Origin of the sequence: Pseudoduganella violacea, assembly GCF_014191875.1 — a bacterium.
Classification (GTDB): Bacteria; Pseudomonadota; Gammaproteobacteria; order Burkholderiales; family Burkholderiaceae_D; genus Rugamonas; species Rugamonas violacea_A.
The window spans coordinates 112,824-168,860 of record NZ_JACHXD010000007.1 but is presented as its reverse complement, the minus strand read 5'-3'; the positions used below and the strand labels follow the sequence as shown (position 1 = coordinate 168,860).

At 63.4% G+C, this 56,037-nt stretch carries 54 protein-coding genes and 1 tRNA gene (2 of these 55 running past the window's edge); 35 read left to right on the top strand and 20 right to left on the bottom strand.

Features of this window, described 5'->3' with window-relative positions; translation table 11 throughout:
* From FHS03_RS14265 to FHS03_RS14245, 5 genes are all read left to right on the top strand, one after another.
* Positions 1-291 carry the 3' portion of a THUMP domain-containing class I SAM-dependent RNA methyltransferase gene (locus FHS03_RS14265; protein WP_371871696.1) on the top strand. The gene continues 945 nt to the left of window position 1, outside the view, so only the last 291 of its 1,236 coding nucleotides appear in the window; its start codon lies off the left edge, out of view; the stop codon is at positions 289-291.
* 87 nt (positions 292-378) lie between these two features.
* The gene (locus FHS03_RS14260; protein WP_183441623.1) at positions 379-1,671 is read left to right on the top strand and encodes a multidrug effflux MFS transporter; all 1,293 of its coding nucleotides are present in this window, start codon (positions 379-381) and stop codon (positions 1,669-1,671) included.
* 190 nt (positions 1,672-1,861) lie between these two features.
* Entirely contained in the window at positions 1,862-3,952 is a 2,091-nt protein-coding gene (locus FHS03_RS14255) for an HDOD domain-containing protein (protein ID WP_229426213.1), read from the top strand.
* 7 nt (positions 3,953-3,959) lie between these two features.
* Positions 3,960-6,230, top strand: coding sequence for a putative bifunctional diguanylate cyclase/phosphodiesterase (locus tag FHS03_RS14250; RefSeq protein WP_229426212.1), 2,271 nt, complete (start codon positions 3,960-3,962; stop codon positions 6,228-6,230).
* 9 nt (positions 6,231-6,239) lie between these two features.
* Positions 6,240-7,850, top strand: a complete 1,611-nt coding sequence (locus FHS03_RS14245; RefSeq protein WP_183441621.1) for an SEL1-like repeat protein — start codon at positions 6,240-6,242, stop codon at positions 7,848-7,850.
* On the opposite strand, the gene FHS03_RS14240 is transcribed toward FHS03_RS14245, so the two are convergent.
* A complete protein-coding gene (locus FHS03_RS14240) occupies positions 7,836-8,237 on the bottom strand; it encodes a tautomerase family protein (RefSeq protein WP_307729546.1) in 402 nt (133 codons plus the stop codon). The two genes, FHS03_RS14245 and FHS03_RS14240, sit on opposite strands and share 15 nt — an antisense overlap.
* 111 nt (positions 8,238-8,348) lie before the next feature.
* Here FHS03_RS14240 and FHS03_RS14235 point away from each other — a divergent pair, with 111 nt between their 5' ends.
* Positions 8,349-9,311 (top strand): LysR substrate-binding domain-containing protein, encoded by a 963-nt coding sequence (locus tag FHS03_RS14235; protein ID WP_183441619.1) that lies wholly within the window; start codon positions 8,349-8,351, stop codon positions 9,309-9,311.
* On the opposite strand, the gene FHS03_RS14230 is transcribed toward FHS03_RS14235, so the two are convergent.
* Together FHS03_RS14230 and FHS03_RS14225 are read right to left on the bottom strand one after the other, a co-directional pair.
* A complete protein-coding gene (locus FHS03_RS14230) occupies positions 9,302-10,081 on the bottom strand; it encodes a protein kinase family protein (protein WP_183441618.1) in 780 nt (259 codons plus the stop codon). The two genes, FHS03_RS14235 and FHS03_RS14230, sit on opposite strands and share 10 nt — an antisense overlap.
* A 318-nt stretch (positions 10,082-10,399) precedes the next feature.
* Positions 10,400-10,912: a hypothetical protein gene (locus tag FHS03_RS14225; protein ID WP_183441617.1), complete on the bottom strand. Its 513-nt coding sequence runs from the start codon at positions 10,910-10,912 to the stop codon at positions 10,400-10,402.
* 109 nt (positions 10,913-11,021) lie between these two features.
* Here FHS03_RS14225 and FHS03_RS14220 point away from each other — a divergent pair.
* Positions 11,022-11,095: transfer RNA gene (locus tag FHS03_RS14220), tRNA-Gly, on the top strand.
* A gap of 50 nt (positions 11,096-11,145) precedes the next feature.
* Here the strand turns inward: FHS03_RS14220 and FHS03_RS14215 are convergent.
* Complete coding sequence (locus FHS03_RS14215; RefSeq protein WP_183441616.1) at positions 11,146-11,658, bottom strand: hypothetical protein; 513 nt, start codon at positions 11,656-11,658, stop codon at positions 11,146-11,148.
* Positions 11,659-11,812: 154 nt separating this feature from the next.
* Here FHS03_RS14215 and trmB point away from each other — a divergent pair, with 154 nt between their 5' ends.
* Entirely contained in the window at positions 11,813-12,493 is a 681-nt protein-coding gene (gene trmB, locus FHS03_RS14210) for a tRNA (guanosine(46)-N7)-methyltransferase TrmB (RefSeq protein ID WP_183441733.1), read from the top strand.
* Here trmB and FHS03_RS14205 read toward each other — a convergent pair.
* Positions 12,483-13,400, bottom strand: a complete 918-nt coding sequence (locus tag FHS03_RS14205; protein WP_183441615.1) for a DMT family transporter — start codon at positions 13,398-13,400, stop codon at positions 12,483-12,485. The two genes, trmB and FHS03_RS14205, sit on opposite strands and share 11 nt — an antisense overlap.
* 206 nt (positions 13,401-13,606) lie before the next feature.
* On the opposite strand from FHS03_RS14205, the gene FHS03_RS14200 reads away from it, so the two are divergent.
* Entirely contained in the window at positions 13,607-14,560 is a 954-nt protein-coding gene (locus FHS03_RS14200) for a helix-turn-helix domain-containing protein (RefSeq protein ID WP_371871692.1), read from the top strand.
* A gap of 17 nt (positions 14,561-14,577) precedes the next feature.
* Here FHS03_RS14200 and recQ read toward each other — a convergent pair whose 3' ends face one another.
* The gene (recQ, locus tag FHS03_RS14195; protein ID WP_183441614.1) at positions 14,578-16,401 is read right to left on the bottom strand and encodes a DNA helicase RecQ; all 1,824 of its coding nucleotides are present in this window, start codon (positions 16,399-16,401) and stop codon (positions 14,578-14,580) included.
* 3 nt (positions 16,402-16,404) lie between these two features.
* Positions 16,405-17,250, bottom strand: a complete 846-nt coding sequence (locus tag FHS03_RS14190; protein ID WP_183441613.1) for an undecaprenyl-diphosphate phosphatase — start codon at positions 17,248-17,250, stop codon at positions 16,405-16,407.
* A gap of 274 nt (positions 17,251-17,524) precedes the next feature.
* Between FHS03_RS14190 and FHS03_RS14185 the strand changes: the two genes are divergently transcribed.
* Both FHS03_RS14185 and FHS03_RS14180 read left to right on the top strand, forming a co-directional pair.
* Positions 17,525-17,770, top strand: coding sequence for a hypothetical protein (locus FHS03_RS14185; RefSeq protein WP_183441612.1), 246 nt, complete (start codon positions 17,525-17,527; stop codon positions 17,768-17,770).
* A gap of 60 nt (positions 17,771-17,830) precedes the next feature.
* Positions 17,831-18,154, top strand: a complete 324-nt coding sequence (locus FHS03_RS14180; protein ID WP_183441611.1) for a hypothetical protein — start codon at positions 17,831-17,833, stop codon at positions 18,152-18,154.
* Positions 18,155-18,370: 216 nt separating this feature from the next.
* Here the strand turns inward: FHS03_RS14180 and FHS03_RS14175 are convergent, their stop codons facing one another.
* From FHS03_RS14175 to FHS03_RS14140, 8 genes are all read right to left on the bottom strand, one after another.
* Entirely contained in the window at positions 18,371-18,649 is a 279-nt protein-coding gene (locus tag FHS03_RS14175) for a YkgJ family cysteine cluster protein (protein WP_183441610.1), read from the bottom strand.
* A gap of 109 nt (positions 18,650-18,758) precedes the next feature.
* On the bottom strand, positions 18,759-21,020 hold the full coding sequence (locus FHS03_RS14170) for a TonB-dependent receptor domain-containing protein (protein WP_183441609.1): 2,262 nt from the start codon (positions 21,018-21,020) through the stop codon (positions 18,759-18,761).
* Between the two features lie 62 nt (positions 21,021-21,082).
* On the bottom strand, positions 21,083-21,883 hold the full coding sequence (locus FHS03_RS14165) for an energy transducer TonB (protein WP_183441608.1): 801 nt from the start codon (positions 21,881-21,883) through the stop codon (positions 21,083-21,085).
* On the bottom strand, positions 21,880-22,305 hold the full coding sequence (exbD, locus tag FHS03_RS14160; protein ID WP_221208143.1) for a TonB system transport protein ExbD: 426 nt from the start codon (positions 22,303-22,305) through the stop codon (positions 21,880-21,882). The genes FHS03_RS14165 and exbD overlap by 4 nt, the downstream gene beginning before the upstream one ends.
* 3 nt (positions 22,306-22,308) lie before the next feature.
* Entirely contained in the window at positions 22,309-23,094 is a 786-nt protein-coding gene (gene exbB / locus FHS03_RS14155) for a tonB-system energizer ExbB (RefSeq protein WP_183441607.1), read from the bottom strand.
* A 149-nt stretch (positions 23,095-23,243) separates the two neighbouring features.
* Positions 23,244-24,143 (bottom strand): ChaN family lipoprotein, encoded by a 900-nt coding sequence (locus FHS03_RS14150; protein WP_183441606.1) that lies wholly within the window; start codon positions 24,141-24,143, stop codon positions 23,244-23,246.
* Positions 24,144-24,212: 69 nt separating this feature from the next.
* Positions 24,213-25,547, bottom strand: a complete 1,335-nt coding sequence (locus FHS03_RS14145; RefSeq protein ID WP_183441605.1) for a type II toxin-antitoxin system HipA family toxin — start codon at positions 25,545-25,547, stop codon at positions 24,213-24,215.
* The gene (locus FHS03_RS14140) at positions 25,544-25,888 is read right to left on the bottom strand and encodes a helix-turn-helix domain-containing protein (protein ID WP_183441604.1); all 345 of its coding nucleotides are present in this window, start codon (positions 25,886-25,888) and stop codon (positions 25,544-25,546) included. The genes FHS03_RS14145 and FHS03_RS14140 overlap by 4 nt, the downstream gene beginning before the upstream one ends.
* A gap of 179 nt (positions 25,889-26,067) precedes the next feature.
* Between FHS03_RS14140 and FHS03_RS14135 the strand changes: the two genes are divergently transcribed.
* From FHS03_RS14135 to FHS03_RS14115, 5 genes are all read left to right on the top strand, one after another.
* The gene (locus FHS03_RS14135; RefSeq protein WP_183441603.1) at positions 26,068-26,724 is read left to right on the top strand and encodes a TetR/AcrR family transcriptional regulator; all 657 of its coding nucleotides are present in this window, start codon (positions 26,068-26,070) and stop codon (positions 26,722-26,724) included.
* A 151-nt stretch (positions 26,725-26,875) separates the two neighbouring features.
* Complete coding sequence (locus FHS03_RS14130) at positions 26,876-27,529, top strand: protein-L-isoaspartate O-methyltransferase family protein (protein ID WP_183441602.1); 654 nt, start codon at positions 26,876-26,878, stop codon at positions 27,527-27,529.
* A 14-nt stretch (positions 27,530-27,543) separates the two neighbouring features.
* A complete protein-coding gene (locus tag FHS03_RS14125; RefSeq protein WP_183441601.1) occupies positions 27,544-27,867 on the top strand; it encodes a rhodanese-like domain-containing protein in 324 nt (107 codons plus the stop codon).
* A gap of 89 nt (positions 27,868-27,956) precedes the next feature.
* On the top strand, positions 27,957-29,273 hold the full coding sequence (locus FHS03_RS14120; protein ID WP_183441600.1) for a TolC family outer membrane protein: 1,317 nt from the start codon (positions 27,957-27,959) through the stop codon (positions 29,271-29,273).
* Between the two features lie 57 nt (positions 29,274-29,330).
* Positions 29,331-30,017 (top strand): HAD family hydrolase, encoded by a 687-nt coding sequence (locus FHS03_RS14115; protein ID WP_183441599.1) that lies wholly within the window; start codon positions 29,331-29,333, stop codon positions 30,015-30,017.
* A gap of 16 nt (positions 30,018-30,033) precedes the next feature.
* On the opposite strand, the gene gloA is transcribed toward FHS03_RS14115, so the two are convergent.
* From gloA to FHS03_RS14100, 3 genes are read right to left on the bottom strand one after another with little or no spacing between them, the layout of a single operon-like run.
* Positions 30,034-30,447 (bottom strand): lactoylglutathione lyase, encoded by a 414-nt coding sequence (gene gloA, locus FHS03_RS14110; RefSeq protein WP_183441598.1) that lies wholly within the window; start codon positions 30,445-30,447, stop codon positions 30,034-30,036.
* Between the two features lie 46 nt (positions 30,448-30,493).
* Entirely contained in the window at positions 30,494-31,807 is a 1,314-nt protein-coding gene (locus FHS03_RS14105) for a PQQ-dependent sugar dehydrogenase (protein ID WP_183441597.1), read from the bottom strand.
* An 11-nt stretch (positions 31,808-31,818) separates the two neighbouring features.
* Positions 31,819-32,088 carry a hypothetical protein gene (locus FHS03_RS14100; RefSeq protein WP_183441596.1) on the bottom strand — a complete coding sequence of 90 codons (270 nt, stop codon included), beginning with the start codon at positions 32,086-32,088 and terminating at the stop codon, positions 31,819-31,821.
* Between the two features lie 156 nt (positions 32,089-32,244).
* On the opposite strand from FHS03_RS14100, the gene FHS03_RS14095 reads away from it, so the two are divergent.
* Positions 32,245-33,159, top strand: a complete 915-nt coding sequence (locus FHS03_RS14095; RefSeq protein ID WP_371871691.1) for a DUF3667 domain-containing protein — start codon at positions 32,245-32,247, stop codon at positions 33,157-33,159.
* A 22-nt stretch (positions 33,160-33,181) separates the two neighbouring features.
* On the opposite strand, the gene FHS03_RS14090 is transcribed toward FHS03_RS14095, so the two are convergent.
* On the bottom strand, positions 33,182-33,559 hold the full coding sequence (locus FHS03_RS14090) for a VOC family protein (RefSeq protein ID WP_183441594.1): 378 nt from the start codon (positions 33,557-33,559) through the stop codon (positions 33,182-33,184).
* Positions 33,560-33,727: 168 nt separating this feature from the next.
* On the opposite strand from FHS03_RS14090, the gene FHS03_RS14085 reads away from it, so the two are divergent.
* From FHS03_RS14085 to FHS03_RS14045, 9 genes are all read left to right on the top strand, one after another.
* Entirely contained in the window at positions 33,728-34,627 is a 900-nt protein-coding gene (locus FHS03_RS14085; protein WP_183441593.1) for an NAD kinase, read from the top strand.
* Between the two features lie 17 nt (positions 34,628-34,644).
* Positions 34,645-36,297 (top strand): DNA repair protein RecN, encoded by a 1,653-nt coding sequence (gene recN, locus FHS03_RS14080; protein WP_183441592.1) that lies wholly within the window; start codon positions 34,645-34,647, stop codon positions 36,295-36,297.
* Between the two features lie 124 nt (positions 36,298-36,421).
* Positions 36,422-37,531, top strand: a complete 1,110-nt coding sequence (gene hemH, locus FHS03_RS14075) for a ferrochelatase (RefSeq protein ID WP_183441591.1) — start codon at positions 36,422-36,424, stop codon at positions 37,529-37,531.
* A gap of 369 nt (positions 37,532-37,900) precedes the next feature.
* On the top strand, positions 37,901-38,446 hold the full coding sequence (grpE, locus tag FHS03_RS14070) for a nucleotide exchange factor GrpE (RefSeq protein WP_183441590.1): 546 nt from the start codon (positions 37,901-37,903) through the stop codon (positions 38,444-38,446).
* 86 nt (positions 38,447-38,532) lie between these two features.
* Entirely contained in the window at positions 38,533-40,482 is a 1,950-nt protein-coding gene (gene dnaK, locus FHS03_RS14065) for a molecular chaperone DnaK (RefSeq protein WP_176348047.1), read from the top strand.
* A gap of 137 nt (positions 40,483-40,619) precedes the next feature.
* A complete protein-coding gene (dnaJ, locus tag FHS03_RS14060) occupies positions 40,620-41,744 on the top strand; it encodes a molecular chaperone DnaJ (protein ID WP_183441589.1) in 1,125 nt (374 codons plus the stop codon).
* 104 nt (positions 41,745-41,848) lie between these two features.
* Positions 41,849-42,523, top strand: a complete 675-nt coding sequence (can, locus tag FHS03_RS14055; protein WP_183441588.1) for a carbonate dehydratase — start codon at positions 41,849-41,851, stop codon at positions 42,521-42,523.
* Between the two features lie 68 nt (positions 42,524-42,591).
* Complete coding sequence (locus FHS03_RS14050; RefSeq protein ID WP_183441587.1) at positions 42,592-43,821, top strand: putative DNA modification/repair radical SAM protein; 1,230 nt, start codon at positions 42,592-42,594, stop codon at positions 43,819-43,821.
* Entirely contained in the window at positions 43,818-45,272 is a 1,455-nt protein-coding gene (locus FHS03_RS14045; protein ID WP_183441586.1) for a UdgX family uracil-DNA binding protein, read from the top strand. The genes FHS03_RS14050 and FHS03_RS14045 overlap by 4 nt, the downstream gene beginning before the upstream one ends.
* Here FHS03_RS14045 and FHS03_RS14040 read toward each other — a convergent pair.
* Positions 45,269-45,889 carry a DUF2238 domain-containing protein gene (locus FHS03_RS14040; RefSeq protein ID WP_183441585.1) on the bottom strand — a complete coding sequence of 207 codons (621 nt, stop codon included), beginning with the start codon at positions 45,887-45,889 and terminating at the stop codon, positions 45,269-45,271. The two genes, FHS03_RS14045 and FHS03_RS14040, sit on opposite strands and share 4 nt — an antisense overlap.
* A 109-nt stretch (positions 45,890-45,998) precedes the next feature.
* On the opposite strand from FHS03_RS14040, the gene FHS03_RS14035 reads away from it, so the two are divergent.
* The 9 genes from FHS03_RS14035 to nirD all read left to right on the top strand — a co-directional run.
* Entirely contained in the window at positions 45,999-46,886 is an 888-nt protein-coding gene (locus FHS03_RS14035) for a TauD/TfdA dioxygenase family protein (RefSeq protein WP_183441584.1), read from the top strand.
* 13 nt (positions 46,887-46,899) lie between these two features.
* A complete protein-coding gene (locus FHS03_RS14030; protein WP_183441583.1) occupies positions 46,900-47,904 on the top strand; it encodes an ABC transporter substrate-binding protein in 1,005 nt (334 codons plus the stop codon).
* 1 nt (position 47,905) lies between these two features.
* Entirely contained in the window at positions 47,906-48,796 is an 891-nt protein-coding gene (locus FHS03_RS14025) for an ABC transporter ATP-binding protein (protein WP_183441582.1), read from the top strand.
* Positions 48,797-48,933: 137 nt separating this feature from the next.
* Positions 48,934-49,749: an ABC transporter permease gene (locus FHS03_RS14020; protein WP_221208150.1), complete on the top strand. Its 816-nt coding sequence runs from the start codon at positions 48,934-48,936 to the stop codon at positions 49,747-49,749.
* 42 nt (positions 49,750-49,791) lie between these two features.
* On the top strand, positions 49,792-50,391 hold the full coding sequence (locus FHS03_RS14015; protein ID WP_183441580.1) for an ANTAR domain-containing response regulator: 600 nt from the start codon (positions 49,792-49,794) through the stop codon (positions 50,389-50,391).
* A 41-nt stretch (positions 50,392-50,432) separates the two neighbouring features.
* A complete protein-coding gene (locus FHS03_RS14010) occupies positions 50,433-51,575 on the top strand; it encodes a CmpA/NrtA family ABC transporter substrate-binding protein (protein WP_183441579.1) in 1,143 nt (380 codons plus the stop codon).
* A gap of 301 nt (positions 51,576-51,876) precedes the next feature.
* Positions 51,877-53,175, top strand: a complete 1,299-nt coding sequence (locus FHS03_RS14005) for a NarK family nitrate/nitrite MFS transporter (RefSeq protein ID WP_183441578.1) — start codon at positions 51,877-51,879, stop codon at positions 53,173-53,175.
* Between the two features lie 10 nt (positions 53,176-53,185).
* Positions 53,186-55,711: a nitrite reductase large subunit NirB gene (gene nirB, locus FHS03_RS14000; protein ID WP_183441577.1), complete on the top strand. Its 2,526-nt coding sequence runs from the start codon at positions 53,186-53,188 to the stop codon at positions 55,709-55,711.
* A 24-nt stretch (positions 55,712-55,735) separates the two neighbouring features.
* A protein-coding gene (gene nirD, locus FHS03_RS13995; protein WP_183441576.1) for a nitrite reductase small subunit NirD crosses the window boundary here: on the top strand, positions 55,736-56,037 show its 5' portion. It continues 49 nt past the right edge of the window; only the first 302 of its 351 coding nucleotides appear in the window; the start codon lies at positions 55,736-55,738; the stop codon falls past the right edge of the window.

The window sequence follows — 56,037 nt, the reverse complement described above, 5'->3', positions numbered from 1 at the left end:
GTGCGCGGCGACAGCACCCTGGCCGAGGACGATCTGGCGAAATCGTTCTACGCCGATTTCAGTTCCACGCTCAAGCAGCGTTTCGCCGGCTGGACCGCCTATCTGTTCACCGCCGACCTGGGCCTGCCCAAGATGCTGCGCCTGAAGGAATCGCGCAAGACGCCATTCTTCAACGGCGCCCTGGAATGCCGCCTGTTCCGCTTCGATATGGTGGCCGGCTTCAACCGCCGCGAGGAAGCCAAGCCGAAGACCGACGCCGCCGCTGCCGCGCCCGCGCCCAAGGCGGAGTAAGTCCTGTTGTAGCGCGCCGCATCGGCTGCGGCGCATCCGGCGGCGGACTCGTTCCGCCGCCCCTGTTCCAGAGCCGGAGTAAAGCCGATGTTCCCCAACCCGAATCCCCCGCCCACCCTGCCGCCCGACCCGGTGCAGCCGGTGCCGCCATCCGAGCCGCGCCAGCGCGCGCCGCTGGCGCCGGCGGCGCTGGCCGCCGTGCTGGCCGGCCTGTCGATGCTGGGACCGTTCAGCATCGACGCCTACCTGCCGGCCTTCCCGGCGATCCAGTCCAGCCTGAAAGCGACGCCGCTGCAGGTGCAGCAAAGCCTGAGTGCCTATATGGCCGCGTTCGCGCTGATGGTGCTGTGGCATGGCGCGCTGTCGGACGCCTTCGGCCGCCGCAATGTGATCCTGGTGGGCCTGGTGGCGTTTGCCCTGGGCACCATCGGCTGCGCCGCCGCCCACAGCGTCGAATACCTGTGGTTCTTCCGCATCGTGCAAGGCTTGTCGGCCGGGGCGGGCGTGGTGGTGGGGCGCGCCATCATCCGCGACCTGTATGCCGACGCGGCGGCGGCCCGCCTGCTGTCGCTGGTGACGATGATCTTCTCGATCGCGCCCGCCGTGGCCCCGATCCTGGGCGGCCTGATCGTGACCGCCTTCGACTGGCGCACCATCTTCCTGGCCCTGCTGATATATACGGTGTTGCTGTTCATCGTCTGCTACCGCCGCCTGCCGGAAACCCTGCCGCCGGCCCAGCGCCAGCCTTTCAATCCACGCTTCCTGCTGCACAGCTATGCCAGCGTGCTCGGTTCGCCGCCTTTCCTGCTCAAATCGGGCGTGGTGGCCTTCAATTTCGCCGGCCTGTTCATTTGTATCACCTCGGCGCCGGAAGCCCTGCCCAGCCAGCTGGGCCTGGGGCCGCATCAGTTCGGCTGGCTGTTCATTCCGGCTGTGTCCGGTATCTTCCTGGGCGCGCTGGCGGCCAACCGCATCGTCGGCCGTATCAGCTTTGCGCGCCAGATCGGCCTCGGCTTCGCTTGCCTGATCGCGGCGGCCAGCGTGAATGTGGCCTACCATCTGTGGCTGCCGCCGGCCCTGCCGTGGAGCATGCTGCCGCTCTTCGTGTACACCTTCGGCATGTCGGTGGTGGCGCCCGCGGCCACCCTGCTGGCGCTCGACCTGTTCCCGCATATCCGCGGCACGGCCGCCTCCTGCCAATCGTTTGCCAGCACCTTGCTGGGCGCCGTGGTGGCCGGGGTGGTGGCGCCGCTGGTGTCGCATTCCTTGTTACTAATTGCCATTGGGCAATTGTTATTTGCGGTTACGTCCTTGGCTTTGTGGTTGACGGCGCGCCTATACCGGCGCATGCTATCAGCCCATCCGGTACAACACTCTTAACCACAGGAAAATATTAGTAGGAAATTTTTCTTGCTAATAAGTTATGATACATTTATCCTTGGATAATTTCGGCGCACGGGTATACCACGTTTCATTCTCTGGACTACGTTAACTGGCGGCAATGCTTGATACGATGCACCAACCCGATAACGACATTCGCAATCGCTTACTGGTCGCGCGGCTGCCTGCCATGCCGCAGATCCTGCTCAAGCTGATCGAGCACCTGCAAGCCGACGACGCCGGCATGCCGGAGCTGGCTGCGCTGATCGCCAAGGATGCCGGCATGACCAGCAAGATCCTGTCGGTCGCCAACAGCTCGGCCTACCACCGCAACAGCCGCACGGTGAGCCTGGAGCAGTCCCTGGTGTCGCTCGGCACCGACATGATCAAGACCCTGGTCATCAGCGAATCGGTGTTCCAGACCTTCAATAACTTCCCGCATTCGGGCAGCACCGACCTGCGCTGCTTCTGGCAAGGCTCGCTGACCACGGCCGTGATCGCGCGCGACATCGCCAAGCAGATGGCTTATCCCCATGTGGAAGAAGCCTATCTGGCCGGCCTGCTGCACAATGTCGGCCGCCTCGCCCTCTTGGCCACGGCGCCCCGCGAATACGCCTTCAATTTCACCGCGCGCGACGACGAGGAATTGTGCGCCGTCGAACAGCGCACCCTGGAAATCACCCACACCGAGGCGGGCGCCTGGCTGGTCGAGCGTTGGAACCTCGATTCCTTCCTGGCCGATAGCGTGCTGTATCACCACGAACCGGTGGCGCGCCTGGAAGCGGCCCATCCCCTGATCCGCATCGTGCGCCTGGCCCATCTCCTGTGCGCCAATATCAACGAGCCGGCCGCCATCGGCGACGCCGGCCGCCTGTGCGGCGTGCCGGACGAGGAACTGGCCGCCATCTGCAAGGCCGCCGCGCGCCAGGTGCAGCGTTCGGCCGATTACCTGGGCATCGACCTCAGTGGCGCCGACGCCATCGTCAGCCCGCCGGCCTACGCGCCGCCGCCGCCCGACCCGGTGCAGCAGCGCCTGTCGGAAGAGGTGCGCAATATGGTGCTGGTGTCCGAAATGGGCCAGACCTTCGCGCGCCAGCAGGGCGAAACCAGCATGCTGGCGGCGATCACGCGCTCGGCCCGCATCCTCTTCGATTTCGACGCCGCCCTGGTGCTGCTGGAAAATCCCACCGGCCATGCCCTGGTCGGCGTGGTCGCCGGCGAGCACCAGCAGCGCTTGAGCGAGCTGTCCATCCCGCTCAACAAGGGCGGCTTGGTGGTGCAGGCGGCCCAGGAGCGGCGCCAGATCCTGGCCGCGCGCAACGCGCCGGAATTGAGCATCGCCGAAGAGCAGTTGTTCCGCCTGCTCGGCTCGGAAAGCATGGTCTGCCTGCCGCTGGTGGCCGGCCAGCGCTGCCTGGGCGTGCTGGTGGGCGGCGCCGCCGCCTGGCAGCTGCCGAGCTACCAGAAGCGCGAGCGCTTCCTGCAAGCCTTCGGCAACCAGGCCGCCGCCGCGCTGGAAACGGCGCTCTCCGAACGCGGCCACGCGCGGCGCCAGATCGCCCATGTGGCCGAGGAATACCGCGAAGCCTCGCGCCGCGTGGTGCATGAGGTGAACAACCCGTTGTCCATCATCAAGAACTACCTGTCGGTGCTGGACAGCAAACTGGCGCGGCGCGAACCCGTGGTCAGCGAAATGTCCATCCTCAATGAGGAAATCGACCGCGTCGGCCACCTGATCAACGGCTTGGCCGACCTGCAGCCGAGCGACGCCAGCAGCGTCACCCATATCGGCCGCGTGGCCGAGGACGTGCTGCGCCTGTTCCGCGCCACCGATTTCGTGCCGCCCTCGGTGCAGATCCTGTTGCGCATGCAGGAAGAGCCGAACGAGATCGAGGGCGAGGCCGACCTGCTCAAGCAGATCCTGGTCAACCTCATTAAAAACGCGGTCGAAGCCCAGCCCCAGGGCGGCAAGATCGAGATCAGCAACCGCGGCTACGTCAACCGCGAGCGCCGCCTGTATGTGGAGCTGGTGGTGGCCGACAGCGGCCCCGGACTGGCGCCCGAGGTGCTGGCCAATCTGTTCTCCCCGGTGCACAGCACCAAGGAGGGCAAGCACCATGGCCTGGGCCTCGCCATTGTTCACAGCCTGGTCAAGAAGCTGGACGGCATGATCACCTGCCGCAGCGGCAAGACCGGCACTTCCTTTGAAATCCTGCTGCCCGCCCGTGGCAGCGCCAGCCAGACCGCCAGCGTACCGGCACGGGTAATGGACTCCGTTTGAGACAACGATGAGCACGACGCCGCCTATCCCCGCCAGCCCGCCGCACCCGCCCACCATCGCCGATGCCGGCCATCCGCTGCCGCTCTGTCCCGACTATTCGCCGCGCCTGCTGCTGGTGGACGACGAACCGCGCCTGCTGTCCTCGCTGTACGAGCTGCTGCGCGACCGCGACTACCAGCTGGTGACGGCCACTTGCGGCAGCGAAGCGCTGGCGCAGCTGAACCGCCTGCAGTTCGACCTGGTCCTGCTCGACCTGCGCCTGCCCGATATGAGCGGCCACGAGATCATGGACTTCATGAACGCGCGCGGCATCGGCAGCGACGTGATCGTGATGAGCGGCGACGTCGGCATCGAGGCCGCCATCGGCGCCTTGAAGCGCGGCGCCTACGATTATCTGCGCAAGCCTTACAGCCGCGAAGAGCTGCTCAAGACCGTGGAGAACGCGCTGCAGAAGCGCCGCCTGGCGGTGGACAACGAGCGCATCGCCTCGCGCCTGGAAAACTCGGAAAAGATGTACCGCTACCTGGTGGACAGCTCGCCCGACATCATCTACACCCTGAACCACGAAGGCCACTTCACCTTCGTCAACGACCGCGCCTACCAGCTGCTCGGCTACACGCGCGAAGAGCTGCTCGGCAAGCACTACTCCATCCTGGTGCACGACGAAGACCTGGAGCGCGCGCGCTATGTGTTCAACGAGCGCCGCGTCGACGAGCGCGCCTCGCGCAATGTCGAACTGCGCCTGAAGTGCAAGGGCGGCGGCGGCGCCGAGCGCACCTTCAACAACACACTGATGACGATATCGCTCAACGCCATCGGCATGCACCTGCCCGACCACGAGGTCAAGCGCCACGAATTCTTCGGCACCTATGGCGTGGCGCGCGACATCACCGACCGCAAGCGCGCCGAGGAAGTCATCTCCTATCAGGCCTACCACGACATCCTGACCGACCTGCCGAACCGCATGCTGTTCAAGGACCGCCTGGGCCTGGCCGTGATCCAGGCCAAGCGCAAGCTCACCGAGCTGGCCGTGATGTTCGTCGACCTGGACCGCTTCAAGCTGGTCAACGATACCCTGGGCCACGTCAAGGGCGACGAGCTGCTGCAGCAGGCCGCGTTGCGCCTGAAGGATTGCCTGCGCAAGGGCGATACCCTGGCGCGCCAGGGCGGCGACGAATTCACTATCGTGCTGCCCGAGCTGCGCGACCGCGCCGACGCCAAGGCCATCGCCGAGAAATTCCTGGAAAGCCTGCAAAAGCCCTTCGACCTCGATGGCCATCTGGTGCACATCTCGGCTTCCATCGGCATCGCCATCTATCCGAGCGACGGCGAAACCATCGACGAGCTGCTGCGCCATGCCGACATCGCCATGTACCAGGTCAAGGCGCTGGGCAAGAACGGCCACAGCTTCTATCACAACTCCATGCTCGACGTGTCGCATCAGAAGATCGCGCTGGAGCAGGCCTTGCGCAAGGCGCTCGAACAGAACGAGCTGGAAATGTATTACCAGCCCCAGGTCGATGTGGTGACCGGCCGCATCATCGGCGCCGAAGGCTTGATGCGCTGGAACCATCCGCAGCGCGGGCTGTTGTCGGCCGGCGAGTTCCTGCCGTTTGCCGAAGAAAATGGCTTGATGTTGCCGATCTCGGACTGGATGCTGGGCGCCCTGTGCCGCGACCTGCTGCTGTGGAACGCGGCCGGCGGCGAGGCGATCCGCCTGTCGCTGAACCTGTCGCCGCAATACCTGGACCGCGGCGACTTCTTTGAGAAGATGCGCGGCGCGCTGACGCGCTACGGTATTTCGCCGGCCCAGATCGAAGTCGAGATCACCGAGAATATCTGCATCCGCAATCCGCAGTACGCCATCGAGCAGCTCAACAAGCTGTGCCAGCTCGGCGTCTCGGTCGCCATCGACGATTTCGGCACCGGCTATTCCTCGCTCAGCTATCTGCACCGCTTCCCGATCCACACCATCAAGATCGACCAAAGCTTCGTCAAGGAGATCCACGACGAGAACGGCCACTATCCGGTGATCCTGGCCATCATTTCGATCGCGCGCGGCCTGGGCCTGCACCTGGTGGCTGAAGGCGTGGAGACCGAGATCCAGGAACGCTACCTGGAAGCGAACGGCTGCACCACCATGCAAGGCTATCTGTACCACCGGCCGATCTGCCTGCACAGCTTCATCAGCGTGCTGCAGGCGCAGAACAAGCTGGCGCCATTGCCGGGCGGCGCGGCGCTGGACGCGGCGGTGGCGCCGATGGCGATTCAGGCGTAAGCTCAGGCCATGGCCACCACCATCCACAGCCCCATCATCGAGAAAGCGGCAGGCGCGGGCGGACCGTCCTATTCCGCCGAATTCCTGCGCGTGAAAGCCATGGCCGAACGCGGCGTGGCCAATGCCCAGCACAGCCTGGGCTTCATGTATTTCAACGGCCAGGGCGTGGAGCAGAATTTCGAGCTGGCGGCCGCCTGGTACCGCCAGGCCGCCAACGCCGGCCTGGAACACGCGCAATACAATCTGGGCGTGATGTACCAGAAAGGCCAGGGCGTCGACCTCGATTACCAGGAAGCGGCGCACTGGTACCAGCTGGCGGCCGAACAGGGCTACGCCGCCGCCCAATACAATCTGGGCTGGCTGTATGCCAAGGGCCAGGGCATCGAAGCCAATACCGAGCGCGCCATGTACTGGTTCAGCAAGGCCGCCGAACAGGGCGACGCCGGCGCGCAGAACAATCTGGGCATGATGTACGACACCGGCAAGGGCGTGCCGCAGGACTTCCGCCAGGCCATCATGTGGTACCGTAAGGCGGCCGAGCAAGGCTATGCGCGCGCCCAGTTCAACCTGGCCCTGCGCTACGAGAATGGCCAGGGCGTGGCGAAAGACCCGGCGCAAGCGCTGTCCTGGTTCCGCAAGGCGGCCGAGCAGGGTTATGCCGCCGCCCAGTTCAACCTGGCCCTGCGTTACGACAAGGGCGAGGGCGTGGCCCAGGACGGCGAAAAGGCCGTCAAGTGGTACACGCTGGCGGCGCAGCAGGAACACGTCAGCTCGCAGTTCAATCTCGGTCTGATCTACGACAACGGCCACGGCGTGCCGCGCGACGAGCAAAAGGCGCTGCAATGGTATCGCCGCGCCGCCGAGCAAGGCCACGCCGCCGCCCAGAACAATCTGGGCCTGCGCTATGCGCATGGCCAGGGCGTGGTGCAGGATTATGCGGAAGCCGAGCAGTGGTTCCGCCGCGCCGCCGAACAAGGTTTCCCCGCCGCCCAGCACCATCTGGGCACGCTATACGAGAACGGCCAGGGCGTGGTGCAGGACCAGCAGGAAGCGATCTTCTGGTACCGCAAAGCGGCCGACCAGGGCCACCTGCGCGCCCAGTTCGACCTCGGCCTGCGCTACGAAGCGGGGCAGGGCGTGCCGCAGGACTACCGCAAGGCCATGGGCTGGTATCTGCGCGCGGCCGAACAGGATTACGTCGCCGCCCAATACATGCTGGGCCTCTTGTTCGACAACGAAGCCGGCCCCGCGCCCGACACCGTGCGCGCCAACGAGTGGTACCGCAAGGCCGCCGAGCAAGGCCACACCCTGGCCCAGTTCACGCTGGCCCTGCGTTACGACAATGGCCAGGGGCTGCCGCGCGACTTCGGCGCGGCGCTGGGCTGGTATCTGAAAGCGGCGCGCCAGGGTCACGCCCGCGCCCAGCTGAATGCCGGCCTGATGTTCATGTGGGGCCAGGGCGCGGCGGCCGATGTGGAACAGGCTTACCGCCTGCTCGCCATGGCCGAACGCGGCGGCGCGCCCGGCGCCGCCAAATACCTGCAGCAATGCGCCGCCCGCATGGACGCTACCAGCCTGGCCCTGGCGCGCAGCCGTCCGGAACTGCTAACGCTGGCCTGAATCCGACGGCGGCCAGCCGATGCCCTGGCGTCCGCCGCCGAAAGACCAATCCTCCGACTGCACCGGCGTGATCACCACCAGCACGTCCTCCGGATGTATGCCCGGCTTCTCTGCCAATATCTGCACCAGGCGCTGATAGAAGGCTTGCTTGGTGGCCGCCGTTCGCGGCCGGCCGATGGTGATGTTGATCGTTACAAAATTATCCGAACGCGGCCCGCCCAGATACTCGCGGTCGAACACCAGCTCATACGGCTCGTGCTGGTGGATGAGCTGGAAGCGGTCGGTCGGCGGCACTTCAAAGGCCTCGACCAGCGCCTGGTGCAGGCCATCCGACAGCGCGCGCAAGTAATCGGGCGACTTACCCTTCAACAGGGAAATACGGCTCATGGGCATGATGCATCCTCCTTGTTTGTGTTTGACAGGTGCAGAATAGCCGTCTAATGTGATTCTGAAAATCAGAAAGATTTGAACTCATCGTTCACAAAAACGGGATGATATATGGGCCGCCTCCACTTTGACCTTGATTTCCTGCGCAGCTACGTCACCGGCGTGGAGCTGGGCAGCTTTGCCCAGGCTGCGGAGCGCCTGGGCCGCTCCACCTCGGCCGTCAGCGCCCAGTTGAAAAAACTGGAAGAGCAGGTCGGCGCGCCCATTCTACGCAAGGCCGGGCGCGGCATGGTGCCGACGGCGGCCGGCGAAACCCTGCTGGCCTACGCGCGCCGCCTGCTGGAGCTGAACGACGAAGCCGCCAGCGCCGTGCGCGGCGTCGACCTGGAAGGCGGCATCCGCCTCGGCATGCCGGAAGACTTCGGCGAACGCGTGCTGACCGAGGTGCTGGGCCGCTTCGCCAAAGCCCATCCCCGCGTGCGCATCGAAGCCCAAATGGCGCGCAATGCCGACCTGCTCGAGCGCTTGCTGGCCGGTCGCCTCGATCTGACCTTGGCCTGGGACGTGGGTCGCAGCTCGCCCCATGCCGAAGCGCTGGGCGGCGTGCCGATGCAATGGATTGCCGCGGCGCCCGCCCTTGCCTACGATGTCGGCATCGCCCCACCCATGCTGCCAGCCACCCGTGCGCAGCTCTTGCCGTTCGCCTGGTCCGGCGGCGTCGAGCCGCTGCCCCTGGTCATGTTCGATGCCCCCTGCCTGATGCGCAGCGCCGCCACGGCCGCGCTAGACCGTGCCGGCATCCCCTGGCGCATCGCCTTCAGCAGCCCAAGCCTGAGCGGCGTCTGGGCCGCCGTCGCGGCCGGCCTGGGCGTCACGGTGCGCACCCATATCGGCTTGCCCGCCAGCCTGCAAGCGCTCGATGCCAGCGCCCACGACCTGCCCGCGCTGCCCCATGCCCAGCTTATCCTGCACCGCGCCGACGCCACCCTGTCCCCCACCGCCCAGCGCCTGTGGGACATCTTGCAGCAGGCCCTCGCACCTCTGCTGTCGGCACAGGCTGCAGTTCAATCGTAATCGGGGAAGAAGGAATGGGTCCAGCCGTCGGGCGGCTCATAATCGTTGGGAGACGAAAAATACTTGAAAAGAGTTTGCTCGTCTGTAATCGAGAATTTTTCATACCGAATATCCCATAGTATTCTTGCCGCGCGGGACAGCTCTAGCCTGGAGTCTGCCGATATCTCCAGCATCTGTTTGAGCAACTGTGGGATTATTAAGCCGCCTGGCAGGGACATCCTTTTCAGTTGGGCGACTTGATCGTCAACCCATCTTTGAAGACTGCCGTTACTGATACTCTCAACATAGTGACCTAAACTTTTTGCACGAGGCAGTTCCTCGTTTAGGAAAATTCTATGCAGCAAGAGTCCCATGCCCCAGCTTTCATAGAGGCCGCCGAAATCTGCATTTTGCTTCCATGGAGAAAACACTTCAGGCGGCAGGCTGGTAATGGAACCGCCTATCATGGTAGGCGCAGTTTTTAAGAGAGTGAAATTATGTTCTGGTTCGTCATCGTAATTTCCAAAAATGACGGGCAAAGCCTCTCCCCAGTCAATAATGCGAATGCCTGGGTCGAATTGCATGGCCGTAAATTCGGGTCCCATTGAAACATGCGATGCTGGCATAAGGATGATATTGCCAGGGTGGATGTCGCGATGTTTGAAAAAAATTGTTCCGTGGGATAAGGCAACTATAATTCGATGAAAAACGCTCAGCTTCTCATTCAGGTTTTTTGCCGCGACATTTTTCATCCAGTCCGTCAAGCTTTCGCCGTCTGCAAACTCTGTCACGGTGACTGCGGATAAAATCGAGGGAAATTCTTCAAAGTGCAGAACATGGGGGGATATGTGTGCCTGAGCATATGATTCAAGCTTTTAAAGCGCATCATGTTCCATGAGAAATTTTGCACGGTCGGCGGCACCTCGGTAGCATATGAGGTATTTCATGAATACCTTTTCCCCAGTCAAGCAGTCTTTTCCGATAAAGGATGTTCCGCCAAACGATTGGCCGATGGCGTGAGTTATCTTGTATCTGTTCCCAACAGTCTCCAGGCCGAGTGTTTTGACCAGATTGATGGCGTCGTGGTTCTGGGGCGTGGTCATCTGGGCTTATTCGCGAATCCTGGTTGCTCGGAACTCTTCACCTACCAGCATGATTTCATTTCTGGATGTAATGGCGTCAAGGAGCCTGGTGTTTTTGAATGACAGGCGTTCGATCAGGCCGGTAATCGATTCTTTGTCGGGCATATCTTCATATGCGAAATAGAGATCCTTGCTATGCAAGCCCCAGCAAAAGCAGAATGGGGCTGTGGGCCGTAGAATCCTTACTTCGCCGGACCCGCCGGCATAGCTCTTGGCCACATCGAGGCTTGCGCTGGCGAACAGCGATCGTTGGCGAAATCTGACTCCAAAGGCACGCTCGAAGCAGTCATCCATTTCGCGCTGTACATCCAGAGGCATACTGACCGGGGTGCGGTTTTCGGGGGAACAAATGTGAATGGTTTCACCGGCCTCCACATGTTTTGTCCCGCGGTAAATTGGCATGTTTTGTGTCAGCGTATCCCACTCGTCGGGCTTGAACCATATTTCTTCGGTATGGCTTTTATTGTTGTTGGGTTTCATCGATTTCTCTGCGACCGTAAGTCCGAAAATGAAGGGAAATGGAGGGAGAGTACGTGATGTAGTAGAGAAGTTGTCAAGGGGTTCAAAAGCCGCGTAGAATGCCGCTGACGCGGGTGTAGTTCAATGGTAGAACTTCTGCTTCCCAAGCAGATAGCGTGGGTTCGATTCCCATCACCCGCTCCACTTCTTTGATCGGGATGGCACCCAACCTGGGGCCGGCAAGACCGGTGCAATCAGCGCAGCGGCTCTACATCGAGGTTGACCGAGTAGCTCAGCCTTTTTCCTTCCCATAGTCCGCCGCCGCGGATGAGCGCATCGCAGCTGGTGGGCTGGCCCTCCAGCTCCTGCTGCGCCAGCAGGCGGCGGAAAGCGGCCGCCTCCTTCGGTTCCAGGTAGCCGACCATCTGGCCGGACAGGAAGACTGCCACCGCCGTCGCCTCATACGCATTCATATCGTCCGGCAGCAGAATCGCCGGATGCCGCGCGTTCGCACTGTGTTCGCCATGCGCGCCCGCCAGTTGGCGGATGATGGCCTGGTAGCGCGATTCAGCCACCACCTCCAGCTGGAAGCGGCCTTCGTCCGACCAGTGTTTGGCTGGCGCAGTCTGTGGTAGCGCCGGCGTATAGGGCGCGGCGTCCATCTTCGGCGCGCTTGGCAGGGCCGTAGCGTGTGGCTTGGTCTTGATGAGGTAATAGATCGCCACCGGGCAGATGCCCATGAGGATAAGGTAAATGATGTCGCCCATGCGCCGCCAGCCGTGTATGTGGAAAGCCGCTATTATCGCAGGCCGCGGGCCGCATGGACTGGCAAAAACGGCATCACGTATAATGGCGGATCGTCCTTACAGTTTTTGATTGCATCCCATGTCTTCCGATACCCCATCCAAAAGCGCCCGTACCATGCTGTACGACCCGACCGAGCACCGCATCCGCAGCTTCGTCACCCGTGCCGGCCGCCTGTCCACGGGACAGGAGCGGGCGCTCAACGATCTGGGACCGAAATTCCTGGTCGAATACACCAAGGCGCCGCTCGATGCCGAGCAGACCTTCGGCCGCAAGGCGCCGGTGATTCTGGAAATCGGCTTCGGCATGGGCGGCACCACCGCCCATATCGCCAAGCATATGCCGGAGAAGGATTTCATCGGCGTGGAAGTGCACACGCCCGGCGTGGGCAGCCTGCTTAAGCTGATCGGCGAGGAGAACCTGAGCAATCTGCGCATCATCCAGCATGATGCGGTGGAAGTGCTGAACAATATGATCCAGCCCGGCACCCTGGCCGGCGTCCACGTCTTCTTCCCCGACCCATGGCACAAGGCGCGCCACAACAAGCGGCGCCTGATCCAGGGACCGTTCGTCAAGCTGCTGACCGACCGCCTGGCGCCGGGCGGCTATCTGCACTGCGCCACCGATTGGCAGGAATACGCCGAGCAGATGCTGGAAGTGCTGGGCGCGGAAGAAGGCCTGCAAAACACCGCCGACGGCTATGCGCCGCAGCCGGCCTACCGCCCGCTGACCAAGTTCGAAAACCGTGGCCTGAAACTGGGCCACGGCGTCTGGGATCTGGTCTTCGTCAAGAAGTAAGCTTGACGACGGCGGGAGCGGCCTGCGCGCGCACGCTGCTCCGCGCCGGCAGGAAGGCCAGCACATTCCCGCCGACGACCAGGGCCAGTCCGCCCAGCGCGGGCAGCGTCCACTGATAACCTTCATAGAGCGTGGACATGCTCAGCGCCACCACCGGGAACAGCACGGTGCAATAGGCCGCCCTGTCCGCGCCCATGCGCCCCAACAGCAGTAGATAGGCGGTGAAGCCGATCACCGACCCCGGCACCGCCAGATACAGCAGCGCGCCCGTATAGCGCGGCCCCGGTTCGTACGTGAAGGGCATGCCCAGCGCCAGCGCGCCGCAGCTCAGTACCGAGGCGCCGATCAGCATGGCCCAGGTATTCGTCGTCCATGGCGACAGGCCGAGCGCCTGCATGCGGCTGGACAGCAGATTCCCCGTCGAGAAGCACAGCGTGCCGCCCAGGGCCAGTGCCAGGCCGGCCAGCATGCTGCCGTCGCCCCAGTGGCCGCGCATCTGCGGCAGGAAGAGCAGGGCGATGCCGCCCAATCCCAGCAGCGCGCCCGCCACGACCTGGCCGCGTATCGGCCGCTGCATGAACAGGCGGCCATTCAGCGCATTCCAGATCGGCGCGGTGGAGAAGACCACGGCCACCAAGCCGCTCGGCACCTTGGCGCTGGCGTAATAGAAACACAGGAAGTTCAGGCAGAACAGGGCCAGGCCTTGCGCCACCAGATAGCGCCAGGCCTGGCGCGGCGGCCACGCCGGCTTGCGCATGGCGAACAGCAGAAGCAGCAGCACCGCCCCGGCGATCCAGAAGCGGTAGGCGATCGAGACCGGGGCTGGGACCACGCCCAGCTGGAATTTGATGGCGATCCAGGTCGTACCCCAGATCAGGACTGTCAGCAGATAGAGAAAAGCGTTCATGGTGGAGAGAGGCGCAAGTAGGAATGCCCAGCATGCGCGGGCAGCGGCGCTTGCGCTTGTCCCGGCTTGCGCTTTGTTAGCCGCCTCTGCTGCGCGATTGTCTGATCTTGCGCATTTACGACGGCCCGGCTTCACCGCGTTGCGCCGCGTGCTAGACTTTGAGCACAGCGCGCGGCCTTGCCGCCCATAAGACCGAGCCAGCCGCCATGCCGACCCAACCGAAATCCGATGTCCCTGCCGCGAACGATCAGCTGGCGCTGGCCGTCCATGGCCAGCGCGCGCCGGCCGACGCCATGTCGCATGCGGTGTTCCGCACCATGAGCGGCACCGAAGCGAAGCTGGAGCGCTTCGCCTGGCTGGGCGATGGCATGGCCGTCGCCGTCTGGCAGCGCAGCACGCAGGAAGGCAAGACCAATTACATCCAGCCTGGTCACCACACCCTGTCCTGCTATCTGGGCGGCGGCTACCGCGTCGAACGCCACGACGCGCCAGGCCAGTATGGCGCGCCGGGACGATTATGCTCCTTGCCGGACTGGCATGAATCCCACTGGACGGTGCGCGACACGCTGCGCCTGATGCACATCTACTTCATGCCGGAGCACTACGCCCACCGCGCCGTGACGGAGCTGGACCGCGAGCCGCGCGAACTGACGCTGGCCGACCGCACCTATTTCGAGAATGTGCGTCTGGCGGCGCTTTGCGAATCGCTGCTGGATACGCCCTGGCAGGACAAGGACCAGCTGCTGCGCGCCAACGAGATCACGCACGAAGCCCTGAGCGAGCTGCTGCAGTCGCAAGCCATGCAGCGTCCAGGCCTGCGCCTGCGCGGCGGCCTGGCGCCGCTGGTGCGGCGCCGCCTGGCGGAATACATCGAAGCGAATCTGGAGGGGAATATCACGTTGGGCATGCTGGCGCTGGTGGCCTGCATGTCGGAATTTCATCTGGCGCGCATGTTCCGCATTTCTTTCGGCATGCCGCCCTCGGCCTGGATTGCGCGCCGCCGCCTGGACAAGGCGCGCGGCCTGCTGCGCGCATCGCAACTGCCCTTGCAGCAGATTGCCGATGCCTGCGGCTACGCGGACCTGAGCCATTTCAGCCACCGCTTCCGCGCCGCGCTGGGCGTGCCGCCCGGCCGCTACCGCCAGATCATGTGCGCCTGAACGCGCACCGGACAGGCTTACAGCATCGCGTTGATCAGCTCCACGATTTCCTCGCCATAGGAGGCCAGTTTTTTCTCGCCCACGCCGGAAATGCCGCGCATCTGGTCGAGCGAGGTAGGCTGGGCCTTGGCGATCTCGCGCAAGGTGGCATCGACAAAGATCACATAGGCCGGCACGCTGTGGGCGCGCGCCGTCTCCACCCGCCACCAGCGCAGCTTGTCGAAGATGGCCTGTTCCTGCGCCGTCAGGTCGGTTTCCACATAACCCTTCGGCACCGAGGCCGCGCGCTTCTGCTTGACCGGCTTCTGGTACTGGCGCAGCTGCACCTTCTGGCCGCCCTTCAGCACCGGGCGCGCCGCGTCGGTCAGCTTCAAGGAACTGAACTGCTCATGGTCGACCGTCACCAGGCCCAGCGCGATCACCTGGCGCAGAATGGCCCGCCATTCCTGCTCGCTGCGGTCGGCGCCGATGCCGAACACCGACAGCGAATCGTGATGCCAGGTCTTGATGCGATCGGTCTCGACCCCGCGCAGCACCTCGATCACATGGCCGGCCGCGAAGCGCTGGTCCACGCGATAGATGGCCGATAGCAGCTTCTGCACCGGCACCGTGCCGTCGAAGGAGACCGGCGGAATCAGGCAGGTATCGCAATTGCCGCAAGGCGAGGCCTGCTCGCCGAAATAATCGAGCAGCCGCACGCGGCGGCAGCTCAGCGTTTCGCACAGGCCCAGCATGGCATCGAGCTTGGTGCCCAGCACGCGCTTGAAATTCTCGTCGGCTTCTGATTCGTCGATCATGCGCCGCTGCAGCACCACGTCCTGCAAGCCATACGCCATCCAGGCGCTGGCCGGCATGCCATCGCGGCCGGCGCGGCCGGTTTCCTGGTAATAGCCCTCGATGCTCTTCGGCAGATCGAGGTGGGCCACGAAGCGCACGTCCGGCTTGTCGATGCCCATGCCGAAAGCGATGGTCGCCACCATCACGATATTTTCTTCGCGCAGGAAACGCGACTGGTTCGAGGCGCGCTTCGCATGCTCCATGCCGGCGTGATAAGCCATGGCGCGGATGCCGTTCTCGTTGAGGAATTCGGCTGTCTCTTCCACCTTCTTGCGCGACAGGCAGTAGACGATGCCGGAGTCGCCGCCATGCTCGGAGGTGATGAAGTCCAGCAGCTGCTTGCGGCCGTTGGCCTTCTCCACGATCTGGTAGCGTATATTCGGCCGGTCGAAGGAGGACACGAACTGCATCGCGTCTTCCAGCTGCAGGCGGTGCGCGATTTCGGCGCGCGTCTGCTGGTCGGCCGTTGCCGTCAGCGCGATGCGCGGCACGTTCGGGAACTGCTCGTGCAGCACCGACAGCTTGATGTATTCGGGACGGAAGTCGTGGCCCCACTGCGAGACGCAGTGCGCCTCGTCGATGGCGAACAGCGCGATCGGTGAATCCTGCAGCAGATCGAAGCAGCGCTGCGTCATCAGGCGTTCCGGCGCGATATAGACCAGGTCGATCTGACCGGTGCGCACCAGGCGCTCGATGCGCGCCGCTTCCTCGTAGGTCTGGGTCGAATTCAGGAAGGCCGCGCGCACGCCCACCTCGGCCAGCGCGTCGACCTGGTCCTGCATCAGCGCGATCAACGGCGAGATCACCACGCCCACGCCATCGCGCAGCATGGCCGGAATCTGGTAACACAGCGACTTGCCGCCGCCGGTTGGCATCAGCACCAGCGCATCGCCGCCATTGCCAACATGCTCGACAATCTCCGCCTGCTGACCGCGGAAGGCTGGATAGCCGAATACGGTCTGCAGCAGATGAAGGGCGCGTGCGCCGGTGTCCTGACTATTCATTGCTTAATCTACCCAAGCCACCATGCCGGTATACGAAGTCACGATGACCACCACGCCGAAGACGATGCGATACCAGGCAAACGCCGTGAAGTCGTGCGAGCTGATATAACGCAGCAGCCAGCGCACGCAGAGGAAGGCCGAAATGAAGGCCGCCACCGTGCCGATGCTGAAGAAACCGGTCAGATCGGCCGACAACAGCGCGCGCTCCTTATACAGCGAGTAGAAGGTGGCGCACAGCAGGGTAGGGATGGCGAGGAAGAAGGAGAACTCGGTGCCCGCCTTGCGCGACAGGCCAAACAGCATGCCGCCGATAATGGTGGCGCCGGAACGGCTGGTGCCGGGAATCAGGGCGAAGGCCTGGGCGAAGCCCACTTTCAGCGCGTCGCTGACGCTCATGTCTTCCACCGAATGGATGCGCACCGCCGTTGGATTGGTCTTGGCGCGGCGCTCGGCCCACAGGATCACGAAGCCGCCGATGATGAAGGCCAGCGCCACCGGCACCGGCTTGAACAGCACCGCCTTAATATGCTTGCCCACGAGCAGACCCAGAATGGCTAGCGGCAGGAAGGCCACGATCAGGTTCAATACGAATTTGCGCGCCTTGGGATCGCTGGTCAGGCCGGACAGCACGGAAGCGATGCGCGCGCGGTATTCCCAGCACACGGCCAGGATGGCGCCGGCCTGGATCACGATCTCGAAGACGTCGATCACTTCCTTCGATACATTGCGTTGCAGGTCGAGCAGGCTGCCGGCCAGGATCAGGTGGCCGGTCGAAGAAATCGGCAGGAATTCGGTAAAGCCTTCTACCAGGCCCATCACCAGAGCCTTCAGCGCAAAAATAATATCCATTGTGTATTTGATTAGCAGTTCGGTGGGGAGCGCGCGCGGACAGTCGGGGGCGCGGGCACGAAGCTTACCACGAGCGGCCTATGCGCCGGCATTCAACTCAAGCGTAGTCCCCGTTCCCCAGCCCGGTTTTGCGCTGGCACAGCCAAATGTAAGCAGATTAGTTGAGTTGTAAGCGCTTGTAAAAGCCGTCAACTGGTCGAAACCGGGTCGCGTTTCTTGCTCAGTGACACGGGAATTAGTGCACTAGATAAACAAACTTAAAAGGAACTCTGAAATGAAGAAAGTCATCGCTACCTTGATCGCTGGTTTGTTCGCTACCGCCGCATTTGCACAAGCCCCTGCCCCCGCGTCTGCCTCCGCATCCGCCGCTGCCTCCGCCCCCGTCGCCGCAGCCAAAGCCGATGGCAAGGAAGTCAAAGCCGACAGCAAAGAACACAAAGCCGCCAAGCACCACAAGAAAGCGAAAGCCGAAGAGAAAGTCAAAGCCGAAGAGAAAGCCAGCGCACCGGCCACCAAGTAATTCGCAGTACACAAAACCGACAACCGAATACCTGAACCGCATACTTTAAAGGACAACACCATGAAAAAGACCATCGCTACCCTGATCGCCGGCCTGTTCGCCACCGCTGCTTTCGCCGCTGCTCCAGCCCCAAGCACCACCCCAGCCACGCCAGCCGCCGCACCAGCCGCGGCTAAAGTGGAAAGCAAAGTCGAAGCCAAAGACAGCAAGGTAGCCGCCGGCGCCGAAGTCAAAGCCGAAGCCAAGCCGGAAGTCAAAGCCGAAGGTCACGGCAAAAAAGCCAAGGCGCACAAAGCCGAAAAAGCCGAAGGCAAGGAAGTGAAAGCCGAAGCCAAAGCTGAAAGCAAAGAAGCCAAAGCCGCCCCCGCGACCCCAGCCAAATAATCCTCCGCACCTCAAAAAAACCCGTGTTCTCAGGCACGGGTTTTTTTCGTTTGATCTGCATCAAAAAATGTCACACCCTGGTGTCAGGCACCAGGGTGTGACATTCCTTGATATAGCGCAAACAATGTCCGACCGCGGTGCCTGACACCAGGGTTGGACATTGTTTGATTTTGCGCAAAGGCGTCTTGCCTTTCACTTAGCTTGAGTGCTGGGAATTCAGGTTGGCGCCGTGGCGCGTTCCAGCTCATCCAGCCAGCGTATCGCATGTTCGCGGCTGGAGCCGCACATGTCAGCCGAGGGCTGCAAGCCACCGCAAAACGCGGGCCGCCCGGGTTGGCCGAAGATCAGGCAGCGTTGGTCTTCGTCCAGCTGAATGCAGCGCACGCCCGCCGGCTTCCCCAGCGGCATGCCGGGAATGGGGGTGGTGATCGAAGGCGCGGTGCAGCAGGCGCCGCAGCCGGAGCGGCAGTCGAGGGTAGAGGTGGAGGCAGTCATGGCTTGAAAATATGGCATCCCGCGCGGCACTGCGCGGTGAAGCGGTATTTTATGCCAGTCGGCCAGACTGCCTGCCGGAATTGCCGATCCGGCATCGGGGCGGTGTGAATCAGAAGCGGTATTCCAGCCCCGCCAGATAAGTCCTGCCACGCGCTGTGCTCAGCGGCTTATTGTCGCTCGACTGCGAGGGTATCGAGTTCAGACGGTTAAGGGCTTCCGAGAAGTCCTTGTTCATCGCGTTCTGCACGGACAGGCGCAGGAACAGGTTCTTGCTCATCTGGTAGCTGGCATACAGGTCCACCACTGCTGGAATCTTCGGATTCACCACCGTCATGGTTGCGCCAGTCACCTCGTCCGCCTCGTTATCGGGCGACAAGCGGCGGTTCGAACCGGTGTGTTGGACCAGGGCGCCCATTTCGAGCTTGTTGTCCAGCAGACGCGTGCCCAGATCGAGGGTGTAGTACACATTGGGCAGCTCGCTGATATCGCTGGCGCCGAACCAGCTGCTCGCAATCGAGGTGGGCTGGGTGGTCTTGCTGCGCGTGTAGGAGAGACGTGCATAGCTTGGGCCAAACTGGTATTGCGCCTCCAGTTCCACGCCGCGCGAACGCACCGGTGTCGGCGAGTTGACGTAGATGTACATATTCGTCATGTAATCGTCGAGCGTGGCCCAGTTGGTGGCGATCACTTCGGCGATATTGCACTTGCGCCCGCCCCGGCAAACCAGGAAGGACTGGCTGTTGATAAAGCCGTCGATCTTGCTGCGGAAGTAGAGCACCTTGAAGTTCAGCGCATCGTCCTTCGCCAGCAAGCCGTGCATGCTGGAGTTGAAACCCAACTGGTACGTGGCCGATTTCTCACCCTTCAGGAAGGGATTCATCGAAGCCCCGCCATCGTTGGAGAAGAACACTTCCTGCGGATTAGGGCCGCGCATGGTGCGCTCGGCGCTGGCGAAAGGCTGGAACCAGGGCTTGACCTGGGCCGACACCAGCAGCGAAGGCTGGACGCCATGTTCCTTGAGCGCGATCTGCGCCGCGCCTTGCGGGAAGCACTGCACGCGCGGGTCGCAGGCCGGCTTGTATCCGCTCAGCGTGAAGCTGGTGTAGTTCAGGCCCGCGTTGATCTGGTAGATGCCGTGGTTGTACTGCAGGCCCGCATGCAGGCTGTCGATCTTTTGCCTGCCCTCCGGGCCGAAAGTATTATTCTCGATCGACTGCTGGTTGGCGAGGGGATTGTCGGGATCGTGCACCAGGCTTTCCACATGTTTGCTGTACTTGTTGCGCATGACCTTGCCGCCCAGCGTCAGCAGCACGTCACCGCCGCCGAAGCGGAAGCTGCTGGTGTTGTTGATGTCGAAGGCATCGGCGCTGTTGGCCGCGTTGGTGTTGATGAAATTGATCAAAGCTCCCGGCATGTATTTCTGGTTGCCCCGGCTGCGGCTGGCCACTATGTTCAAGTCGATCAGCTCAGAGAACGGCGTGTAGTGGTATTTCAGATAGTAGTCGTCGCTCTTGATATCGCGCCGCGTGAAGCTGTTGCGGTAGTCGCGCGCCGACAGCTCCAGCGCGTGGAAATTGTTGACTTTCATATCGAGCTTGAGCAGCTGCGACTTGGGTTTTTGCCGGTAGTACTGGTTGTAGCCGAAGCCGAATTCTTCGCTGTTCACACCCTTTGCGTTCTTGTAGTTGCTGCCGATTACACTGGCGCTGGTGGCTGCCATGAAGCCCACGCTGCCGCCCTCGAAGGCCGGCAGCTTGATGCCCGCCGCCAGCATGGCGCTGCGACCCACGCCATTGCTGCCGGTGCTGAGCTTCGTGCGTCCGCCGGTCTTCTCGCCGGTGAACACCACATCGTCCACGCCGATGGTGCGGAAATTGGCGCTGCCGCTCAGAGCATTCACGCCATCGCTGCCCTTTGCGTTGCCGCGCGAGACGTCCACGCCGACGATAAAGTTGGGATCGATCAGGGCGCCGAACTGGCTGCTAGGCACGCTGCCGTGCGCCACTTCAGACGGCGCGCTGCCGTAGTAGTTCTGCGTCACGCCATCGATCATGGTGTTGACCCGGCCAAAGCCGGACAGGCCACGGATGTTGACGCTGATGGCGCCCTGGCCCGGATCGATTTGGGTGAAAGTGCCCGGCATGCCGCGCAGGATCTGGTCCACCGGCTGCAGGCGCGTATCGGCGCCGCGCGAACTGAAGGCGCCTGGCTTCTCCAGCGCTTGCTGGTCAACCTCGATGGCCTCGCCCGAAACGTTCAGCGGTGAGAATTCTACTTTGCCGTTCCCGCTGTCCTGCGTCTGGGCAGCCGCCTGCTGCGCTAACAGTGCTATGCATACGCCCACGGCGTGCGCCATTACTTTGGTTTTCATGTTTTCTCTCGACTTGTTTGTTATTGGAGTTGGCGGCGGCTGGAAAAATTGGGGGCATGGCGTCATGCAGCGCCGGGACGGCCTTCGGCATCGAGCTGGAAGGACACCGGCAAGGTGACGGTCACCGTGCCCTGGCGCAGCATGGCCTCGGGCGGAACGGGCAGGGGTTGGGCGCGCTCCAGTACTTGCAGCGCTTCGCGGTCCAGCAGCACCGCGCCCGAGGATGCGACCAATTCGCTTGCCAGCAGCTTGCCGTCGCGGCCCAACTGAAAACGTACCCAGGCCTCGCCTGTGCGGCGGCGCTGGCGCGCTTCCAGCGGATAGCGTTTAAAGTGGGCCAGATGACTCAGCACGCGGCTTTGCCAACTGGCCTGCACTGCATGGGACGAAGGCGCGTCGCTATTGAAAGGCGCCGCTTGCGGACCGCGCAAGGCGGCGGGCGCCGGCGTGGCGCTGCTGCTGGCCTGTGCCGGCTGGGATGCTTCCTGCGGCGCGTCCTTGCCCGGCTCGGGCGGCGCGACGCTGGACTGCTCTTGCCGCGCCGGTTTTTCCGCCGCCACGATTTGCGGCGCGGCGGCGCGCGCCAGCGCCGGCAAGGCATCCTGCCTGCTGCGACTAGGGGGCTGCTGTGCCGCGCTGGCGGCGGCCGACTGGCGCGCGCCGACCGCATGGCTGGGCTGCGTTTCCTCCGACATGGCTTGCGCCGCGAAGACGAGCATCACGGCGGCTGCCGGCTGCAACTGCGGCACGGTGGCTGGCCGCCAGCTGGCCCATAACAGCAGGGCCAGTGTGGCCGCCACCACCAGCGAGGTGGCGATGCCCCAGCTCAGCACCGGGCGCGGCGCCAGGGCGGGCGTACTCACTCGCCCTCCCGGCCCACCAGGCCCACTTTCAGATAGCCGGCCTGGCGCAAGGCGTCCATCACGCCCAGCACGTCCTCATACGCGGCCCGCTTGTCGGCCTGGAAGAACAGGGTGCGCTGACGGTCGCCGCCGGTCTGCGCGTCGAGCAGGCTGCCCAGTTGGTCGCGCACCACCGGCGTTTCGCCCAGATACAGGCTGCGGTCGGCCTTGAGCGAAACGAAGAGCGCCTTGTCGGGGCGCGGCTCCGGCTTGGCCGTGGCGGCGGGCAGGTCGATCTTCAGGTCGACGGTGGCCAGCGGCGACACCACCATGAAGATAATCAGCAGCACCAGCATCACGTCGATGAAGGGCGTGACGTTGATCTCGCTCAGCTCCGGCATATCGGCCGCATCGTCGGCCTGGGAAGGGAAGAGGGAGGCCATGGTTCAAGCCAGCTTGCGCGCATTGGCGGGCGCCGGTGCTTCCCGCAGATCGAGTTCGCGGCTCAGCATCAGCAGCACCTGGGCCGAGGCGGCGCGCAACTGCGCCTTGTAGTGGTTGATGCCGCGACTCAGCAGGTTGTAGATGACCACGGCCGGAATCGCCGCCACCAGGCCCAGGGCCGTCGCCAGCAGCGCTTCCGCAATGCCGGGAGCGACCGTCGCCAGGTTCGTGCTCTGGCTGGCGGCGATGCCGATAAAGCTGTTCATGATGCCCCACACGGTGCCGAACAGGCCGACGAAGGGCGCCACCGCGCCGATGCTGGCCAGCAGGCCTATGCCCTGTGCCATCGCGCGCACCTGCTGCGCAATCAGCTGCTCCTGGCGGAAACCCGCGCGCTCCTTCAGCGCGGCCGCCGGCGCTTGCGCATGGGACAGGCGCTGCTCCTGCTGCACATCTTCCAGCAGCAAGCGGGCCAGCGCCGCCTGGGCGCCGTCCTGCGCCTTGGCCGCGGCCTGCGGCAAGGACTCCGACGCTTTCAATAAAGCCAGCGCCCGGTCCGCGTCGCGCTGGCCCTTGAGCAGGCTGGCGCCTTTCACCAGCAGCACCACCCAGGCCGCCAGCGCCGCCGCCAGCAGCGCAATCAGAACGCTTTTGACCACTTGGTCGGCGGCCAGGAACATGCCGAGCGGGGACAGGTCGTGCGGCAGGGCGCCGGCCTGCGCGGCGGAACTCAGGGAAAGCAGCAGTGCACCGCAGACGAGCGGACGGCGGAATACATCGATATTCATATCAGCAGAATCAGGTTAAAGACATCAACAGGCATGGCTGCGCCAAAGGCGGCGCAAGCGCATGCAAAAACAACCTGGCTGCTACGGAGGGAGCGTGCTGGGGAGAGATGCCGGAACGGACGTCCGGCGGCGTCAAACGGTCAAGCTGCTTACTGCGTGCCGGCGGCGGCAGGAGCCACCGGCGTGAACCACACGAAATCGGCTTGCTGCGCGGTGATGGGCGCGCCGCGCTGGGCCAGCATCAGCACGATCGGCGGCGCGCTGCCCGTCAGATCCTGCACATGCAGGGGAACGCCCATATCCTTGGCCGCGTGGTAGCCGCCGGCGATCAGCAGGGCCGGCGCGGGCGCGGCCAGCAGGCGTTCGGCCATGCGGCGGTCGCGCTGCTGCTGCACTGACAGCATGGCGGCCAGGCGTGGCGCGTCGATCTGATTATCGTGCATCTCGCGGATGATCTGTTGCTGCTGGGCGCGCACCTTGTCCGCATTGGCCAGGTTGGAATGCTTGCCCTGCAGCGTGGGCTGGGCGGCAAACAGCTGCTTGATCTCGCTGCGGTCCAGATTGGCCGACCACACGGGGTAGGGCGCGCGCATGGCTTCCATCACCATGTCGCCATACAGCTCCCACTTCCAGCTCGGCTGCCAGGACAGCAGCTTGGCCACATGTTCGGAGCGCACCACGGGATCGCTTTGCAGCCAGGGCTTGACCTCGTCCACCTTGGCCTGCTGGTCAGGATTGAGCATCTCCAGCAGCACCGCGCCCTGCGCCCGCTGGCCTTGCAGCTGCGCCAGCAGCCATTGCTGGATGCGGTGGTGGCTCAATTGGTCGTGCTCCTCGCCCACGATCACGCGCGGCGCCGCGGCCAGTTGGGCCAGCAATTGTTCGGGACTCAGGCGCTGGCCGCTGCGCAGCTCGACGATTTCGCCGGTCTGGCGCACTTCCTGCGCCAAGGTGGTGGCCGCAGGGGCGACCGGCGCCACGCTGCCGCAAGCGCTCAAGGCCAGGGCGCAGGCGGGCAGGATGGCGGCAAGGGAAAGGGGGATTTTCATGAGCTGCGGCCTTATAAGGTGATGCTAAAAAACGATAACTGGCCGCATTTTAATAGAAATGATTCTCATTTACAAATCTGCGTTGACGCGTGCGCAAGCCGGCATTGCGGCTAAGGTCACGCCGCCGGCCAAGCGCTCAGTAATCGCTCGCCGCATATTTTCCGGCGCCCCCTTGAGCAGTTCCGGCCAGTCCGCTTTTGCCTTGGCGACCACCGCTTTGGCAAGCTGCAGGATGCGGCTGCGGCGCACTACCTTTGCCTTTTCGAGCATTGTGTCGAGTTCGTCCCAGGTGAGTGCCCGCACTGTTTTGTCGATCGCCCTATTGAGTCCATAGTCTTGTTCGGATGCGCCGTCGAAGAATGCTGTGATGCAAACCGGGTCGTAAAGTGGGGCCAGTTCAGGGTGGATGCCATCCGGATAGCGTAAGGCCCAGTTTTTCAAGTGGGCATCGGCATTGCCCATCAGGATGAAGGTAACGAAGCGGTTGACGAATTCCTGCACGTCCTGCGCCGGCCGGGTTGACAGCTGGTCGATAATGCGCAGCATGTCCGAAAAATCTTTCTGAAGCCCTTTGCCATATTTATGCTTGGGCTCATATCCCAGCACTTGAGCGAACTCTTCCATGTGAATGCGTCGACCGCCCGGGCCGCGGTCAAATCTCTCCACCGCCAGAATGTTTTCAAACGGCACATTTTCCGGCAGCTCCGCGTCATCGCGCGAAATCACGGAAGCGTTGGCGCAGTTCAGACCCACCGATTTGCAGAGTTGGAAGCCCATGAATTCGTTGGCCACCAGGTCCGGATGCCGCGTGGTCGGCAATTTGAGGATGTATGAGCCCGCCGCGCCGTGACGTTTGACGACATAGCGGCGGCCCTCGCGCACCGCCGAGAACTTGGTGATGACACCCGGCAACGCCGACGCGTCTTCTACAGGGAATTCGACGAAACCAGGTTCGAGCACGTCCAGGCCCAGCGCCGCGTGCCAGTGGCGAACCGTATCCGGGATACCCTCAGCGCTGGGAACCGGCTCAACTTCAATCGCTCCCATCAAGTCATGGCCGGCTGCGGCCAACAGCTCGAACTCATCATCCGGACTGCATCCGCGCTGCGCGGCCAGCCGGTCGCGGTTGTGCCCCTCGGGCAGCAAATTCTGGAAGTAAGCCGGCCACTTGCCGTCGCTGCGCGCCAGCCGAATATCGCGCGGCGCGCTCAAAATCGCTCTCGTAGTGGCCTCACTCGCACCAAGGTAACTTAATGAGAGTGTGGGACGAGCGGCATTGTTGACGTAATCGTCGCTGAACGACACCCGCAGGATGTCACCGTACTGTGATAGGTAGCCGATGAGGTTTTTGGCGCCATCCGGCGAGTGCAGGAACATCCGCAGGTAGCGGATCGCTGTGCTCATGGCCTGCCTTTGGGGGCGGTAAGCTTTTTGGCGGCTTCATCGGGTTGCAGCAACTCGTCGATCAAGGACGCCGGTGCGCCGATGCCGGAAGGCTGGCCGAGGAAGCGGCCGCCAGACCGAATAAAGTCCTCCAGGTCTGGGCGTAACGCCTTCGGCACCAGCATCAGATCCATGCCGAGTGCACGCGCCAGCACCTGAAGTGTCGACAGCCGTGGGTCGATCTTTCCGGCTTCTGTTCTTTGAACCGTCATGCGGCTTACGCCCGCGCGCTGCGCCAGCGCATCGTGTGTCAGTCCAAAGGCCTTTCGTGCATTTGTAAGCTCACTCAAGGCATTGCTCATAATAGTACTCATTTGAAAAAATTGAGTATAAAGAGTAGCATTGTGATTGTGCAGGGTCAATTTATACGAGTAGTAAGCTGTGCACCTATTCCGGCATGACACTAGTCCTGAGCTTGACGTTCCCCCCACCCAGGTCTACCATAACTGACTCAAGAGTAAGTTACCGAAACACTATAGTTATGCAAGTTCCTCCCGATACCAAGCCGCGCTGGGAGCGCCGCAAGGATGCCCGGCCGCAAGAGCTGTTGGCTGCCGCCCTCGATCTGTTTGTCGAGCGCGGTTATGCCTCTACCCGGCTGGAGGATGTGGCGCGTCGCGCGGGCGTGTCCAAGGGCACCTTATATCTGTATTTTGAAAACAAGCAGGAGCTGTTCAAGGCCGTCGTGCGCGAAACCATCGGCGAGTGCATCGGCCAGGCCGAGCTGGACGTGGCCGCCGCCGAGGACGTGCACAGCGCCGAGCTGCTGCGCCTGATGCTGTGGCGCTGGTGGGAGCAGGTCGGCTCGACCCGCATTGCCGGCCTGACCAAATTGATGATGGTCGAAGCCGGCAACTTCCCCGAGCTGAGCACGTTCTATAACGAGGAAGTGGCGGCGCGCGGCGACGCGCTCGTGATGCGCATCCTGGAACGCGGCATCGCGCGCGGCGAATTCCGGCCCCACGATCCCAAGGTGATGATGCCCATCCTCACGGCGCCCGTGCTGATGCTGGTGATGTGGGTGCACAAGTTCTTCCCTTGCGAAAACCATGAGGGCTTGGACGCCAACGCCTACCTGAGTTCCCTGATCGATGTGGCGCTGAATGGCCTGCTGCCGCGGCCGCCGGACCGGGAATAATGGAGCAAGCTTGTGGTTTTTGTACGTTCAGCCCCCTTAAAATGCAGACTGTCGCAATTTTCTGTCGGCCCCCGGCATTATCGTTAACATGGGCGTCTGAGCCGTTCAACGCTAAAATGTCGGATTATCTAATCTTCACCGAGTCATAAAGATGAATATCGAACAAGCCCGCTTCAACATGGTCGAACAGCAAATCCGTCCTTGGGACGTGCTGGACACGGATGTGCTGGATCTGCTGTCGGTGGTCAAACGCGAGAATTTCGTGCCGGCCGCTTACAAAAACATCGCCTTCGTGGACACCGAAATCCCGCTGGCGGGCGGCGAAGCCATGTTCACGCCGAAGCTGGAAGCGCGCATCCTGCAGGATGTGGGCCTGAAAAAACATGAGAACGTGCTGGAAATCGGCACGGGCAGCGGCTACATGGCCGCCTTGCTGGCGCACCGCGGGCGCCATGTGACCACGGTGGAAATCTCGCCGGAACTGAAGGCGCAGGCGGAAAAGACCCTGGCCGAGAACGGCGTCACCAATGTGACGGTGGAGCTGGGCAACGGCGCCCAGGGCTGGGCCAACGGCGCGCCTTTCGACGTGATCGTCATTTCCGGCGCCTTGCCGGTGCTGCCGGAAGCCTTCCTGCAGCAGGTCAAGGTCGGCGGCCGCATCCTGGCCATCATCGGCGAAGCGCCGGTCATGTCGGCCCACCTGATCACCCGCGTTTCCGAAGCCGGCTACGACACGGTCAAGCTGTTCGAGACCAGCACCAAGCCGCTGAAGGACGCCGTGACCCCGTCCCAGTTCACCTTCTAAGCCGGGCGGGACGCATGCAGCATCTTACTGCTCCCGAACTGGCCGACTGGCTGGCCGACAGCGGCCGGCCAGCGCCGCTCCTGCTCGACGTGCGCGAAGGCTGGGAATTCGAGACCTGCCATATCGCCGGCTCGACCCTGATGCCGATGAATACCGTGCCGGCCCGCGTCAACGAGCTCGATGAGGAAGCCGCCATCGTCTGCATCTGCCACCATGGCGCGCGCAGCATGCAGGTGGCGGCCTGGTTGGAGCACTACGGTTTCAGCAATATCACGAATTTGACAGGCGGCATTCACGCCTGGGCTGTGCAGGTGGACAGCGCCATGCCGAAGTACTGAGTTTCGTACCCGGCCGAAGAATAGTTTCAGCGTTATACCAAGAAGAAGTACCTAAAACTTATTTTTTGACGACTCCAATGGAGAATGCAATGCAGAGACCTACTATCGCCGTGCTGATCGCCAGCGCGCTGTTTACGCTCAACGCTCAGGCGGCCGACCTGGTCCAGGTGTACCAGCAGGCACTGGCAAACGATGCCACCTATGCCAGCGCGCGTTCCAATCTGGCCGCCGGCCGGGAACGCAGCACCCAGGGCCGCTCTGCCTTGCTGCCGCAGATTAATGCCAGCGGCACCCATATGAAGAACGATGGCACGATCACGCCCAAAGCCACCCAGGTCAAGTCCTCGTCCGACAGCACCTCCGGCGACATCAAGCTGACCCTGTCGCAGCCCCTGTTCAACTGGGCCAACTGGGAAAGCTACCAGCAGAGCAAACTGCAGCAATCGATTTCGGAAGCGGTCTTCGCCCAGTCCGAGGAAGACCTGATTGTGCGCGTGGCCCAGGCTTACTTCGACGTGCTGACCGCGCAGGACAACCTGACCGCGACCCAGGCGCAGAAGGCGGCGACCACCGAGCAGCTGGCATCGGCCAAGCGCAATTTCGAGGTCGGCACCCAGACCATCACCGACACCCATGAAGCGCAAGCGGCCTACGACTTGATCGTGGCCCAGGAATTCGCCGCCATCAACGATCTGGAAGTCAAACGCGCCGCCCTGCAGCAGATCATCGGCCAGCCGTCCGGCGCCCTGGCGACTCTGCGCACCGGCGTGCGCATCTCGCCGCCGTCGCCGGCCAGTATCGAACCATGGATCTCGGCCGCCGAGAACCAGAACTATGGCGTGGTGGGCGCCAAGCTGAACGCCGAAATCGCCAAGCGCGAAATCTCGCGCAGCCGCGCCGGCCATGCGCCGACCCTGAACCTGGTGGCGGGCGCCGAGCGCAGCACCGGCACCGGCGGTCCGAATCCTGCCGTCGGCCGCAACAACAGCATCGGCCTGCAGTGGAATGTGCCGATCTTTAACGGCTTCGCCGTGACCAGCAAGGTGCGCGAATCGATCTCGCTGGAAGAAAAATCGCGCAACGATCTGGAGGCGACGCGCCGCCAGGCTTCGCAGAACGCGCGCCAGGCTTACCTGGGCGTGAACAGCGGCCTGGCCACGGTCAAGGCGCTGGAAGCGGCCGAAGTGTCGAGCAAATCGGCGCTGGAATCGAACAAGCTGGGTTACCAGGTGGGCGTGCGTATCAATATCGACGTGCTGAATGCCCAGCGCCAGCTGTACAACACCCAGAAAGACCTGGCGAAGGCGCGCTACGACACCATCATGAATGGTCTGCGCCTGAAGGCGGCGGCCGGCTCCTTGAAGCCGGAAGATCTGCAGCCGATCAACGATCTGCTGGTGAAGTAAAAGCAAAGGGGCCATCGGCCCCTTTTTTTATGTCATGCGATGGATGCGAGAGGGAGGATGGCAATGGCGGTAAGCGTGGTGCTGTGGGACCTGGATGGAACCCTGATCCAGAGCGAAGACATTCATATGGATTCCATCGTGCATGCCTGTGCCCTGCACGGCCTGCAGCTGGAAACGCCGCTGCGGCTGCCGTCCGGCCTGGACGGTCCCGGCGTCTACCGCATCCTGTTTGGCCTGGCGCCGTCCGCGCCGCTGCCCGCCGCCTACCACGACTGGTACAGCGCCACGATCGAATACGTGCTGCGCCATGTGCGGCGCGCCGAGCCGGCGGCGGCGGCGGTGGACTTCTGCAAATGGCTGGCGCAACTGGGCGTGGCGCAATCGTTGGTCTCCAATTCCAGCCCGCCCATCCTCGACGCGTCGCTGCGCCATCTGGGCCTGCGCGCCCACTTCCATCATCTGTGCAGCGGCGACCAGTTCGCGCGCGGCAAGCCGGAGCCGCATGTGTATCTGCATGCGGCGCGCCTGCATGGGGTGGATGTGAAGGAGTGTCTGGCTTTCGAGGATAGCCTGAACGGCGTGATGGCGGCCAAGGCGGCCGGCATTCGCGTGATCGCCCTGTCGGACGACGAAAAGGTGCGCGGCGCCGCCGATGGTTTCATCCCCACCGGCGACATGGCTTGCTGGGCCAGCGTGCGCCGCGAATTCGAGAGCGATTTCGATTGCGAGGCCGCGCCGGCCTAAGGCGCGCGCCCTGTGCTTACTGGTGCAGGCCGCTGCCGCCGGCGTTGAACTGGCGCTCGATCAGCTCGATCTTGTAGCCGTCCGGATCGGTGACGAAGGCGATCACGGTGGAGCCGCCCTTGACCGGACCCGGTTCGCGCGTGACGTTGCCGCCATTGGTTTTCACCGCTTCGCAGGCGGCCACGATATTGTCGGCCGAGATGGCGATATGGCCGTAGGCATTGCCCAGGTCATAGCTGTCCACGCCGTAGTTATAGGTCAGCTCCAGCTCCGCGTGTTCCGGGTTGGAACCGTAGCCGAGGAAGGCCAGGGTGTATTTGTATTCCGGATTGTCGCTGGTGCGCAGCAGCTGCATGCCCAGTACCTTGGTGTAGAAATCAACGGAGCGCTGCAGGTTCCCGACCCGCAGCATGGTGTGCAGAATGCGCATGATAGTCCTTCGTATTGCTGGCAAAAGCTGAATTGTATGCGTTTTCTCAGCGCGCCGCCGGCGCCACGCGCCAGATCACATTGCCCACATCGTCGGCTACCAGCAGGGCGCCGGCCTTGTCCTGCGCCACGCCGACCGGGCGGCCATGCGCCTTGCCCTCGCGGCTCAGGAAGCCGACCAGGAAGTCGCGCGGCGGGCCGACCGGCTTGCCGTTGGCGAAGGGGACGAATACCACCTTGTAGCCGCTATGCGGCTTGCGGTTCCAGGAACCGTGCTGGCCGATGAAGGCGCCGCTCTGGTAGCTGGGCGGGAACAGCTTGCCGTCGTAGAAGGCCAGGCCCAGCGAGGCCGTGTGGCCGCCCAGCGCGTAGTCCGGCGCGATGGCCTTGGCCACCAGGTCGGGACGCGGCGGCTTGATGCGTTCGTCCACATGCTGGCCGAAATAGCTGTAGGGCCAGCCGTAGAAAGCGCCGTCGCGCACCGACGTCAGATAATCGGGCACCAAGTCGTTGCCCAGCTCATCGCGCTCGTTGACCACGGTCCACAGCACCTTGCTGCTTGGCTCCCAGGCCATGCCGACCGGATTGCGCAAGCCGCTGGCGAACAGGCGCGATTTGCCGCTTGCCAGTTCCAGCTGCCAGATGGCGGCGCGGCCTTCTTCCTTGTCCATGCCGTTCTCGCCCACATTGCTGTTGGAACCGACCGCGATATAGAGGTGCTTGCGGTCCGGGCTGGCCACCACATTCTTGGTCCAATGGTGGTTGAGCGGCAGGCCGGGCAGGTCCATCACCTTCACGCCCGCCGCCGCGATCGTGGTCTGGCCTTCCTGGTAGGGGAAGCGCAGCAGAGCGTCGGCGTTCGCCACATACAGATTCTTGTCCACCAGGACCATGCCGAAGGGCGAGTGCAGGCCCTGCAGGAAAACGTGGCGGCTGGTGGCGGCGCCGTCCGGCCCCAGGCCGCGCAGCAGCGTGATGCGGTTGGCCGAGGTGGTGGCCGCGCCCGCCTTCTTCATCTGCTGCTTGATGATGGCGCCCTTGATGCTCTTGCCCTGGTCTTCCTTGGCCGGCGCATTGCTCTCAGCCACCAGCACATCGCCATTCGGCAGCACATAGACCCAGCGCGGATGGTCCAGTTCGCGCGCATAGGCCGTGACGCCGAAGCCGGAAGCCGGCACCGGCTTGGCGTCGCCCTGCCAGCGTTCGACCGGCGCCACGTTTACGGTGGGGAGCAGGCTGCGCTCCGGCTCGGGCAATTGCGGATCGGGGCCGAAGCCGGGCGGGTATTTGCTGCTTTGCGCCAGCGCCAGGGGACTGGCGCCGATGGTCAGGAGCAGGAGCAGGGCGGTGGCGGGGCGCATGAGGGGTGTCCTTAATCGCGTTTGGTGCCGGGCTGGGGGCGGGCCTGGGCTTCATTGCCGGGCGCCGCTTTCTGCAGGCCGGGCGTGGCGCGGCGGTCGGTATCGACCAGGCCCTGCTCCACGTCCGCCGCCGCCTGGCGGATCACGCTGCGCGGCTTCTGGTGCTGCACGCCCTCGGGCGATTCGTCGCGTTCGTGCGGCAGGCGCTGGCCGCCGGTGGGGCCGACCGGCGCCTGGGTGTTCACCTTGCGGTCCTGGCTGTTGGGTGGCGGTTTGTTCATGGCGTTCCTCCCTGCAAAGCTTGGCGATCAACCATCTTAGCCAAGGCCACGGATCGCAGTCGCCCGCTTGAAGTGTTGCATCCATGCCTAAGCCTAGTGCTTTTTTGGCATGAAGCCGGTAGCATGCTGGTAGGAAATATTCTGAGAAAGACAAGCGTGAATCCTGCTGCCCCAGCTGCACTGCCCCACGATGCCCCCGCCGAATGCCGTAACTGCAATGCGCAGGTAAGCGGTCACTACTGTCACAACTGCGGCCAGGAAACGCGCCTGCATGCGCCCAGCTTCGGCGAATTCGCGCATGAGTTCATCGGCCATTACGTGGCGCTGGAAGGACGGCTGTGGGGCAGCATCACGCGCCTGCTGTTCCGTCCCGGCTTGCTGACCAATGAATACATACGTGGCCGCCGCAAGCGCTATGTCGAGCCGCTGCGCCTGTATCTGAGCCTGAGCATCATCTTTTTCGCCGTGCTCAAGTTTTCCAGCTTCGCCGCCGTCAACTTCAACGACGAGGACGAGAAGAAAGAGAGCATCGTCGCGCTGCAAGGCTTGTCCGACGACGAGGTGAAAAAGAGCAAGGCAAACCTCAATATCGGGACGCGCGCTGCCTCGCCCGGGGATGGCAAGATCCGCGAATACGCGCCCAGCATCGCCGAACGCATCGACCGTTTCGACAAGCTGAGTTCGGAAAAGAAGACCGATGCGCTCAGCGACGGCTTCTACAAATACGCGCCCTACGCCGTCTTCCTGATGATGCCGCTGTTCGCCTTTTATCTGAAAGTGCTCTACATCGGCAGTGGCCGGCGCTTTGGCGAACACCTATTGTTCGCCCTGCACACCAATGCCTTCGCCTTCATCATGTTCGGCGCCCTGACCCTGGTCAGCCAGGACTTTGTGCGCTTCGTGCTGTTTTGCTGGCTGGCCGGCTACCTGCCCTGGGCCATGCGCCGCGTGTATGGCGGCAGCCGCCGCGCCACCCTGCTGCGCTGGTCCGGCCTGATGCTGCTGCACCTGATTTCATTAAGTATCGCCATCATGGTGGCGATGATGGCGGGCGCGTCCGCTGCCCACTAAGGCCTTCCGGGCGGTGGCCGGCTCAGCCTTTGGCGGCCGGTTGCCACAGCTCGACCTTGTTGCCGTCCGGGTCGAGGAACCAGCCGAAGCGGCCATAATCGAAAGCCTGGACATCGCCCACCAGTTCGGCGCCGCCCTCGGTCACCTGGCGCAGGGCGCCGTCCAGATCGTCCACCAGCAGATTGAACATGAACTCGCGCTTGGAGGGCGCGAAATAGCCGGTATTGGCTTTGAAGGCGCTGAAGACGGTGCTGCTGCCCTCGGGCATGCTGGCCGGCGCGAAGCTGGCATACTCGCCGCCTTCGACCGGCAGGCCCAGCCAGGTCTGATACCAGCTCATCAGGGCTTGCGGATCTTTCGATTTGAAAAAGATGCCGCCCACGCCCAGCGCTTTTGCCATGCCATTCTCCTGTTGTTGTACTGACAGTCTTGCACTGATATACTGTTTGCATATACAGTGTTCCCGGCGAGCACGGCATCGCGCAAGTGCGTAGCCATCCGTGGCGGAAGCCTGCATTATGGTTTACTCTGCTGCGTGTTGCTACCCCCATATTTTTACGAGATTGATATGCCCGCCACGCCTGCCAGCTTTCACACCATCGCGCTGGTCGTCAGACCGAATACCGCCGGCATCGAGGAGTCGGTCGGCAGCCTGCTCGACTTCCTGCAGGCGACGGGCCGCCGCGTCGTGTTCGAGCAAGCCACGGCCGAGCATCTGGGCCTGCCCGGCATCGCCGTCATGAGCGTGCAGGAAATCGGCGAACAGGCCGACGCCGCCATCGTCATGGGCGGCGACGGCACCATGCTGGGCCTGGCGCGCCAGCTCGCGCCCTACGATGTGCCGCAGATCGGCATCAACCAGGGCCGCCTCGGCTTCATGACCGATATCCCGCTGGAAGACATGCTGCCTGTGCTGGGCCAGATCCTCAGCGGCAGCTACGAGGCCGAGCGCCGCACCCTGCTCGAAGGGCGCGTCATGCGCGACGGCGTGGCCATCCATGTCGGCATGGCGGTCAACGACGTGGTGGTTTCGCGCGGCGCCGGCGCCGGCATGGCCGAGCTCAGCGTCGACGTCGACGAGCACTTCATGTACAACCAGCGTTCCGACGGCCTGATCGTCGCCACGCCCACCGGTTCCACCGCCTATGCCTTGTCGGCCGGCGGGCCGCTGCTGCATCCGACCCTGGGCGGCATCGTCATGGTGCCGATCGCGCCGCATGCGCTGTCGAACCGGCCCATCGTGCTGCCCGACTCCAGCCAGATCGTCATCGAAATCAAGCGCGGGCGCGACATCACCGTCAATTTCGATATGCAGACCTTCGCCAGCCTGATGCCGCAGGATCGCATCCATATCCAGCGCTCGCCGCACGCCATCACCTTCCTGCATCCCGAGCACTGGAGTTACTACAACACCCTGCGCGAAAAGCTGCACTGGAACGAATACCCGTCCACCGACGGCAAAGTTTAACCATCCTTCTTGAGACCATGCTGCGTACACTGTCCATCCGCGATTTCGTCATTGTCGACACGATTGAACTGGAATTTTCCGCCGGCTTTGCCGTCTTCACCGGAGAAACAGGAGCCGGCAAATCCATCCTGATCGATGCGCTGACGCTGGCGCTGGGCGGACGCGGCGACGCCAGCATCGTGCGCGAAGGCGCGGCCAAGGCCGACATCACGGCCGACTTCACCGTCACCGCGCAGGCGGCCGAATGGCTGGCCGCCAACGAATTCGCGGCCGACGAAGGCGGCGCCCTGCTGCGCCGCGTGATCGACAATGCCGGCCGCTCGAAGGCCTTCATCAACGGCGTGGCCGCCACCGCCGCCCAGCTGCGCGAGCTGGGCGACCTGCTGGTCGACATCCACGGCCAGCACGCCCACCAGTCCCTGCTGAAAACCGAAGCCCAGCGCGAGCTGCTCGACAACCAGTCCGGCGCCGCGCCCAATGTGCGCGAGGTCAGCGTGGCCTATAAAGCCTGGCGCGCGCTGGCGCGCCAGCTGGAAGAATTCGAAACCAATGCCGCCAATGTGCTGTACGAGCGCGAGCGCCTGGAATGGCAGGTTGGCGAACTCGACAAGCTGGCCGCCAAGTCCGGCGAATGGGCCGACATCAGCCACGAGCACAGCCGCCTGTCGCACGCCGCCAGCCTGCTCGAAGGCGCACAGGAAGCGCTGGCCGTGATTTCCGAATCGGACGAGCAGCCCATCGTGTCCCAGCTCTCGGCGCTGAACCAGAAGCTGGGCAAGCTGGTCGCCGTCGATGGCGAGCTGCAGCCCGTGGTCGACCTGATCGAATCGGCGCGCATCCAGCTGCAGGAATCCGTGTACGCCCTGAACACCTATCTGGACCGCGTCGAACTCGACCCCGACCGCCTGCGCCAAGTCGATGCCCGCATGGAAGCGCTGCACTCGACCGCGCGCAAATTCCGCGTCGCGCCCGAAGAGCTGCCGGAAGAACACGCCAAGCTCGCGGCCAAGCTCGGCCAGCTGGCCGACGCCAGCGACATCGACGGCCTGCGCCAGCAGGAAGAAAAACTCAAAGCCGTCTACCTCGACGCCGCCGCCGCACTGACGCAGACCCGTACCGTGGCCGCGCGCCAGCTGGGCGAAGCCGTGACCAAGGCCATGCAGGAGCTGAACATGACCGGCGGCCGCTTCGAGATTGCCCTGCATCCTGGCGAGCCGAGCGCCAAAGGCGTCGAGCAGGTCGAATTCATGGTGGCCGGGCATGCCGGCGTTGCCGCGCGTCCGCTGGCCAAAGTCGCCTCCGGCGGCGAGCTGGCGCGGATTTCGCTGGCCATTTCCGTGATCACCTCCAAAGCCACCACCACCCCGACCCTGATCTTCGACGAAGTCGACAGCGGCATCGGCGGCGGTGTGGCCGAAGTGGTGGGGCGTCTGCTGAAAAAATTGGGACAAGAGCGCCAAGTCCTGTGCGTCACCCACCTGCCGCAGGTGGCCAGTCAGGCCAACCAACACTTCCAGGTCGCCAAGAGCACGCTCGACAACGGCAAAACCGCCTCCCGCATCGACGTATTGGATGCCACCGCCCGCGTCGAAGAAGTCGCCCGCATGCTCGGCGGCCTCGAAATCACCGCCACCACCCGCCAGCACGCCCGCGAACTGCTCGCCTCTTGATCTGCATCAAACAATGTCCCACCCTGGTGCCTGACACCAGGGTGGGACATTGTTTGATTTGGCGCAAATGGTGGGGTGGGGCACTATAATGGCGGGCTTTCCTGGACTTTCTTCGACGGGGTTTATGTCTTTCGCTAAAGAGCCACCTTTTGCCCACGGCAGCATTTCGCGCAGCGCTGTCGTTCTCGTGAATCTGGGGACGCCGGATGCGCCCACCCGGGGCGCGCTGCGCCGCTATCTGCGGGAGTTTCTGTGGGACCGGCGCGTGGTGGAGATTCCGCGCGCGCTGTGGTGGCTGATCCTGCACGGGGCGATCCTGCCTTTCCGCTCGGGTCAGTCGGCGCATAAATACGCGTCGATCTGGACCCGCGAGGGTTCGCCGCTGAAAGTCCATACCCAGGCCCAGGCGCGCCTGCTGCAGGAGGCGCTCGCCGAACGCGGCCACAGCGAGCTGACGGTGGCCATGGCCATGCGCTATGGCTCGCCTTCGTTGCCGGATGTGCTGGCTAAACTCAAGGCCGAGGGCTGCGAACGCATCGCCATTCTGCCGGCCTATCCGCAGTATTCGGGCACGACCACGGCGTCCATCTATGACGCGGTGTTTGCCCACTACAAGAATATCCGCAACGTGCCGGAGCTGCGCCTGGTGCGCAATTATCACGAGCATGAGGGCTATATCGGCGCCCTGGCCGAGTCGGTCGAGGCGCATTGGGAGCAGCATGGCCGCCCCGATAAGCTGGTGATGAGCTTCCACGGCGTGCCCAAGCGTACCTTACTGCTGGGCGATCCCTACCATTGCGAGTGCCTGAAGACGGCGCGCCTGCTGGCGTCCCGCCTCAAGCTGGGCGCCGACGATTACGTGGTCACTTTCCAGTCCCGCTTCGGCAAGGCCGAGTGGCTGCAGCCCTACACGGCGCCGACGGTGGAGGCGCTGGCGCGCCAGGGCGCGCGCCGCGTCGACGTGATCTGTCCCGGCTTTACCAGCGATTGCCTGGAAACGCTGGAGGAGATCGCCATGGAGGTGCGCGCCGACTTCGAGGCGGCCGGCGGCCAGGAATTCCACTATATCCCCTGCCTGAACGAAAATCCGGCCTGGATCGCGGCCCTGGCCGAAATTGCCGAGCAGCACATCATCGGCTGGCCGACCATGCAGACGGCGGCCCAGCGCGAGCTGCACAAAAAAGCGGCGGAAGCGGCGCGCGCCGCCGCTTTGCAACTGGGCGCCGAGGCCTGACAGCGGCCCTGACGCCGGGCGCCGCCAGGGCGCCGGGCGTAATCAGCACTTGCCGGTGACGAGTGCCAGCCTGTTACAATACCCGGTCAGGGTAACAGTTCGGTATAGCAGATCCAGGCCGTCGCCAGCACGATGTAGGCGAGCAGGGTGGCTGTGACGAGGGACAGTTTCATGGCGGTTTCCAGAGCGCGGTTCAGTTTTCATCTTAGCCGTTGCGGGCCAAAAACCTATGTCGGGAATGTTGCGAAATTGTAAATCAATCGTTACATCCGGCTCCGCCTGCTCTTGAAAACCAGCGCAGGATCCCCATTTCCCGCCCAGTAGTATCCGGACAAAAAACTAACATTCACGATAGTAGGAGTCTTTTAGATGCAAGATCAGGAAAATCAGGCCGTGCCTAATCAAGAGGCGGAGCCGGTGCAAGCCCAGCCGGCGGCACCTGCTGAACCTGCCGTTCCAAGTCTGGAAGAGCAACTGGCCAGCGCCGAAGCGCGCGCCGCCGAGATGCAGGACGCCTTCATGCGCGCCAAGGCCGAGGCCGACAATATCCGCCGCCGCGCCCAGGAAGACGTGTCGAAAGCGCACAAATTCGCCGTGGAAAGCTTCGCCGAAGCCATGGTGCCGGTCAAGGACAGCCTGGAAATGGCCCTGAAAGTCGAGGCGCCGACCCTGGAATCGCTGAAGGAAGGCGTGGAAATGACGCTGAAACAGCTTAATTCCGCCTTCGAAAAGAACCGTCTGATCGAAATCATGCCGGCCCAGGGCGAAAAGCTCGACCCGAACCGCCACCAGGCCGTGGCCGTGGTGCCGGCCGATCAGGAAGCCAATACCGTTGTTGCTGTATTGCAAAAAGGTTATATGATTGCCGACCGCCTGCTGCGTCCGGCCATCGTCACGGCCGCTCAGCCGAAATAATGCCGTTTGTTTGAGCACTTGAAAACGATACAGCGTTTCCACATATAAGAACTATCTGAAACTTTAGTAAATAGGAAGAATAAATCATGGGCAAAATCATCGGTATTGACTTGGGGACCACCAACTCCTGCGTTTCCATCATGGAAAACGGCACCCCGAAAGTGATCGAGAACGCCGAAGGCGCGCGTACCACGCCGTCGATCATTGCATATCAGGAAGACGGTGAAATCCTGGTCGGCGCGCCAGCCAAACGCCAGGCAGTGACCAATCCGAAGAACACCCTGTTCGCGGTGAAGCGTCTGATCGGCCGCAAGTTCGAAGAAAAAGAAGTGCAGAAGGATATCTCCCTGATGCCTTACGAGATCGCCAAGGCCGACAACGGCGACGCCTGGATCGGCGTGCGCGACAAAAAACTGGCGCCGCCACAGATTTCGGCGGAAGTGCTGCGCAAAATGAAGAAAACGGCAGAAGACTACCTCGGTGAAGAAGTCACCGAAGCCGTGATCACCGTGCCAGCCTACTTCAACGACTCGCAGCGCCAGGCGACCAAGGACGCCGGCCGCATCGCCGGTCTGGACGTGAAGCGCATCATCAATGAGCCGACCGCGGCGGCCCTGGCTTTCGGCCTGGACAAGACCGACAAGGGCGACCGCAAGATCGCCGTGTATGACCTGGGCGGCGGCACTTTCGACGTGTCCATCATCGAAATCGCCGACGTGGACGGCGAGAAGCAGTTCGAAGTGCTGTCGACCAACGGCGACACCTTCCTCGGTGGCGAGGACTTCGACCAGCGCGTGATCGACTACATCATCGACGAATTCAAGAAGATCAACGGCCTGGATCTGAAAAAAGACCCGATCGCCCTGCAGCGCATCAAGGCTTCGGCCGAGCGCGCGAAGATCGAACTGTCCTCGTCCGCCCAGACCGAGATCAACGAGCCGTACATCGCCATGGCCAACGGCGCGCCGGTCCACCTGAACCTGAAGATGACCCGCGCCAAGCTGGAATCGCTGGTGGAAGAGCTGATCGCCAAGACCATCGAGCCATGCCGCACCGCCATCAAGGACGCCGGCGTGAAAGTGTCCGACATCGACGACATCATCCTGGTCGGCGGCATGACCCGTATGCCGAAGGTGCAGGAAAAGGTCAAAGAGTTCTTCGGCAAGGATCCACGCAAGGACGTGAACCCTGACGAAGCCGTGGCCGTGGGCGCCGCGATCCAGGGCGCCGTGCTGTCGGGCGAGCGCAAGGACCTGCTGCTGCTGGACGTGACCCCGCTGTCGCTGGGCATCGAGACCCTGGGCGGCGTGATGACCAAGATGATCCACAAGAACACCACGATTCCGACCAAGTTCTCGCAAGTGTTCTCCACCGCCGACGACAACCAGCCGGCCGTGACCATCAAGGTGTATCAGGGCGAGCGTGAAATCGCCGCCGGCAACAAGGCCCTGGGCGAATTCAATCTGGAAGGCATCCCGCCGGCAGCGCGCGGCACCCCGCAGATCGAAGTGACCTTCGACATCGACGCCAACGGCATTCTGCACGTGGGCGCGAAAGACAAGGCCACCGGCAAGGAAAACAAGATCACCATCAAGGCCAACTCCGGCCTGTCGGAAGACGAAATCCAGAAGATGGTGAAGGACGCCGAGCTGAACGCCGAAGAAGACAAGAAGCTCAAAGAGCTGGCCGAATCGCGCAACCAGGCCGACGCCCTGGTGCACTCGACCCGCAAATCGCTGACCGAATACGGCGACAAGCTGGAAGGCGGCGAGAAAGAGAAGATCGAAGCGGCCATCACCGATCTGGAAGCGTCGCTGAAAACCGGTGACAAGGCCGAGATCGACGCCAAGGTTGCCGCCCTGTCGACCGCTTCGCAGAAGCTGGGCGAGAAGATGTACGCTGACATGCAGGCGCAGCAAGCTGCCGCCGGCGGCGCGGAAGGCGCGCAGCAGCAGCAAGCTGGCGGCGCCGAAGCCAAGCCACAGCAGGACGACGTGGTCGACGCCGACTTCAAGGAAGTCAAAGACAGCAAATAAGCTGTCCCACTTCGGTCGAGTGTAAGGCGCGGCGCATCGCCGCCGCGCCGGACCTGCCGAGCAGAGCGTCCGTCCGACGGTGCTTGCTCGGCTTTTTCGCATAATCGGTACATCAGTAAAAGCAAGGTGCCTACAAGATGGCAAAGCGTGATTTTTACGAGATCCTCGGGGTCGCCAAGAATTCGTCGGAAGACGAAATCAAGAAAGCCTATCGCAAGCTCGCGATGAAATATCATCCGGACCGCAACCCGGACAATAAAGAGGCGGAAGAGAAGTTCAAGGAGGTCAAGGAAGCCTACGAGATGCTGACCAATCCGGAGAAGCGCGAGGCCTATGACCGCTATGGTCATGCCGGCGTGGACCCGAATATGGGCGGTGGCGGCGGCTTTGGCGGCGGCGGTTTCGGCGACGCCTTCGGCGATATCTTCGGCGACATTTTCGGCGGCGGCGGTGGACGCCGCAGTTCGGGTCCGCAGGTGTATCGCGGCGCCGACCTGCGCTACAACCTGGAAATCACGCTGGAACAGGCGGCGCACGGCTTCGACACCACGATCCGCGTACCGTCCTGGGACAAGTGCGACACCTGCCACGGTTCCGGCGCCAAGCCGGGCACCTCGCCCACCACCTGCGGCACTTGCGGCGGCCACGGCCAGGTGCGCATGCAGCAGGGCTTCTTCAGCATCCAGCAGACCTGCCCGAAATGCCACGGCACCGGCAAGATCATTCCTGAGCCATGCCCATCGTGCGCCGGCGCGGGCCGCATCAAGCGCAACAAGACGCTGGAAGTGAAGATCCCGGTCGGCATCGACAACGGCATGCGCATCCGCTCCACCGGCAACGGCGAGCCGGGCACCAATGGCGGCCCGCCGGGCGACCTGTATGTGGAAATCCACATCAAGGCGCACCCGGTGTTCCAGCGCGAAGGCGACGACCTGCATTGCGAAATGCCGATCTCCTTCGCCAAGGCGGCCCTGGGCGGCGAGATCGAAGTGCCGACCCTGGATGGCAAGGTCTCCTTCACCGTGCCGGAAGGCACCCAGTCGGGCAAGACCTTCCGTCTGAAAGGCAAGGGCATCAAGGGCGTGCGTTCCGGTTATCCGGGCGACCTGTTCTGCCACGTGGCCGTGGAAACCCCGGTCAAGCTGACGGAAAAACAAAAAGAGCTGCTGCGCGAATTCGACCGCGCCACGGTGGAAGGCGGATCCAAGCACAGCCCGCAGACCAAGACCTGGAAAGACAAGGTCAAGGACTTCTTCGAGTAATATAGCGTCACTTTTCACCGCCCCGGGCGCCCCGGTGCGGCCTGCCTAACGGACCGCCGCCATCATCCCGATGGACCGGCGGTCTTGCTACGATAGGAGCATCAATGAGCGAAGCAATCAAGAGCCCTGCAGCCCTGCAGGAACTGCTCAACAACAACCGCCGCTGGGCCGACTCCATGGTCGCCCGCGATCCCGAATTCTTCAAGCGCCTGGCGCAGCAAGCCTCCCCGGAATATCTGTGGATCGGCTGCTCGGACAGCCGCGTGCCGGCGAACGAACTGCTGGGCCTCGCGCCGGGCGACGTTTTCGTCCACCGCAATATCGCCAACGTGGTGGTGCACTCGGACTTGAACTGCTTGTCCGTGCTGCAGTTTGCGATCGACGTGCTGAAGGTGAAGCATGTGATGATCGTCGGCCACTACGGCTGCAAAGGCGTGCACGCCGCGCTGACCGGCGGCCGCGTGGGCCTGGCCGACAACTGGCTGCGCCATGTGCAGGACGTGGCACAGAAGCACGAGCGCTATCTGGGCGATGTGCTGGAAACGAACAAGCGCAGCGAGCGCCTGTGCGAACTGAATGTGGTGGAGCAGGTGGTGAACGTGTGCCAGACCACCATCGTGCAGGACGCCTGGGACCGCGGCCAGGAACTGAGCGTGCATGGCTGGGTGTATGGCTTGAAGGATGGCCACCTGCACGATCTGGAAATGACCGTGAGCGGCCCGACTGACCTGTCGGCCCGCGTGCGCAATCGTCTGGCGCACTACGAACCCATCGCCTGACTGTAAAAAAACGGCTCCCGGCGTCCGCCTAAGATATACTGTATGCATATACAGTTATCGGCGGCGCCATGGAGTTGACAGACAAATTAGAAATTCTGGCCGATGCGGCCAAGTACGATGCATCCTGCGCCAGCAGCGCCGCGCCCAAGCGTTCCTCGGAAGGCAAGGATGGCGTCGGCGCCACCAATGGCATGGGCATCTGCCACAGCTATACGCCGGACGGCCGCTGCGTGTCCCTGCTGAAGATTCTGCTCACCAATTTCTGCATCTACGATTGTCAGTACTGCGTCAACCGGCGCAGCTCGAACGTGCCGCGCGCCCGCTTCAGCGTGCAGGAAGTGGTCAAGCTCACCGTCGATTTCTACCTGCGCAATTACATCGAGGGACTGTTCCTCAGCTCCGGCATCATCCAGTCGGCCGATTACACGATGGAGCAGCTGGTGGCGATCGCGCGCGAACTGCGCGAAGTGCACCAGTTTCGCGGCTATATCCACCTGAAGACGATTCCCGATGCCGACCCGGCGCTGATCGAGGCGGCCGGCCGCTACGCCGACCGGCTCAGCGTGAATATCGAATTGCCGACCCAGACCAGCATCGAGCGCCTGGCGCCGGAAAAGAGCGTGCATACCATCAAGCTGGCGATGGGCGCCATCCGCCTCAAGCTGGATGAAAAGGCGGATGAACCGAAAGCGCCGCGTTTCGCGCCGGCCGGACAAAGTACGCAGATGATCGTCGGCGCCGACGCCAGCGACGACCAGCGCATTCTGAGCACGGCCGAAACCCTGTACGGCAGTTATAAACTCAAGCGCGTCTACTACTCGGCTTTCAGTCCCATCCCGCACAGTCCGAAAAGCGTGCCGCTGGCGCCACCGCCGCTGCTGCGCGAACACCGGCTGTACCAGGCTGACTTTCTGCTGCGCGGCTATGGCTTCCAGGTTAGCGAGCTGCTGCCGCAGGCGGGCAATCTGGCGCTCGACATCGACCCCAAGCTGGCGTGGGCGCTGGCCAACCGCCAGCACTTTCCGCTCGACCTGAACCGCGCCGACCTGGCGATGATCGCGCGCGTGCCGGGCATCGGCTTGCTCAACGCCAAGCGCATTGTGGAGCTGCGCCGCATGCGGCGCGTGCGCTATGCCGACCTGTCGCGCCTGCGTTGCAGCATGAAGAAGGTCGCGCCCTTCATCATCACGGCCGACTACACGCCCGCGCGCGACGGTACGCCTTCCGAAACGCTGCGCCGCGCCATGGCCGAGCGCCAGCAGCAGCTCACGCTCTGGCCGGAACTGCAGGTGGCATGAGCGGGGCCGCATCCGCGCCAGCGCCGGACTGGCCCGCCGGCCCCGTGCTGGCGTGTGACTTTGCCGAATGGCGCGCGGCGGCGCGCCGCCTGATCGTGCGCCGTGTGCCACCCGAGTCCGTACAATGGATGCAGCGCGCTGGCGAGATCGATCTGTTGAGCGATGCGCCGTTGCCTTCCGCTGCCGTTGCCAGCGCTGACGGCCCGGCTCTGCGCATCCCGCGCGCGCTGATGGAAATGCTGGAGCGCGCCGCCTGCTTTCGCGCGGCCGACCGCTGGGCTTTTCTCTACCGCGTGCTGTGGCGCTGGCAGCATGGCGAACAGGAGGTATTGTCGATGGCCGACGACGATGGCGCGCGTTTGCAAGCCATGGCGAAGGCGGTGCGCCGCGAAGAACATGATATGCACGCCTACCTGCGCTTTCGCGAACGCCCTGAAGACAAGGGCGCGCCGCGTTTCATCGCCTGGTTCGAACCGGCGCACGATGTCCTGCCCCAGGTGGCGCAACACTTCGTGCGCCGCATGGGCCGCATCAGCTGGATGATCGCCACGCCCGACGCCACGGTGCTCTGGGACGGCGCGCAATTGCACCATACCGCGGCGCTGCTGCGCGGCCCCGCCGATATCGAAGACGCAGGCGAGGCGCTATGGCTGACCTATTACCGCAGCATCTTCAATCCCGCGCGCTTGAACGCGGACCTGATGCACAGCCATATCACTGCGCGCTTCTGGAAGCATTTGCCGGAAGCGGCCGTCGTGCCGGAGATGGTCACGCAAGCGGCCGCCGGTGCGCGCAGCACGGGCCAGAGCACGGCCGTTGGCCGCCGCAGCGGCACGACGATTCCGGTCAGCGCGGAAAAGGCCCAGCCCGAGCGCGAGCAGCCGCGCACCCTGGACGAGTGCCGCCGCTGCGAGCTGTGGCAGAACGCCACCCAGGCCGTGGGTGGACAAGGCCCGCGCCACGCCAGGATCATGCTGGTGGGCGAACAGCCCGGCGATCAGGAGGATTTGGCGGGCAAGCCCTTCGTCGGTCCGGCCGGCGAGCTGCTGGAGCGGGCCATGGAGCAAGCCGGCGTGGACCGCCGCGCCGTCTACATCACCAACGCGGTCAAGCATTTCAAATGGGAGCTGCGCGGCAAACGCCGTCTGCACAAGACGCCGGCCCAGCGCGAAGTCCTGGCCTGCCACTACTGGCTGGAAGAAGAGCTGAAGCAGATCGGCCCCAGTGTGGTGCTGGCGCTTGGCAGCACGGCGCTCAAATCGGTTCTGCAGGATGGCCGCGTCAATCTGAAGGATTACATGGACGAGCCGGTGCGGCATGAGGGCCGCTGGGTTGTCGCCACTTACCATCCGGCGTATGCGCTGCGCGTGCCCGATGCGCAGGCGCGCCAGGATGCGCTGGCCGCCATCGTCGCCGCCTTGCGCACCGCGTGGCGGCTGGCTGACTCCTAAATCCGTTCGATAGCGGCGATCTGCCGGTCCTGCCAGCGCGCCAGCAGGAGCAGGGCGGCGATGCTGCCGATCAGCGCCGTGAACATATCCGATTGCGTATCCCACTGATCGCCCTGCGTGCCGAGAAATTCGTCCGCGCCCTGGCCCATGGCGACCGCCGCACCCCATTCGATCAGCTCATACGTGGCGCTGATCGCCAGCACAATGCACACCACCACGAAGGCCAGCATCTTGCGGCCCGCGATATGCCGCCCGCGCAGCAGGATCTCGCGCGCCACCAGGGCCGGCACGAAGCCCTGGAAGAAGTGGCCGATCTTGTCGTAGGGATTGCGGCCCAGTCCCAGCCACTGCTGCAGATCGAAGCCGAAAGGCACGCGCGCATAGGTGTAGGCGCCGCCCACCATCAGCACGATCGCATGCAGCAGGATCAGCACATACAGCAGATCGGTCAGCGGAAAGCGGCGGTAGGTCGCCAGCATGAGCGGGAAGGCAATCAGGACGGGCGCCACTTCCATCAGCCAGGTGGCGCGGTCATACGGCGCCAGGCCGGACCAGATCAGCACTGCAAACATGGCCGCCGTCAGCAGCAGATGAAGCCGGGAAGAGGATGTATTCATGCGCGTTCGCCGAATCGAAAAGCGCATATTAATATCAAAATGAATTCGTTTCCAATACGTTAAGCCAGGCCTAGACTGGAATCTCCAGCAACCCCCGCATCGCACAATCATGTCAGCCGTTCTTTTTGAAGACCTTAGCGTTGATTCGGATTTCGAGATCCATATCCTGGAGGCTCCTCTGGGTGCGGAAATTACAGGCCTCGATTTGTCCCAACCGCTCAGCGATATGGACTTCTTGCGGATTCATGCCACCCACCTGGACCATCACTTGCTGGTGTTCCGGGGGCAGCGTATCACGCCGCAGCAACAGATCGATTTCAGCCGGCGTTTCGGCCAGCTGCAAATCCATGTGCTGCGGAACTTCCAGTTGTCGGGGCATCCGGAAGTTCTGGTGGTATCGAATGTCCTGAAGGACGGCAAACCGGCGGGATTGGGCGATGCGGGTGTGTTCTGGCACTCGGATCTGTCGTACAAGGAGAAACCCAGTCTGGGCTCTCTATTGCATGCGCAGGAGCTGCCATCGAAAGGAGGTGACACACTATTCGCCAATATGCACCTGGCATACGACACCCTGCCTGTCGCGTTGCGCCGCGCCGTGCAGGGTGCTCGGGCCGAACACAGTTATCTGGCGCGTTATGAGGAGCTGCGCCGTCACAGTCCCTGGCGGCCGGCGCTCACGCCGGAGCAGATTCACGAAGTCCTACCCGTAAGCCATCCTGTCGTGCGCGTGCATCCCGAAACGGGACGCCGCGCACTTTTTATCAGCGAACATTTCACCACCCGCATCCTTGGCCTGCCCGAGGATGAAAGCCGCGAACTGCTGCAGGAGCTGTTCGCCCACAGCGTCAAGCCCGAACACATTTACCGCCACCGCTGGCAGCCGCATGACCTGCTGTTCTGGGACAACCGCTCGCTGATGCATCTGGCGACCGGCTGCCCGTTTGAGCAGCGCCGCACCCTGTACCGCACCACCATCGAAGGCGACCGTCCTTACTGATCCTGGAGACTGCATGAAGAAGACCCTGCTGCGTACTACGCTGGCCGCCCTCGGCTTTGCTCTCGCCGCGCATGCGGCGCAGGCCGAAGGCCGCATCCGCATCGCCGAACAGTACGGCATCGTGTACCTGCTGCTGAACGTGGTGCAGGACCAGAAGCTGATCGAGAAGCACGGCAAGCGCGCCGGGGTGGACGTCAAGGTGGAATGGACCCAGCTCTCTGGCGGCGCCGCCGCCAACGATGCGTTGTTGTCCGGCGCCATTGATATCGTCGGCGCGGGCGTGGGGCCGCTGCTGACGGTGTGGGACCGCACCAATGGCCGCCAGAATGTGCGCGGCGTGGCGGCGCTGGGCAGCTTCCCTTACTACCTGATCAGCAATAATCCCAAGGTCAAGACGATTGCCGACTTCACCGACAAGGACCGCATCGGCCTGCCCGCCGCCGTGGTGTCGGTGCAGGCGCGCATCCTGCAGATGGCGGCCGCCAAGCAGTGGGGCGACAAGGAATATGCGCGTCTGGACAAGATCACGCAGACGCTGCCGCATCCCGACGCGACGGCGGCCATCATCGCCGGCGGCACCGAGATCACCGGCCACTTCGCCACGCCGCCATACCAGGAACAGGAGCTGGCGCAAAATCCGAATGCACGCATCGTGTTGAAATCCTATGACGTGCAGGGCGGCCCGACTTCTTCGACGGTCTTGTACGCGACCGAAAAATACCGCAGCGAGAATCCCAAGACTTACCGTGCCTTCACGGCGGCGCTGGCGGAAGCGGCCGATTATGTGAACAAGAATCCGGAAGGCGCCGCCGACATCTATCAGCGCCTCAACAAGTCCAAGATCGAGCGCGACCTGCTGCTGAAGATCATCCGCAATCCCGAAGTGCAGTTCCGTATCGCGCCGCAGAACACCTTTGTGCTGGCGCAGTTCATGCACCGCGTCGGCGTCATCAAGAACCAGCCGGCCAGCTGGAAGGATTATTTCTTCGACGATCCCTTGATCGGGCAGGGTGGTTGAGATGGCGGCGCAAGCCCTGCATCTGGTGCCGCCGACCAGCGTCGCTGAACCGCTGCTGCGGGCACGCAATGTGACGCTGGAATACCGCAGCGAAGGGCGCGTGCTGCGGGCCACCGATGGCGTCAGCTTTGACGTGTATCGCGGCGACCGTTTTGTGCTGCTCGGACCTTCGGGCTGCGGCAAGTCCTCGCTGCTCAAGGCGGCGGGAGGTTTCGTGGCGCCGGCCGCGGGCAGCATCAGCGTCGGCGGCGAATTAGTGCGTGGGCCGGGACCGCAGCGCATGGCCGTGTTCCAGGAATTCGACCAGCTTCCGCCTTGGAAGACGGTGAAGCAGAACGTGATGTTCCCCTTGCTCGCTTCGGGCCGCGCCAAGCGCCACGAGGCCGAGGAACGCGCCTTGCACTGGATCGCCAAGGTGGGCCTGGACGGCTTTGCCGACGCTTATCCGCACACCCTGTCCGGCGGCATGAAGCAGCGCGTGGCGATTGCGCGCGCCCTGGCCATGGAGCCGGAAGTGCTGCTGATGGACGAGCCCTTCGCCGCCCTCGACGCCCTGACCCGGCGCAAGATGCAGGAAGAGCTGGGCCGCCTGTGGGAAGAGGCGCGCTTTACGCTGCTCTTCGTCACGCATTCGATCGAAGAAGCGCTGGTGGTGGGCAACCGCATTCTGCTGCTGTCGCCGCATCCGGGCCGGGTGCGGGCCGAGATCAACAGCCACCAGTTCGATTTGCACAGCGCGGGCGGCGCCGAGTTCCAGGCCGCCAGCCAGCGCATCCACCACCTCCTGTTTGGCGCCGATGGCGCTGCCCATGAAGCGGCGCCGCATCCGGCTGCGCAAGGCACGGCGCTTACCCCGGCCGCCGCCGATGCCGAAACGGCGAGGCAGGCATGAACGCGCCATTCGTCGATCCGCCGATCCGCCCCGAGCTGGAATATCCTGCCGCCTTGCCCTGGCTGGTGCAACTACCTGGCCGCCAGCGCGATGCGGCTCCACCTACGGCGGAAGCAAGGACGGAGGCGGAAGCTGCGATGGCGAACCGCGCGTGGCTGAGCGGCGGCGCGGTGCGGCAGTGGGCCGGACGCCAGGCCTGGCTGCGCAAAGGCTTGCTGCTGCTGGCGCTGGCCCTGGTCTGGGAATTGGGTGCGCGCTGGCAGAACAACGATCTGATGCTGCCCAGCTTTCTGCAGACAGCGCATGCTTTTGCTGGCGGACTTGCCTCCGGCGAGCTGCTGGCTAAAGTCAGCGTGTCGCTGGCGGCGCTGCTGAAAGGCTATGTGGCGGGCGTGCTGGCCGCCTTTTTGCTGACCGCGCTGGCAGTCTCCACGCGCTTTGGCCGCGACCTGCTGGAAACCCTGGTTGCCATGTTCAATCCCTTGCCCGCCATCGCCTTGCTGCCGCTGGCCATGCTGTGGCTGGGTCTGGGCCAGGCCAGCCTGTCCTTTGTGCTGATCCACGCCGTGCTTTGGCCGCTGGCGCTAGCGACCGGCAGCGGTTTCCAGAGCGTGCCGGAAACCCTGCGCATGGCGGGCCGCAACTATGGCTTGCGCGGTCTTCCCTTTGTGGTGCAGATTCTGATTCCAGCCGCCGCGCCCAGCATCCTGTCCGGCCTGAAGATCAGCTGGGCCTTCGCCTGGCGCACCCTGATCGCGGCGGAGCTGATCTTCGGCGCGTCGGCGGGGCAGGGCGGCTTGGGCTGGTACATCTTCCAGAACCGCAATGAACTGTATACCGACAAGGTATTCGCTGGACTGGCTGCCGTCATCCTGATTGGCCTGTTGGCCGAGAATCTCGTCTTCGCCACCCTGGAGCGCGTCACCGTGCGGCGCTGGGGGATGCAGCGCTAAGGCCTCCACCGTAGCTGGCGCGCTTCTTGCTCAGTCAGACGCATGAGCCGCCATCTACGCATCCTTGTCATCCATCCCCCCGCCGAAAGCGAGGCGTCGCTGCGCGCGCATGCTCTGCATGCGGGCCTGAAGGAGGCTGGCTACCAGATCATCGCCTCGCTGCCGGCCGATCTGCACCTGCCCGAGCAGATTGCGCGGCTGCAGCCGGATATGATCATCATCGACGCCGAATCGGATGCGCGCGACGTGCTCGAACACATCGTGCTCGCCACGCGCAACGAGCGCCGCCCCATCGTCATGTTCACCGAGGATGAGGATACCTGCGCCATGGAAGCCGCGCTGGAAGCGGGCGTCAGCGCCTATATCGTGGCTGGCCTGCAGGCGGAGCGCATCAAGCCGGTGCTCAACGTGGCGCTGGCGCGCTTTCGCCATGAACAGAAGCTGCGCGAGGAATTGGAGAGCACCAGGCATAAACTGGCCGAGCGCAAGGTGATCGACCGCGCCAAGGGCTTGCTCATGCTGCGCCATGGACTGAGCGAGGACCAGGCCTACCAGAAGCTGCGCACGCTGGCGATGAACAAGAACCTGAAGCTGGCGGAAGTGGCCCAGCGCATTCTCGACGTGGAGGATTTGCTGGGCTGAGGCATGCACGCATTTGGTGCGCCCGCCCCGCTGGAGTCAATATGCAGAAAATACAACTGGAGAAAGAGACGGTCCGCATCGGCTTCAACCCGCTGAGCGATTGCGCTTCCGTCGTCATGGCCGCCGTGCTGGGCTTCGACCGCAAATACGGCATCCGCATCGTGCTCCGCAAGGAATCCTCGTGGTCGGCCGTGCGCGACAAACTGCTCGGCGGCGAACTGGATGCGGCCCACGCCCTATATGGCATGGTGTATGGCACCCAGCTCGGCATCGGCTCGCCGCGCAAGGATATGGCGGTGCTGATGAATTTGAACCGCAACGGCCAGGCCATCACGCTGTCGTCGGCGCTGGCGCGGCAGGGCGCGGTGGACGGCGCCACGCTGGCGCTGTTGATGCGTTCCAGCGCGCGCCGCTTCAGCTTCGCCCAGACCTTCCCGACCGGCACCCATGCCATGTGGCTCTACTATTGGCTGGCGGCGCACGGCATTCATCCGCAGCGCGATGCGCGCACCATCACCATTCCACCGGCGCAGATGGTGGCCAACCTGGCCGGCGGCCATATCGACGGCTTCTGCGCCGGCGAGCCGTGGAACCAGCGCGCCATGATGGATGGCGTGGGCGTCACCATCGCCACCAGCCAGCAGATATGGCCCAACCACCCGGAAAAGGTGCTGGCCGCCAGCGCCGATTTTGTGCAGGCCAACCCCAATACTTGCCGCGCCATGGTCGCCGCCGTTCTGGACGCGAGCCGCTGGATCGACGCCAGCGCCGCCAACCGCATGGCCATGGCCGAAATCATCTCCGCTCCGCACTACGTCAACACCGGCAAGGACGCGATCTGCGAGCGCATCCTCGGCCACTACGACAATGGCATGGGCCAGCGCTGGGAAGACCGCGACTGTCTGCACTTCCACCAGGAGGGCGCGGCCAACCTGCCGTATTTATCGGACGGCATGTGGTTCATGACCCAGTTCCGCCGCTGGGGCTTGCTCAAGACGGAGCCAGATTACCTCGCCGTGGCACAGTCGGTGCAGCGCCTCGCGCTCTACCGCGAGGCGGCCGCGATGGCCGAAGTGGACGCGCCCATGGCCATGCTGCGCCGCTCCACGCTGATGGACGGCACGGTGTGGGACGGCAGCGATCCGGCGCGCTACGCGGCTGGTTTCCCTTTGAGCGCCGGCTGAACGGCGAGCGTACCCGGCAACGCTGCGCTGCACCATTTATGGGCAGGCCTGCACCGCGATAAGTCATTCCCACCACCGAAAGCGCTGCCGCTGTAGCAGAAAAACCGCCGCCTCCCTCTGAAAGCACGTTCGTTCGCTGCTGGCACGGCTTTTGCAAAGAGGTAGGCAAGGGTCAATGGCGATCCTCCCCAACATATGCGCCGGTCTAACGAAGGACCGGCAGGACAACGGCGTCCGCCCGGCAAGGCCTGCATGGTCTGCTGCGCGGACGCCTTTTTGTTTTCTGAACAGGGATAAGAAAATGGCCAGCAAAGCAAGCAGCATCGACCTCTTTACCTTCCACACGCCGCAAATGCGTGCCTTCCATCTGACCTGGATGGCCTTCTTCATCTGCTTCTTCGCGTGGTTTGCCTGCGCGCCGCTGATGCCCGTCATCAAGGGTGAATTCGGGCTGACGCCGGCGCAGATCGCCAATATCAATATCGCCGCCGTCGCCATCACCATCGTGGTGCGGCTGATTGTCGGCCCGCTGTGCGACCGCTATGGTCCGCGCAAAACCTATACGGGTTTGCTGCTGCTGGGTTCCATCCCGGTGCTGGGGGTGGCGGCGGCGCAGACGTATGAAGGCTTCCTCTTCTTCCGCCTCTTGATCGGCGCGGTCGGCGCCAGCTTCGTCATCACCCAGTACCACACCTCGGTGATGTTCGCGCCGCGCATCGTCGGCACCGCCAATGCGGCCGCCGCGGGATGGGGCAACGCGGGCGGCGGCGTGGCGCAGGCGCTGATGCCGCTGCTGATGGCGGCCCTCGTTATGCTGGGCGTGAACGATGCCATGGGCTGGCGCGCCGCGCTGATCGTACCGGGCGTGCTGATGCTGGTCATGGCCTTCGTCTACTACCGCTTTACGCAGGACTGCCCGGACGGGAATTACGCCGAACTGCGCGCCGCCGGGGTGGAGCTGGAAAGCGGCAAGAAGGGCGGCTGGGCCAGTTTCCGCATGGCCGCCTCGAACTACCGCGTGTGGCTGCTGTTCGTGACCTACGGCGCTTGCTTTGGCGTGGAAATCTTCATCCACAACATCGCCGCCATCTACTACGTCGATCACTTCAAGCTGTCCCTGAAAGAGGCGGGCATGGCGGCGGGCAGCTTCGGCTTGCTGGCCCTGTTCGCTCGTGCCCTCGGCGGCTGGTTGTCGGACAAAGCTGCCCTGCGCGGCAGCCTGAATAGCCGCGTCACCCTGCTGTTCGTGATGATGATCGGCGAGGGCGCTGGCCTGCTGTGGTTCTCGCAAGCGCAGAGCGTGGCCTTCGCGGTGACCGCCATGCTGGTCTTCGGCCTGTTCACCCATATGGCTTGCGGCGCCACGTATGCGCTGGTGCCCTTCGTGGATAAGCGCGCCCTGGGCGGCGTGGCCGGCATCATCGGCGCGGGCGGCAATGTGGGCGCGGTGGCCGCTGGCTTCCTGATGAAAGGCCTGGGAGATACCCAGCAGACATTGAGCGTGCTCGGTCTGCTGGTTGCCGCCTCGGCCCTGTGCGCGATTGCCGCCCGCTTCGGCGCGGCCGCGGAAGAACCGGCCATCGCCAAGGCCGTAGCTTAAGGAGAATGGAATGAAAATCGTCGTCATCGGCCATGGCATGGTCGGCCACAAATTCCTGGAGTGCCTGGCGGAGAGCGGTGCGCAGCAGCTGGACGTGACCGTGCTGTGCGAGGAACCACGGCCCGCTTACGACCGCGTGCACCTGTCCGAGTTCTTTGCCGGGAAAAGCGCCGAAGATCTGTCGCTGGTCAAACCCGGCTTCTTCGAACGCGCGGACATGGTGCTCAAGCTGAACGCGCGCGCCGTGGCCGTGGACCGCGAAGCCAGGACGGTGACGACGAACGGCGGCGAAGCTCTGCCTTACGACAAGCTGGTCTTCGCCACCGGCTCCTTCCCCTTCGTGCCGCCGCTGCCTGGCAAGGAACGCAAGGACTGCTTCGTCTACCGCACCATCGAGGATCTGGAAGCGATGCTGGAATGCGGCCAGCGCTCGCGCAGCGGCGTGGTGATCGGCGGCGGCCTGCTTGGCCTGGAATGCGCCAAGGCGCTGCGCGATATGCGCCTGGAAACCCATGTGGTGGAATTCGCGCCGCGCCTGATGGCGGTGCAGGTGGACGATGGCGGCGGCCGCGTTCTGCGCAGCCGCATCGAGGAGCTGGGCGTGACCGTCCACACCGGCAAGAACACGCTGGAAATTGTCGATGGTGAGAACGGCACGCACCGCATGAACTTCGCCGACGGCAGCCACCTCGACACTGATATGATTGTCTTCTCGGCGGGCATCCGTCCACGCGATTACCTGGCTCGCGAATGCGGTCTGGAGATCGGCGCGCGCGGCGGCATCGCCATCGATGATGCTTGCCTGACTTCCGATCCGGACGTGTATGCGATCGGCGAATGCGCGCAGTGGAGCGGCCAGGTCTTCGGTCTGGTCGCTCCCGGCTACGATATGGCGCGCGTAGCGGCACGGCATATCGCCGGTCAGCAGGCGGCTTTCGCCGGCGCCGACATGAGCACCAAACTGAAACTGATGGGTGTGGACGTGGCCAGTATCGGCGACCCGCACGGCAAGCACGAAGGCTGCCGCAGCTACCAGTTCACCGACGAGCGCAAGCAGGTATACAAGAAAATCGTCGTTTCCGACTGCGGCAAATATCTGCTGGGCGGCGTGCTGGTGGGCGATGCCGGCGAATACGGCTCGCTGCTGCAAATGATGCTGAACAAGATCGAGCTGCCGGAAGCGCCCGAATTCCTGATCCTGCCGCAATCCGACGGCAAGGCCAGGCCGGGCCTGGGCGTGGAAGCTTTGCCAGCCGCAGCGCAGATATGCTCCTGCAACGATGTGTCGAAAGGCGCGCTGTGCGAGGCGGTAGCGGGCGGCGCCACCAGCATCGGCGCGCTGAAGAAATGCACCGGCGCCGGCACGTCTTGCGGCGGCTGCGTGCCGCTGGTGACGCAGATCATGAAGGCCGAGATGAAGAAGCTGGGCATGGACGTGAACAACCATATCTGCGAACACTTCGCCTATTCGCGCCAGGAGCTGTTCCACCTGATCCGCGTTGGCCAGATCAAGACCTTCGACGTGCTGCTGTCCCAGCATGGCAAAGGCCTGGGCTGCGATATCTGCAAGCCGCTGGCAGCCTCCATCCTGGCAACCTGCTGGAACGATTTCGTGCTGAAGAAGGAGCATGCCAGCCTGCAGGATTCGAACGACTACTTCCTCGGCAATATCCAGAAGGATGGCACCTACTCCGTGGTGCCGCGCATGCCGGGTGGCGAAGTCACGGCCGACGGCCTGATCGCCGTCGGCATGGTCGCCAAGAAGTACGGCCTGTACACCAAGATCACCGGCGGCCAGCGCGTCGACCTGTTCGGCGCCCGCGTCGAGCAACTTCCCTCCATTTGGGAAGAGCTGATCGCGGCCGGCTTCGAAACCGGCCACGCTTACGGCAAATCGCTGCGCACTGTGAAATCCTGCGTCGGTTCCACCTGGTGCCGCTACGGCGTGGACGATAGCGTAGGCCTGGCGATCGAACTGGAAAACCGCTACAAGGGTTTGCGCACGCCGCACAAGATCAAGTTCGGCGTCTCCGGCTGCACGCGCGAGTGCGCCGAGGCCCAGGGCAAGGACGTCGGCATCATCGCCACCGAAAAAGGCTGGAACCTCTACGTTTGCGGCAACGGCGGCATGAAGCCGCGCCACGCCGAGCTGTTCGCCGCCGACCTGGATAAGGCCACGCTGGTGCGCTACATCGACCGCTTCCTGATGTTCTACAGCCGTACCGCCGACCGCCTGCAGCGCACCAGCACCTGGCGCGAGAACCTGGAGGGCGGTCTGGATTACCTGAAGTCCGTGGTCATCGGCGACAAGCTGGGCATCGTCGCCGAGATGGAAGCCGATATGCAGCGCGTGGTCGATACCTATGCCTGCGAATGGAAAGAAGCCGTCACCAATCCTGAAACGCGCCAGCGCTTCCGCCACTTCGTCAACAGCGAGGAAAAAGACAATAACGTGGTCTTCATGGAGGAGCGCGGCCAGATTCGTCCCGCCACCATCGAAGAGCGCAAACGCATCCCGATCATGAAGCAGGCTTGAACTGTCCCATCAAAGGAGAACGATATGCACCGCGATACCCAACCCGGAACCTGGACTGCCGTTTGCGCAGTGGAAGACATTGTGCCGAACACTGGCGTGTGCGCGCTGCTGCAAGGCGAGCAGGTGGCCGTGTTCCGCCTGAATGCCAGCGGCGAGCAGCGCGTTTTCGCCATCGGCAATTACGATCCGAATTCGGATGCGGCCGTGCTATCGCGTGGCCTGATCGGCAATCTGGGAGAACGCATCGTCGTTGCCTCGCCCATCTACAAGCATCACTTCGATCTGCAGACCGGCGAATGCGTGGAAGTGCCCGAGCATTCGGTGCC

What these genes read in the sequence shown, in the direction of transcription:
- FHS03_RS14260 (WP_183441623.1), top strand. Translation starts at nt 379, where the DNA reads ATGTTCCCCAACCCGAATCCCCCGCCCACCCTGCCGCCCGACCCGGTG.
- FHS03_RS14255 (WP_229426213.1), top strand. Translation starts at nt 1,862, where the DNA reads ATGCCGCAGATCCTGCTCAAGCTGATCGAGCACCTGCAAGCCGACGAC.
- FHS03_RS14250 (WP_229426212.1), top strand. Translation starts at nt 3,960, where the DNA reads ATGAGCACGACGCCGCCTATCCCCGCCAGCCCGCCGCACCCGCCCACC.
- FHS03_RS14245 (WP_183441621.1), top strand. Translation starts at nt 6,240, where the DNA reads ATGGCCACCACCATCCACAGCCCCATCATCGAGAAAGCGGCAGGCGCG.
- FHS03_RS14240 (WP_307729546.1), bottom strand. Translation starts at nt 8,237, where the DNA reads ATGAGCCGTATTTCCCTGTTGAAGGGTAAGTCGCCCGATTACTTGCGC.
- FHS03_RS14235 (WP_183441619.1), top strand. Translation starts at nt 8,349, where the DNA reads ATGGGCCGCCTCCACTTTGACCTTGATTTCCTGCGCAGCTACGTCACC.
- FHS03_RS14225 (WP_183441617.1), bottom strand. Translation starts at nt 10,912, where the DNA reads ATGAAACCCAACAACAATAAAAGCCATACCGAAGAAATATGGTTCAAG.
- FHS03_RS14215 (WP_183441616.1), bottom strand. Translation starts at nt 11,658, where the DNA reads ATGGGCGACATCATTTACCTTATCCTCATGGGCATCTGCCCGGTGGCG.
- trmB (WP_183441733.1), top strand. Translation starts at nt 11,813, where the DNA reads ATGCTGTACGACCCGACCGAGCACCGCATCCGCAGCTTCGTCACCCGT.
- FHS03_RS14205 (WP_183441615.1), bottom strand. Translation starts at nt 13,400, where the DNA reads ATGAACGCTTTTCTCTATCTGCTGACAGTCCTGATCTGGGGTACGACC.
- FHS03_RS14200 (WP_371871692.1), top strand. Translation starts at nt 13,607, where the DNA reads ATGCCGACCCAACCGAAATCCGATGTCCCTGCCGCGAACGATCAGCTG.
- recQ (WP_183441614.1), bottom strand. Translation starts at nt 16,401, where the DNA reads ATGAATAGTCAGGACACCGGCGCACGCGCCCTTCATCTGCTGCAGACC.
- FHS03_RS14190 (WP_183441613.1), bottom strand. Translation starts at nt 17,250, where the DNA reads ATGGATATTATTTTTGCGCTGAAGGCTCTGGTGATGGGCCTGGTAGAA.
- FHS03_RS14185 (WP_183441612.1), top strand. Translation starts at nt 17,525, where the DNA reads ATGAAGAAAGTCATCGCTACCTTGATCGCTGGTTTGTTCGCTACCGCC.
- FHS03_RS14180 (WP_183441611.1), top strand. Translation starts at nt 17,831, where the DNA reads ATGAAAAAGACCATCGCTACCCTGATCGCCGGCCTGTTCGCCACCGCT.
- FHS03_RS14175 (WP_183441610.1), bottom strand. Translation starts at nt 18,649, where the DNA reads ATGACTGCCTCCACCTCTACCCTCGACTGCCGCTCCGGCTGCGGCGCC.
- FHS03_RS14170 (WP_183441609.1), bottom strand. Translation starts at nt 21,020, where the DNA reads ATGAAAACCAAAGTAATGGCGCACGCCGTGGGCGTATGCATAGCACTG.
- exbD (WP_221208143.1), bottom strand. Translation starts at nt 22,305, where the DNA reads ATGGCCTCCCTCTTCCCTTCCCAGGCCGACGATGCGGCCGATATGCCG.
- exbB (WP_183441607.1), bottom strand. Translation starts at nt 23,094, where the DNA reads ATGAATATCGATGTATTCCGCCGTCCGCTCGTCTGCGGTGCACTGCTG.
- FHS03_RS14150 (WP_183441606.1), bottom strand. Translation starts at nt 24,143, where the DNA reads ATGAAAATCCCCCTTTCCCTTGCCGCCATCCTGCCCGCCTGCGCCCTG.
- FHS03_RS14145 (WP_183441605.1), bottom strand. Translation starts at nt 25,547, where the DNA reads ATGAGCACAGCGATCCGCTACCTGCGGATGTTCCTGCACTCGCCGGAT.
- FHS03_RS14140 (WP_183441604.1), bottom strand. Translation starts at nt 25,888, where the DNA reads ATGAGCAATGCCTTGAGTGAGCTTACAAATGCACGAAAGGCCTTTGGA.
- FHS03_RS14135 (WP_183441603.1), top strand. Translation starts at nt 26,068, where the DNA reads ATGCAAGTTCCTCCCGATACCAAGCCGCGCTGGGAGCGCCGCAAGGAT.
- FHS03_RS14130 (WP_183441602.1), top strand. Translation starts at nt 26,876, where the DNA reads ATGAATATCGAACAAGCCCGCTTCAACATGGTCGAACAGCAAATCCGT.
- FHS03_RS14125 (WP_183441601.1), top strand. Translation starts at nt 27,544, where the DNA reads ATGCAGCATCTTACTGCTCCCGAACTGGCCGACTGGCTGGCCGACAGC.
- FHS03_RS14120 (WP_183441600.1), top strand. Translation starts at nt 27,957, where the DNA reads ATGCAGAGACCTACTATCGCCGTGCTGATCGCCAGCGCGCTGTTTACG.
- FHS03_RS14115 (WP_183441599.1), top strand. Translation starts at nt 29,331, where the DNA reads ATGGCAATGGCGGTAAGCGTGGTGCTGTGGGACCTGGATGGAACCCTG.
- gloA (WP_183441598.1), bottom strand. Translation starts at nt 30,447, where the DNA reads ATGCGCATTCTGCACACCATGCTGCGGGTCGGGAACCTGCAGCGCTCC.
- FHS03_RS14105 (WP_183441597.1), bottom strand. Translation starts at nt 31,807, where the DNA reads ATGCGCCCCGCCACCGCCCTGCTCCTGCTCCTGACCATCGGCGCCAGT.
- FHS03_RS14100 (WP_183441596.1), bottom strand. Translation starts at nt 32,088, where the DNA reads ATGAACAAACCGCCACCCAACAGCCAGGACCGCAAGGTGAACACCCAG.
- FHS03_RS14090 (WP_183441594.1), bottom strand. Translation starts at nt 33,559, where the DNA reads ATGGCAAAAGCGCTGGGCGTGGGCGGCATCTTTTTCAAATCGAAAGAT.
- FHS03_RS14085 (WP_183441593.1), top strand. Translation starts at nt 33,728, where the DNA reads ATGCCCGCCACGCCTGCCAGCTTTCACACCATCGCGCTGGTCGTCAGA.
- recN (WP_183441592.1), top strand. Translation starts at nt 34,645, where the DNA reads ATGCTGCGTACACTGTCCATCCGCGATTTCGTCATTGTCGACACGATT.
- hemH (WP_183441591.1), top strand. Translation starts at nt 36,422, where the DNA reads ATGTCTTTCGCTAAAGAGCCACCTTTTGCCCACGGCAGCATTTCGCGC.
- grpE (WP_183441590.1), top strand. Translation starts at nt 37,901, where the DNA reads ATGCAAGATCAGGAAAATCAGGCCGTGCCTAATCAAGAGGCGGAGCCG.
- dnaK (WP_176348047.1), top strand. Translation starts at nt 38,533, where the DNA reads ATGGGCAAAATCATCGGTATTGACTTGGGGACCACCAACTCCTGCGTT.
- dnaJ (WP_183441589.1), top strand. Translation starts at nt 40,620, where the DNA reads ATGGCAAAGCGTGATTTTTACGAGATCCTCGGGGTCGCCAAGAATTCG.
- can (WP_183441588.1), top strand. Translation starts at nt 41,849, where the DNA reads ATGAGCGAAGCAATCAAGAGCCCTGCAGCCCTGCAGGAACTGCTCAAC.
- FHS03_RS14050 (WP_183441587.1), top strand. Translation starts at nt 42,592, where the DNA reads ATGGAGTTGACAGACAAATTAGAAATTCTGGCCGATGCGGCCAAGTAC.
- FHS03_RS14045 (WP_183441586.1), top strand. Translation starts at nt 43,818, where the DNA reads ATGAGCGGGGCCGCATCCGCGCCAGCGCCGGACTGGCCCGCCGGCCCC.
- FHS03_RS14040 (WP_183441585.1), bottom strand. Translation starts at nt 45,889, where the DNA reads ATGAATACATCCTCTTCCCGGCTTCATCTGCTGCTGACGGCGGCCATG.
- FHS03_RS14035 (WP_183441584.1), top strand. Translation starts at nt 45,999, where the DNA reads ATGTCAGCCGTTCTTTTTGAAGACCTTAGCGTTGATTCGGATTTCGAG.
- FHS03_RS14030 (WP_183441583.1), top strand. Translation starts at nt 46,900, where the DNA reads ATGAAGAAGACCCTGCTGCGTACTACGCTGGCCGCCCTCGGCTTTGCT.
- FHS03_RS14025 (WP_183441582.1), top strand. Translation starts at nt 47,906, where the DNA reads ATGGCGGCGCAAGCCCTGCATCTGGTGCCGCCGACCAGCGTCGCTGAA.
- FHS03_RS14020 (WP_221208150.1), top strand. Translation starts at nt 48,934, where the DNA reads ATGGCGAACCGCGCGTGGCTGAGCGGCGGCGCGGTGCGGCAGTGGGCC.
- FHS03_RS14015 (WP_183441580.1), top strand. Translation starts at nt 49,792, where the DNA reads ATGAGCCGCCATCTACGCATCCTTGTCATCCATCCCCCCGCCGAAAGC.
- FHS03_RS14010 (WP_183441579.1), top strand. Translation starts at nt 50,433, where the DNA reads ATGCAGAAAATACAACTGGAGAAAGAGACGGTCCGCATCGGCTTCAAC.
- FHS03_RS14005 (WP_183441578.1), top strand. Translation starts at nt 51,877, where the DNA reads ATGGCCAGCAAAGCAAGCAGCATCGACCTCTTTACCTTCCACACGCCG.
- nirB (WP_183441577.1), top strand. Translation starts at nt 53,186, where the DNA reads ATGAAAATCGTCGTCATCGGCCATGGCATGGTCGGCCACAAATTCCTG.